Source organism: Paenibacillus sp. EC2-1, from assembly GCF_049311625.1.
Classification (GTDB): Bacteria; Bacillota; Bacilli; order Paenibacillales; family Paenibacillaceae; genus Paenibacillus_AQ.
Genome location: NZ_CP186006.1, coordinates 829,385 through 887,055 on the forward strand (window position 1 = coordinate 829,385; position 57,671 = coordinate 887,055).

The 57,671-nt window shown below is 44.7% G+C and carries 53 protein-coding genes (2 of these 53 running past the window's edge); 40 read left to right on the forward strand and 13 right to left on the reverse strand.

Annotated elements, in window-relative coordinates; translation table 11 throughout:
- On the reverse strand, positions 1–49 hold the 5' end (the start) of the coding sequence (locus ACK8P5_RS03990) for a GAF domain-containing protein (protein WP_422661366.1). Its footprint begins 431 nt before the window's first position; the window shows 49 of its 480 coding nt (coding positions 1–49); its start codon is at positions 47–49; the stop codon falls past the left edge of the window.
- 189 nt (positions 50–238) lie between these two features.
- Here ACK8P5_RS03990 and ACK8P5_RS03995 point away from each other — a divergent pair, with 189 nt between their 5' ends.
- Positions 239–544: a hypothetical protein gene (locus ACK8P5_RS03995; RefSeq protein ID WP_422661367.1), complete on the forward strand. Its 306-nt coding sequence runs from the start codon at positions 239–241 to the stop codon at positions 542–544.
- A 78-nt stretch (positions 545–622) separates the two neighbouring features.
- Here the strand turns inward: ACK8P5_RS03995 and ACK8P5_RS04000 are convergent, their stop codons facing one another.
- The gene (locus ACK8P5_RS04000) at positions 623–1,603 is read right to left on the reverse strand and encodes an alpha/beta hydrolase (protein WP_422659696.1); all 981 of its coding nucleotides are present in this window, start codon (positions 1,601–1,603) and stop codon (positions 623–625) included.
- A 267-nt stretch (positions 1,604–1,870) separates the two neighbouring features.
- Here ACK8P5_RS04000 and ACK8P5_RS04005 point away from each other — a divergent pair, with 267 nt between their 5' ends.
- Complete coding sequence (locus tag ACK8P5_RS04005) at positions 1,871–2,452, forward strand: GNAT family N-acetyltransferase (protein WP_422659697.1); 582 nt, start codon at positions 1,871–1,873, stop codon at positions 2,450–2,452.
- A 202-nt stretch (positions 2,453–2,654) separates the two neighbouring features.
- Positions 2,655–4,190 (forward strand): MDR family MFS transporter, encoded by a 1,536-nt coding sequence (locus ACK8P5_RS04010; protein ID WP_422659698.1) that lies wholly within the window; start codon positions 2,655–2,657, stop codon positions 4,188–4,190.
- 147 nt (positions 4,191–4,337) lie between these two features.
- On the opposite strand, the gene ACK8P5_RS04015 is transcribed toward ACK8P5_RS04010, so the two are convergent.
- On the reverse strand, positions 4,338–4,805 hold the full coding sequence (locus tag ACK8P5_RS04015; RefSeq protein ID WP_422659699.1) for a MarR family winged helix-turn-helix transcriptional regulator: 468 nt from the start codon (positions 4,803–4,805) through the stop codon (positions 4,338–4,340).
- Positions 4,806–5,053: 248 nt separating this feature from the next.
- Between ACK8P5_RS04015 and ACK8P5_RS04020 the strand changes: the two genes are divergently transcribed.
- The 3 genes from ACK8P5_RS04020 (at position 5,054) to ACK8P5_RS04030 (ending at position 8,458) form a co-directional block, all read left to right on the forward strand.
- The gene (locus ACK8P5_RS04020) at positions 5,054–6,382 is read left to right on the forward strand and encodes an MFS transporter (RefSeq protein ID WP_422659700.1); all 1,329 of its coding nucleotides are present in this window, start codon (positions 5,054–5,056) and stop codon (positions 6,380–6,382) included.
- Between the two features lie 100 nt (positions 6,383–6,482).
- Positions 6,483–7,208 carry an ABC transporter ATP-binding protein gene (locus tag ACK8P5_RS04025; RefSeq protein ID WP_422659701.1) on the forward strand — a complete coding sequence of 242 codons (726 nt, stop codon included), beginning with the start codon at positions 6,483–6,485 and terminating at the stop codon, positions 7,206–7,208.
- Complete coding sequence (locus ACK8P5_RS04030; RefSeq protein ID WP_422659702.1) at positions 7,205–8,458, forward strand: ABC transporter permease; 1,254 nt, start codon at positions 7,205–7,207, stop codon at positions 8,456–8,458. Before ACK8P5_RS04025 ends, ACK8P5_RS04030 begins: the two co-directional genes overlap by 4 nt.
- A gap of 72 nt (positions 8,459–8,530) precedes the next feature.
- On the opposite strand, the gene ACK8P5_RS04035 is transcribed toward ACK8P5_RS04030, so the two are convergent.
- The gene (locus ACK8P5_RS04035) at positions 8,531–9,808 is read right to left on the reverse strand and encodes an NAD(P)/FAD-dependent oxidoreductase (RefSeq protein WP_422659703.1); all 1,278 of its coding nucleotides are present in this window, start codon (positions 9,806–9,808) and stop codon (positions 8,531–8,533) included.
- 208 nt (positions 9,809–10,016) lie between these two features.
- On the opposite strand from ACK8P5_RS04035, the gene ACK8P5_RS04040 reads away from it, so the two are divergent.
- The 5 genes from ACK8P5_RS04040 to mutY all read left to right on the forward strand — a co-directional run bounded on the left by ACK8P5_RS04040 (position 10,017) and on the right by mutY (position 15,159).
- Positions 10,017–11,723 (forward strand): ATP-binding protein, encoded by a 1,707-nt coding sequence (locus ACK8P5_RS04040; RefSeq protein WP_422659704.1) that lies wholly within the window; start codon positions 10,017–10,019, stop codon positions 11,721–11,723.
- A 304-nt stretch (positions 11,724–12,027) separates the two neighbouring features.
- The gene (locus tag ACK8P5_RS04045) at positions 12,028–12,462 is read left to right on the forward strand and encodes a BrxA/BrxB family bacilliredoxin (RefSeq protein ID WP_422659705.1); all 435 of its coding nucleotides are present in this window, start codon (positions 12,028–12,030) and stop codon (positions 12,460–12,462) included.
- A 104-nt stretch (positions 12,463–12,566) separates the two neighbouring features.
- The gene (nadE, locus tag ACK8P5_RS04050) at positions 12,567–13,376 is read left to right on the forward strand and encodes an ammonia-dependent NAD(+) synthetase (RefSeq protein ID WP_422659706.1); all 810 of its coding nucleotides are present in this window, start codon (positions 12,567–12,569) and stop codon (positions 13,374–13,376) included.
- Between the two features lie 168 nt (positions 13,377–13,544).
- Positions 13,545–13,940 (forward strand): holo-ACP synthase, encoded by a 396-nt coding sequence (gene acpS / locus ACK8P5_RS04055; protein WP_422659707.1) that lies wholly within the window; start codon positions 13,545–13,547, stop codon positions 13,938–13,940.
- 28 nt (positions 13,941–13,968) lie between these two features.
- Positions 13,969–15,159, forward strand: a complete 1,191-nt coding sequence (gene mutY / locus ACK8P5_RS04060; RefSeq protein WP_422659708.1) for an A/G-specific adenine glycosylase — start codon at positions 13,969–13,971, stop codon at positions 15,157–15,159.
- Between the two features lie 83 nt (positions 15,160–15,242).
- On the opposite strand, the gene ACK8P5_RS04065 is transcribed toward mutY, so the two are convergent.
- A complete protein-coding gene (locus tag ACK8P5_RS04065) occupies positions 15,243–15,851 on the reverse strand; it encodes a superoxide dismutase (protein ID WP_422659709.1) in 609 nt (202 codons plus the stop codon).
- A gap of 301 nt (positions 15,852–16,152) precedes the next feature.
- Here ACK8P5_RS04065 and ACK8P5_RS04070 point away from each other — a divergent pair, with 301 nt between their 5' ends.
- The 9 genes from ACK8P5_RS04070 (at position 16,153) to folE (ending at position 26,443) form a co-directional block, all read left to right on the forward strand.
- Positions 16,153–18,711, forward strand: a complete 2,559-nt coding sequence (locus ACK8P5_RS04070; RefSeq protein ID WP_422659710.1) for a hypothetical protein — start codon at positions 16,153–16,155, stop codon at positions 18,709–18,711.
- 27 nt (positions 18,712–18,738) lie between these two features.
- On the forward strand, positions 18,739–19,506 hold the full coding sequence (locus tag ACK8P5_RS04075) for an ABC transporter ATP-binding protein (RefSeq protein WP_422659711.1): 768 nt from the start codon (positions 18,739–18,741) through the stop codon (positions 19,504–19,506).
- Between the two features lie 14 nt (positions 19,507–19,520).
- The gene (locus tag ACK8P5_RS04080; protein ID WP_422659712.1) at positions 19,521–20,861 is read left to right on the forward strand and encodes an ABC transporter permease; all 1,341 of its coding nucleotides are present in this window, start codon (positions 19,521–19,523) and stop codon (positions 20,859–20,861) included.
- 30 nt (positions 20,862–20,891) lie between these two features.
- Complete coding sequence (locus ACK8P5_RS04085; RefSeq protein WP_422659713.1) at positions 20,892–21,983, forward strand: efflux RND transporter periplasmic adaptor subunit; 1,092 nt, start codon at positions 20,892–20,894, stop codon at positions 21,981–21,983.
- A 326-nt stretch (positions 21,984–22,309) separates the two neighbouring features.
- On the forward strand, positions 22,310–22,735 hold the full coding sequence (locus ACK8P5_RS04090) for a GNAT family N-acetyltransferase (RefSeq protein WP_422659714.1): 426 nt from the start codon (positions 22,310–22,312) through the stop codon (positions 22,733–22,735).
- Between the two features lie 197 nt (positions 22,736–22,932).
- Entirely contained in the window at positions 22,933–23,535 is a 603-nt protein-coding gene (lepB, locus tag ACK8P5_RS04095) for a signal peptidase I (RefSeq protein ID WP_422659715.1), read from the forward strand.
- Positions 23,536–23,562: 27 nt separating this feature from the next.
- Complete coding sequence (gene queG, locus ACK8P5_RS04100) at positions 23,563–25,431, forward strand: tRNA epoxyqueuosine(34) reductase QueG (RefSeq protein WP_422659716.1); 1,869 nt, start codon at positions 23,563–23,565, stop codon at positions 25,429–25,431.
- A gap of 131 nt (positions 25,432–25,562) precedes the next feature.
- Positions 25,563–25,796, forward strand: a complete 234-nt coding sequence (locus ACK8P5_RS04105; protein ID WP_422659717.1) for a YneF family protein — start codon at positions 25,563–25,565, stop codon at positions 25,794–25,796.
- Between the two features lie 53 nt (positions 25,797–25,849).
- Entirely contained in the window at positions 25,850–26,443 is a 594-nt protein-coding gene (folE, locus tag ACK8P5_RS04110) for a GTP cyclohydrolase I FolE (protein WP_422659718.1), read from the forward strand.
- Between the two features lie 93 nt (positions 26,444–26,536).
- On the opposite strand, the gene ACK8P5_RS04115 is transcribed toward folE, so the two are convergent.
- Positions 26,537–27,718, reverse strand: a complete 1,182-nt coding sequence (locus ACK8P5_RS04115; RefSeq protein WP_422659719.1) for a Fe-Mn family superoxide dismutase — start codon at positions 27,716–27,718, stop codon at positions 26,537–26,539.
- 137 nt (positions 27,719–27,855) lie between these two features.
- Complete coding sequence (locus ACK8P5_RS04120) at positions 27,856–28,857, reverse strand: alpha/beta hydrolase (RefSeq protein ID WP_422659720.1); 1,002 nt, start codon at positions 28,855–28,857, stop codon at positions 27,856–27,858.
- 208 nt (positions 28,858–29,065) lie between these two features.
- Here ACK8P5_RS04120 and ACK8P5_RS04125 point away from each other — a divergent pair, with 208 nt between their 5' ends.
- Positions 29,066–29,809 (forward strand): IclR family transcriptional regulator, encoded by a 744-nt coding sequence (locus ACK8P5_RS04125; protein ID WP_422659721.1) that lies wholly within the window; start codon positions 29,066–29,068, stop codon positions 29,807–29,809.
- A 164-nt stretch (positions 29,810–29,973) separates the two neighbouring features.
- Here ACK8P5_RS04125 and ACK8P5_RS04130 read toward each other — a convergent pair whose 3' ends face one another.
- The 4 genes from ACK8P5_RS04130 to acnA form a co-directional block, all read right to left on the reverse strand.
- Positions 29,974–31,071 (reverse strand): DUF1648 domain-containing protein, encoded by a 1,098-nt coding sequence (locus ACK8P5_RS04130; RefSeq protein WP_422659722.1) that lies wholly within the window; start codon positions 31,069–31,071, stop codon positions 29,974–29,976.
- A 2-nt stretch (positions 31,072–31,073) separates the two neighbouring features.
- Entirely contained in the window at positions 31,074–31,469 is a 396-nt protein-coding gene (locus ACK8P5_RS04135) for a GntR family transcriptional regulator (RefSeq protein WP_422659723.1), read from the reverse strand.
- 154 nt (positions 31,470–31,623) lie between these two features.
- On the reverse strand, positions 31,624–31,788 hold the full coding sequence (locus ACK8P5_RS04140) for a hypothetical protein (protein WP_422659724.1): 165 nt from the start codon (positions 31,786–31,788) through the stop codon (positions 31,624–31,626).
- Positions 31,789–31,986: 198 nt separating this feature from the next.
- Positions 31,987–34,707 (reverse strand): aconitate hydratase AcnA, encoded by a 2,721-nt coding sequence (gene acnA / locus ACK8P5_RS04145; protein ID WP_422659725.1) that lies wholly within the window; start codon positions 34,705–34,707, stop codon positions 31,987–31,989.
- A 282-nt stretch (positions 34,708–34,989) separates the two neighbouring features.
- On the opposite strand from acnA, the gene ACK8P5_RS04150 reads away from it, so the two are divergent.
- From ACK8P5_RS04150 to ACK8P5_RS04180, 7 genes are all read left to right on the forward strand, one after another.
- Positions 34,990–36,015, forward strand: coding sequence for an amidase domain-containing protein (locus tag ACK8P5_RS04150; RefSeq protein WP_422659726.1), 1,026 nt, complete (start codon positions 34,990–34,992; stop codon positions 36,013–36,015).
- A gap of 45 nt (positions 36,016–36,060) precedes the next feature.
- The gene (locus ACK8P5_RS04155; RefSeq protein ID WP_422659727.1) at positions 36,061–37,155 is read left to right on the forward strand and encodes a D-alanine--D-alanine ligase; all 1,095 of its coding nucleotides are present in this window, start codon (positions 36,061–36,063) and stop codon (positions 37,153–37,155) included.
- A 103-nt stretch (positions 37,156–37,258) separates the two neighbouring features.
- Complete coding sequence (locus tag ACK8P5_RS04160; RefSeq protein WP_422659728.1) at positions 37,259–37,576, forward strand: hypothetical protein; 318 nt, start codon at positions 37,259–37,261, stop codon at positions 37,574–37,576.
- Positions 37,573–38,574 carry a UV DNA damage repair endonuclease UvsE gene (uvsE, locus tag ACK8P5_RS04165; RefSeq protein WP_422659729.1) on the forward strand — a complete coding sequence of 334 codons (1,002 nt, stop codon included), beginning with the start codon at positions 37,573–37,575 and terminating at the stop codon, positions 38,572–38,574. The genes ACK8P5_RS04160 and uvsE overlap by 4 nt, the downstream gene beginning before the upstream one ends.
- Before the next feature lie 121 nt (positions 38,575–38,695).
- Complete coding sequence (locus ACK8P5_RS04170; protein ID WP_422661368.1) at positions 38,696–39,565, forward strand: inositol monophosphatase family protein; 870 nt, start codon at positions 38,696–38,698, stop codon at positions 39,563–39,565.
- Between the two features lie 40 nt (positions 39,566–39,605).
- Positions 39,606–39,878, forward strand: coding sequence for a hypothetical protein (locus tag ACK8P5_RS04175; RefSeq protein WP_422659730.1), 273 nt, complete (start codon positions 39,606–39,608; stop codon positions 39,876–39,878).
- A gap of 194 nt (positions 39,879–40,072) precedes the next feature.
- Positions 40,073–41,335, forward strand: a complete 1,263-nt coding sequence (locus ACK8P5_RS04180; RefSeq protein ID WP_422659731.1) for a stalk domain-containing protein — start codon at positions 40,073–40,075, stop codon at positions 41,333–41,335.
- Between the two features lie 76 nt (positions 41,336–41,411).
- On the opposite strand, the gene ACK8P5_RS04185 is transcribed toward ACK8P5_RS04180, so the two are convergent.
- Positions 41,412–42,728, reverse strand: coding sequence for a glutamate-1-semialdehyde 2,1-aminomutase (locus tag ACK8P5_RS04185; RefSeq protein WP_422659732.1), 1,317 nt, complete (start codon positions 42,726–42,728; stop codon positions 41,412–41,414).
- Positions 42,729–42,800: 72 nt separating this feature from the next.
- The gene (locus ACK8P5_RS04190; protein WP_422659733.1) at positions 42,801–43,847 is read right to left on the reverse strand and encodes an LCP family protein; all 1,047 of its coding nucleotides are present in this window, start codon (positions 43,845–43,847) and stop codon (positions 42,801–42,803) included.
- 145 nt (positions 43,848–43,992) lie between these two features.
- On the opposite strand from ACK8P5_RS04190, the gene bcp reads away from it, so the two are divergent.
- The 12 genes from bcp to ACK8P5_RS04250 form a co-directional block, all read left to right on the forward strand.
- Complete coding sequence (gene bcp, locus ACK8P5_RS04195; RefSeq protein WP_422659734.1) at positions 43,993–44,466, forward strand: thioredoxin-dependent thiol peroxidase; 474 nt, start codon at positions 43,993–43,995, stop codon at positions 44,464–44,466.
- A 166-nt stretch (positions 44,467–44,632) separates the two neighbouring features.
- A complete protein-coding gene (locus tag ACK8P5_RS04200) occupies positions 44,633–45,928 on the forward strand; it encodes a polysaccharide deacetylase family protein (RefSeq protein ID WP_422659735.1) in 1,296 nt (431 codons plus the stop codon).
- A gap of 277 nt (positions 45,929–46,205) precedes the next feature.
- Entirely contained in the window at positions 46,206–46,670 is a 465-nt protein-coding gene (locus tag ACK8P5_RS04205; protein WP_422659736.1) for a DUF1641 domain-containing protein, read from the forward strand.
- A gap of 33 nt (positions 46,671–46,703) precedes the next feature.
- The gene (locus ACK8P5_RS04210) at positions 46,704–47,888 is read left to right on the forward strand and encodes an NAD(P)/FAD-dependent oxidoreductase (protein WP_422659737.1); all 1,185 of its coding nucleotides are present in this window, start codon (positions 46,704–46,706) and stop codon (positions 47,886–47,888) included.
- A 200-nt stretch (positions 47,889–48,088) separates the two neighbouring features.
- A complete protein-coding gene (locus ACK8P5_RS04215) occupies positions 48,089–49,090 on the forward strand; it encodes an AAA family ATPase (RefSeq protein ID WP_422659738.1) in 1,002 nt (333 codons plus the stop codon).
- Positions 49,087–50,352 (forward strand): DUF58 domain-containing protein, encoded by a 1,266-nt coding sequence (locus tag ACK8P5_RS04220; protein WP_422659739.1) that lies wholly within the window; start codon positions 49,087–49,089, stop codon positions 50,350–50,352. The genes ACK8P5_RS04215 and ACK8P5_RS04220 overlap by 4 nt, the downstream gene beginning before the upstream one ends.
- Positions 50,324–52,612: a transglutaminaseTgpA domain-containing protein gene (locus ACK8P5_RS04225; RefSeq protein WP_422659740.1), complete on the forward strand. Its 2,289-nt coding sequence runs from the start codon at positions 50,324–50,326 to the stop codon at positions 52,610–52,612. Before ACK8P5_RS04220 ends, ACK8P5_RS04225 begins: the two co-directional genes overlap by 29 nt.
- A gap of 77 nt (positions 52,613–52,689) precedes the next feature.
- The gene (gene guaA, locus ACK8P5_RS04230) at positions 52,690–54,228 is read left to right on the forward strand and encodes a glutamine-hydrolyzing GMP synthase (RefSeq protein ID WP_422659741.1); all 1,539 of its coding nucleotides are present in this window, start codon (positions 52,690–52,692) and stop codon (positions 54,226–54,228) included.
- Positions 54,229–54,445: 217 nt separating this feature from the next.
- Complete coding sequence (locus ACK8P5_RS04235) at positions 54,446–55,597, forward strand: MBL fold metallo-hydrolase (protein WP_422659742.1); 1,152 nt, start codon at positions 54,446–54,448, stop codon at positions 55,595–55,597.
- An 18-nt stretch (positions 55,598–55,615) separates the two neighbouring features.
- Positions 55,616–55,828 (forward strand): DUF3006 domain-containing protein, encoded by a 213-nt coding sequence (locus ACK8P5_RS04240; RefSeq protein WP_422659743.1) that lies wholly within the window; start codon positions 55,616–55,618, stop codon positions 55,826–55,828.
- Between the two features lie 294 nt (positions 55,829–56,122).
- Complete coding sequence (deoD, locus tag ACK8P5_RS04245; protein ID WP_422659744.1) at positions 56,123–56,836, forward strand: purine-nucleoside phosphorylase; 714 nt, start codon at positions 56,123–56,125, stop codon at positions 56,834–56,836.
- Between the two features lie 124 nt (positions 56,837–56,960).
- Positions 56,961–57,671, forward strand: the 5' portion of a protein-coding gene (locus ACK8P5_RS04250) for an MFS transporter (protein ID WP_422659745.1). 684 nt of this gene lie beyond the right edge of the window; the window shows 711 of its 1,395 coding nt (coding positions 1–711); the start codon lies at positions 56,961–56,963; its stop codon lies beyond the right edge, outside the window.

The window sequence follows — 57,671 nt, forward strand, 5'->3', positions numbered from 1 at the left end:
GGGAGAATTGTTCACTGCGTGTGCCCCCATAGGATATATTTTGGAACATATGCATCTTCCCTTCTTGGATGTAGTGACTAATCTTAATTAATTTAAGATAGTACACCGCTTGGATGGCGTCAAGCATCAAGGTCTACGCCAACAACGATTACTAGGATCGTCTGATTCCAGATTAATCTGGCGGGGTAATGATTGTTGATACCAGGCCGCAGCCTGAAGAGTGGAGGGAGAGAACGGAATGCGTGCAGATGTACAAAACTTGTTTATTGGCATTCATATGCTCTATCACGCCCATGAACGGGATCTTACAATAAGTGATATGCAACCCGAGTTAGAGCGTCACGGTTATAAGGTTGCTGATCGTGAAGTGAAGCAGGAGCTTGAGCGGTTGACGGAGGAGAATTTCTTGACATCTCACGGTGATGGTTACAGCATCACAGGTGCAGGAATAGAGGAATTTAAAGAAATTCAACGAAAACTGAAAGAGCTGAGTGATGAGGTGCTTAAACCGGTAAAACGGAAACAACCAGATACTATAGCTTAAACAATGTTTAGATTAGGCGGATTTCAGTCCGCAGCGAAACAGCCCCCGAAAGAGTGCTACCTCTCTGGGGGCTATTTTTTATACGGTTCCGAGGGAGTTATCTTGGAAATAATCCATTTCACTCTGCTCGGCGGCAGCTTTTGGTTCTCGTATGCCTATATACTCATTCAGGAAAGAGTGAATTTCATCGCGATATTGATTCGGTCCAATATGATACGCGTTGGCATGAATTGCACCCTCGATAAGTACAAGCTTTTTAGGGCCTGGTTTTGCATCATACATTTCTAGACTCATTCGAGTGGGTACATAGGTGTCCTTGGTGCCGTGAACGAACATCACCGGTATGTGACTATTACGTACAGAGCGGATCGGGCTGACTTGCTCAAAGCTAAAGCCAGCTTTTTTTCGGATTCGATTGTTGACCCATTGAAAAAAAGGGACAGAAGGAATTTTGTTGATTTTCGTTATTTGATGCTTCATCAGATCGGTCAGATCAGAATAAGGGCAGTCTGCAATAACAGCTTTAACCTGGGGTGCAGCGATGGATAAATACTCTAGGACTGTTCCGCCTCCAAGAGACTGACCATGAAGCCCAATCTTGGTATCCACACCATGTTGCTCTACAAGCCAATTTACCCAGGTCTGAATGTCGTATTTCTCATAATAACCATAGGTGGTAAACCGTCCTTCACTTTGGCCATGCCGACGTTGATCAATAAGAAGAACGTTATAGCCTTCATCGGTGAATATATCAATGAACTGAGTGGAGACGGCCCTGGATCCCGTGTATCCGTGTACGATAATCATCCAGTGCTTGGAATCAGGAAACGGCTTGATGGCCGCACCACTTAACTTCAACCCGTCAATGCTTGTAAGTACGATTTCTTGTTTATCCAATGCTTCATAGCGATCTCTGCTGTACAAGCCGAGGCCTTCAAGGATGGAGAACAGATTAAGATCATTCTTTACCCTCATCTGGGTGATTTGCACATATCCAAAATGAGTAATACCTGCCGCAAGTGCAGCTAACAATGACACAATGATGATCGCGATATACATTAAGAATGCTCCTCCTCTTCATCCGTTAGATTCAGCGGGGACGAGGGATCTAATATTGACGGGAACGTTCCGTATGACTCAATATAGAAGCGACTGCCCCGGTGACTTGACTAATGAATCATTGTAATACACAGACTAGTATCACCGAAAAGTTAAAGGACAAGTCAAGTTTTTTTAACATAAGATGATTAGATTGAACTGTACATAATTCAGTGGCGGCTTGGGATGTTTAGTTTTTCTGGATTGGACTAAAGGAGTGTCTATTGAATGTATCGATGCCATGGGAGCATCCCGGAGCTTCGGGGGAGCAGATTACGTCTGAGAAGGTTATCCGTGCGTGATGCGGAACATTTGTATCCTTGCTGGGCTGACGAAAGAACAGCGCGGTACTTGTATCTGCCGCCCATAGTTGATCAACAAGATGCAGAGGCTCTGATACTGCTGCTTAATGAGCTATCGGAGTCCGATGATTCCATTCGCTGGGGGATCGAACTGAAAGACAGCGGGATGATTATCGGGAGTTGCGGATTTAACGGATGGCAGCTCGAAGGCGCCTATCGAGGAGAATTTGGCTGTGAGCTGGCAAGTTCATATTGGGGCAGAGGGTATATGCAAGAAGCGGCTTCCTTGGCAATTGGATACGGATTTCAAGTCATGGGACTGAATCGAATTGAAGCCTTGTCGGATGTCCGTAATGAACAGGCAAGTCGATTCTTTAGAAGGTTCGGCTTTGCTCATGAAGGCATTCTTCGGCAATATAGGCATACAAGTTCAGGATATGTAGATGTTAATGTTTTCTCGCTGCTTCACATGGAGTGGGAGCGTGAATCATGGAGTCCTGACCTTTAGTCCATACTAATGTTTGAAAAATGATGTCTGTCCATCTCCCGTTCAAACCACTATAATAGTAATATTGCGCAAAATACAGGTAAAGGCGCTCCTGCACACAGGAAGCGTCTTTTACTTGATAAATATACACTTTGGCATCATTCGGATAGCCAATTCTTATATTTCCTAAGAGGGGCTGTCTTTAAGTAAAGGAGAATTATGGGTGAATACTTTAAATCAAACCAAACGCGGCTTCATTCTTGCAGGAATACTGCTATCGACTTTTCTTGCAGCTATTGAAGGTACGGTTGTTGGTCCAGCAGGGCCCGCAATCATCGGAAATTTCGGCAGCGTTAGCCTGATGAGCTGGATCTTCACTTCCTATCTGTTGACGATGGCGGTAACAACACCGATCTTCGGAAAAATTAGTGACCTATACGGACGTAAGCCCGTGTTCTTGTATGGATCTGTACTATTTCTTATTGGTTCGTTATTATGTGGCTTTTCACAAAGCATGACCCAGCTGATTATATTCCGTGCCATACAAGGTATTGGTGCAGGTGCAGTTATCCCTGTTACGTTTACGATCATCGGGGACATCTATAAATTAGAGGAACGCGGGAAGGTTCAAGGCATGCTTAGTTCCGTATGGGGAATTTCTTCGTTAGTGGGTCCGCTGCTTGGCGGCTATTTCGTTGATTACTTGTCTTGGCGCTGGATCTTTGGTTTTAACGTTCCATTCGGTCTAGTCTCGATTTGGCTGATCTATCGTTATCTTGATGAGAAAAGAGAAAAGCGCCACGTATCAATTGACTTCGCTGGAGCTGGGCTGTTTACGGTCGGCATGACGCTGCTATTGTTCGCTCTGGCGGCAGGTGGACAGGCCTATCCATGGTCATCACCAATGATGCTAGGCATTCTGATCACATCGGTTGTTCTGTTGGTTGCCTTTTTATTCGTTGAGGCTAAGGCAGTGGAGCCTATGGTTCCCCTCAAACTGTTCCGTATCCGGGATATTTCAGTGTCCACCATTGCCAATTTGTTAGTTAGCGCATTGTTAATTGGATTAACTACCTATCTTCCTCTTTGGATTCAAGGGGTAAGGGGGGGAAATGCAACATTATCTGGTCTTACACTCGCTCCGATGTCTATCGGCTGGTTGTTCGGATCTGTTGCAAGCGGAAGATTAATTATGAAGACGGGTTCACGAAAAACGGCGCTGATCGGTGTTGTTGGATTAGCTGCTGGAGCGGTAGGGCTTGCCTTTACACATGAAGGAACTCCACTTATCTTGCTGTTCCTATTTACATTTGTATACGGTTTGGGCTTTGGTTATATATCTACACTGTTCTCCATCATCGCGCAATCTTCTGTTAGCTATCAGCTGCGCGGTGCATCTACTGCGCTAAACACATTCATTCGGACTTTAGGACAGACCGTAGGGGTTGCTGTATTTGGTACGTGGCTTAATAGTGGTATAGCAAGAAGGATTGCCGCAGAGCCATCCGGATCTGAGATTAGCGGAGATGATATCAACAAGCTGCTTACACCGCATGGTGATGTAAATCTTCCGGCTGAATCCAGTGGGTTACTGAAACAGGTGCTTGAGAGCAGTCTGAACTCTTTGTTTATTTTCATGGCAGTTATTGCATTAGTCTGCTTTATCATTGTTGCTCGTTATAATAATCGGCCACCTATGCCAGAGGACGAAGCGGCAGATGGACCAGATGAGCTCCCTGCTTCTCCAGCTCAACATTAACATCCCAAAAAGGCTGATCCTAACGACTCCTAATCAGGAGTTCTGGGATCAGCCTTTTGATATATAATCCTGTAATCCAAGTACATTTCAGATAAAGCAGGACAAAGACCGGCGAGAATAAACCCGCCGGCAAGTTTGTGCTATATTTCACTTTCTCATCAATGGTGAGAGCTTCTCAGCTTGTTTTCCTAGTCTTTTTAGAAGATGGATCATCTGATCTTTCTCTTCTTCCGATAATCCGCTGAGGGCAAAATGAATCCGTTCCGCATACTGCGGGTATTGCTCGTTCATCAGCGCTTCTCCTTCAGGAGTTAGCTCAGCGTAAATCACTCTACGATCTTTCGGACAAGGTCTGCGAAGCAGGTATCCCTTGCTTTCTAGTTTGTCGATAACGTAAGTGACATTTCCGCTTTGGAGCAGCAGTTTGGCACCAATTTGTTGAATGGGTTGAGGCCCTTTGTAATAGAGAACTTCCATAACCGCAAAAGCTGTAGGGTTGAACCCTTCGATTTTGCTACCGGCTACAGCATGTTCGCTTACACTCTTGAATGATTTGGCAAAAACCCGATATAGGTGCAATGACAACTGTGTATCGCGTTCATGTGACAGAATCATGCTTCTTCCCGCCTTTTTGGTCATGCCATAGATTTTCAAATTGCTTGAGTATAGATTACTCTAATCTGTTTAATAGGAACATGTGATTTATCACAATTAGACTTATTTTTTATATTTAAAAATAAAAAGGCCTGCTCATTTCATTCCCATGGTCAGGGGGAAACCCCTCCTTGAGACCGATACGCCATCAGATTCCGAATTCTATACTAAACTTACCAATAATTTGTAATGGTTAAGGGGATGGAATGATGGATCAGAATGTACACAAGAATAGGAGTAACAGTCTTACCCGCAATCGAAATTTCATGATGCTGCTTGCTGCACAATTCGTGTCCAATCTTGGGGAGTGGTTATACTTAGTCGCTCTTCTGACTATGGTCGGACTAAAGTGGAATGCAACCCCTTGGGAAATCACGGCGGTAACGTTAAGCATGGCCCTTCCTGTTCTGGTCGGTGGTCCAATAGCCGGCGTGATTGGGGATCGTTTTGATCGGAAAATGCTCATGATTGTATCGGATTTGGTTAGAGCGCTAATACTGGTAGGCATCCTGTTGTCAGGAAGCCTATGGCAGGTGTATATATTACTCGTCTTAAAAGGACTGATGGATGTTCTGTTTTCCCCGGCGAAGAGCGGAAAAGTGAAAGAGGTTGTACAGCCGCAGCATCTTGATCAGGCTGTTACTTTTAGCTCATCTGTGGAGCAGATGATGAAGATCATTGGACCAGCATTAGGCGGGCTTGTAATGGCTTTATTTGGTATACGGATGTGCTTTGTGGTGACATCTATTACTTTTCTGATATCAGCACTTCTATTGATCGGTGTTCAAGGAAGACCTAAAAACGCTTCTGTGGGAGGAGTGGGGAACGGTATCCCTACCGAGGCTTCCAAGTCGGATACAAAATCATTTTGGCAAGACATCAGTACCGGATTATCTGTTATTTACAGTATGCCTCTTCTTCTGAGTGGTCTCGTGACTTTGTGCTCCGTGCTTTTAGTACTGCAGATGGCAGATACTCAGACCGTAACGCTGTTCCGGATGATTCCTGGAGTTGCAGACAACATGCTAGGATACTGTATTTCTGCCAGCGGTTTTGGTACGTTGTTAGCCGTTCTGATTGTTCGCAAAATAGGATGGAGCACGCTTAGTAAAATGGGTGTCGGTGCAGCTGCAACGGGGATTGTATTTGCCATTTCTGCAGTCGCTGTCGTATCTCCATTGCCTGAGGCTATGGTTTACGTGATTCTCTTTACTGCCTTCTTTTTAGCGGGAGCAGGGGGCGGATTTGTATTCATACCGTTCCAAATGCTGCTGATGAAACGAACTCCAGAGCATATGACAGGTCGTGTCTTTGGGACGGTGGGAAGTTTGACGAGCGCGGCTGTTATCGTTGGACCGATGCTTGGAGGATTCTTAGTCACTGCTTGGGGTCCTGTTATGACCTTCATCATTTCTGGTATGGGCACAGCTATGCTCGGATTCATTCTGATTGCACTTAAAGGCAAGATTGAGCGGAAGGACAATAACACCTTGGACGAAAGCTTACCAGTTCAAGCGGTGAGGGAGTCAGCGCTCTAAACAATCGGTTGTAACAATTCTACTTCCCCTGCGTAATGATTAGAGATGCTTTATTATGAAGTTATATATATAAACACATGAATGGCAAGGGGGAAGCGTTATGATGGAAATAGGTAAACAATACGGTCCACTTGTGCTGGAAGTCGATATTGAAGAAGCTGGTTATGAACCAGGACGTCCACGTATTCACAATATACATTTCAACGTTTCAGCGGGTGAACTGCTTGGCCTGATCGGACCGAACGGAGCTGGCAAGAGCACGACAATCAAGACGGTGATGGGGCTTCTTAAAGACGCTAAGGCCGAAGTAAAGATTGCGGGTAATCCACCGAGATATGCATATGTACCAGAGCAGCCTGTCTATTATGATGATCTCACACTATGGGAGCATCTCGATCTAGCAGCAGCTGCTTTTGGTCTAGACGATGACTATTTTGAGAAGCAGGCTACCCGTCTACTTCAGCAATTCGGTATGGAACATGTACGTGACGGACTGCCGGGCGGATTCTCCAAAGGGATGAAGCAGAAAATGATGCTTATGATCGGTTTTTTGTCTGAGCCAGACATTTACATTGTGGACGAACCCTTTATTGGACTAGATCCGCGTGCGACGAAGGATTTCCTGACGCTGCTGGACCAAGAGAGGCAGCGTGGAGCTGGAATATTGATGTCTACACATGTACTGGATACAGCGGAGAAGATTTGTGACTCCTTTGTACTTATCTCTGGAGGTCGTGTAACGACGAAGGGGAATCTAGAGGATATTCGCAGCGCCGCCGGGCTGTCAGGAGCTTCACTCTTTGATTGTTTTGATGCGCTTATATGAGAACTCCAATACATAACCCAGGGCGGCTATTTAGACGGCGGATGCTTAGCCACTGGAAATATCAAATCTCGGTGATGAAATCGATGGTCGATTGGACCGTCATGCTATACATCTTAATCCCTTTTCTATTTATTGGCGGGGGGTTATATATGGAGCTGTGGACCTCGCCTCTTCCGGCTTGGATTCCATGGATACCTCCTCAGATGGCAGCTGTTCTTCTATTATATATGTTCTCGGGCAACATTCTCTTGTTCGTTGAAGAAGGGGATGTGCTTTTTCTGAGACAGCATCCTGATTGGATGAAGGGCCTCATGGTAAGAGGCATATGCTACAGTCTAATCATTACAGGGTTAAAGGGTATGTTGTTCTTTCTAGTAGTACTACCCTTTCTATACCGAGGTTTTGAACTGGATGCTGGAACATTGACAGTGTGGGTCATGCTTGGCTCGGCAGTGGCATGGTGTACCAATCTAATCGTTCATCGAATACGAGTTTCTTGCTCCGGGTTGAAACAATGGATCTACTCGATGATACTGCGAGTCGCTTCTTTTTCCTTCTATTTGTTACTGGTTGAATGGCTGCCGAATATACAGGATGTAAGCTTTATTGCAGTATGGCTGCTCTTGATCGTTGTCATTCTATTTCTAATACAACGTAAGATTTCCATGAAGGGCAGCTTTATGGCTGATGTTAGAGAGGATGCCCGTACGCGGATGTGGTTTACGAGTAAATTACTTGTACAGGCTGTAGGTCAAGTGCCACGGGTCAAGAGTAAGACATGGATATTCCGAAAGTCAGGCCGTATTTACCGATCCAGCAGTCCAGATAAGCGCTTTGCTGAAGCAGGGGTCAAAACATTTCTTCGAAGTTCAGAGAACCTGCTGCTCTACGCACAGTTCTCTGTGGTGAGTATACCGGCTGTATTATTTCCACCGGCGATCGTAAAGATAGTTATATTCCCTGCTCTGATGTTCCTAATGGCTTACTTGCTATATCTGCGCTGGAACGCGTTTGCGGAAGATGAATTCTCATTAGTTCTTCCCTTCACGGGAGTACAGCAGAAAGCTGCTGGTACACTAGCGGTTCGCACATTAATGATCCCTCCTGCGTCTGTGATCTCGCTCGTGCTCGGGTTGTCTTTATGGCCAGGCCTTATAGGAGTGCTCGCGGCTGTACCGCTAACACTGTTATGTGCCATCGTCATTCCTGCATTTTTTTCATTCCCAGTCGTGAAGCGAAAATATGACTAGACCAAATAACAAAACGCGCCATTCTTCCTTAGCAGAGGAAGTAAGGCGCGTTTTGTTATTTAGACCATAATACTAGGCTCGCAGCAGAGGGGCTGATTCAGCTGCATGTTTCCCCGCCGTGTAGCCGGTAGAGAAAGCGGCTGTAATATTGTATCCACCTGTATATCCATGGATATCAAGTACTTCGCCACAGAAGAATAGGCCTGGCATTAATTTCGATTCCATTGTTTTGGGTTGAATTTCTTTTAGACTCACACCGCCTCCCGTTACGAAGGCTTCTTTCAGGGATCGTGTTCCACAGGCACGGAATAAGAATTTCTTTAGAATCGTTGCCAATGCTGTAATGGAGGCTTTAGAGACACCGCTGCAGACGGTGTCACCGTCTATTACCGCCTTAGAGAGCAGCAGAGGGATCATTCTTTCCGGTATCCATCCCTTTAAGACATTTTTGACAGCTTTTTTAGGTTCTTGCTCCAGTCGATCTTTAAAAGCTGATTCCACCTCGGCAAGAGAAAGATCTGGGAATAGATCGATAGCCATATCTACATTTACGGTATCGAATTTGCGCTGGACCTGCCTGATAAACTGGCTGCACCGCAGCGCAATTGGACCAGAAACACCGAAGTGTGTAAACAGCATGTCTCCTCGGTGGGCGATAACTCGCTTGCCTTTTGGGTTCCAGACAGATAGCTCAACATCTCTTAGTGATAGTCCTTGGAGTTCTTTCGAAGCAATCCAGGTTTCAGTTGATACAATGGGTACCTCGGTTGGATAAAGTTCGGTGATTGTGTGACCTGCGGAAGCGGCCCAAGGATAGCCGTCACCTGTAGAACCAGTCTGGGGAACCGATTGACCTCCAGTAGCAATAATAACGCAGGGGGATGTATACGTTTTTCCTGATTTCAATTCTAAACCGGCAACCTGTCCGTCTTTATAAAGAATCCGCTCAACAGGACTATTCGTTTTTATATCGGTACCTAGCTCTTTCACTTTACCAACCAAAGCATTAACCACACTTGAAGCTTTATCTGAGACAGGGAACATACGACCGTTGTCTTCTTCTTTTAAAGGAATTCCAAGTCCTTCGAAAAAGGACATAATGTCACGGTTATTCCAGTGCTGGAAAGCACTATATAAAAAACGTCCATTTCCAGGTATATGCTGAATGAGTTCATCGGTATCTTTGGCATTGGTTACATTACAGCGTCCACCACCTGAAATACCTAACTTACGACCAAGTTTATCTCCTTTATCGATCAGTAGGACAGATGCTCCCCGCTCGGCTGCAGCAACGCAAGCCATTAATCCAGAGGGGCCTCCTCCTACAACAATAACATCATATTGTGACATGTTTTCTCATAGCTCCTTTAGGGGTAATTCACGTATACATAACTTCTATTATAAACACAATCTGCACATATCCCAACCTATGAGGTAAGAAAGGAGGTTTGAGGATTATTTTCTTTTTCGCATAATTTTACAAGTATTGTAATCTTATGTCGCCTGTGATTTAATCAACATTATCAGAGGCTTTAAGCAATTGGGGTGATGAAGCGTTGTGTTAGTTGCATTTAAAGACATACTACTACAGATCATGCTGTCCGGTGTGTTCACCTTTCAGATTTTACTGCTCTTTAGTAAGCAATATAATGCTTCATCAAGAAATACGGTAGAGGATAGACAGAACTATGAAAGTCTCATTGTTATAACTTGTGCGGTAAGTATTCTGCTCTGCTTCGGATTATCGACTCCTTATAATGGGCTGTTTCCGATTAACTTAGGGATTCTACCACTGTTTGTCGGCATTTTATATGGTAATAGAATGTCCGGCGTGTTGTTGTCGCTGCTGTATGTTGGCTGTCATGAGCTTATATTCGGATTCTCTATAACAGGAATTTTGCTTCATACGGGACTGCCAATATATCTCCTTCTATTCTTTTTCTCACCTCAGTTTAAACAGAGGACCGTCATGGAGAAGATTGGATGTCTTTGGATTGGACTGATTCCAGCCTTAATTATTGTTGTAGCTTCACCTATTTTGGAAGGCAGAGTTATTGATTCGGGTCACACCTCAGAGATGATCTTGATGACATTTTTATATGTTCTTTTGAGCATTTTTAACGGAGCACTTCTTATTTATTATATTGAAAAAGTGTATAGTCGCATTTTCCCTGATGTTCCTTGTCGAGTCGAATCGGATAAGACACTACTTAAGCAACTTCTGGACATGATTCCTTTGGGTATGGCCGTAGTGGATCGAAAAGGCGATATAGTGATGCTAAACGAGCATTTGGTTTTGAATTACAAGCAGAACTATCCTCATTTACGCGGGGAGGATTTTATCGGCAGAGCCTTTTATGAAACGTTTGAGGGAGTAGGGCAACAAGATTTCTTGAAACAACGAATTAATAAGGCGATGCAAGGAACCCGTTCTAGCTGGGATTCGATCCGTACAGGCGGCTCTATTTACTCGGTAGGAGCTTTTCCACTATATGATTCAGATACTCAGTATATTGAGCATTCGGTGGTAGTGGTACAAGATATCTCCGAGATCGAAAAGCTTAAGAGTGAGCTTATCAATATTGAACGTCTAAGCATGGTCGGTCAAATGGCTGCCAGTATTACACATGAAATTCGAAATCCGATGGCAGTTGTACGTGGGTTTCTTCAACTGATGAAAGAGAAGAGTCCAGAAACCTTGGATCATTACTACCGGATCGTGATGGATGAGTTGGACAGGGCAAATGGAATAATTAATGACTTCCTGTCACTCGCACAGAATCGTATTGCTGAAAAAGAAGAGTGTCATATTCATGACATCATCCATGAGCTCAGTCCTCTGCTGTGGGCAGATGCCAATCTTCGCGGACAGAGCATTGATCTGAGACTGGGTAACTACGTCCCACGTCTTCATCTTAATGCCAAGGAAATGAAACAATTGATACTTAACTTATGCCGGAATGCAATGGAAGCCATGGATGACAAAGGAGACTTGACAATCGAGACTCGTATGGCGGGGGAACGTGTAGAGCTTCGGGTTAAAGATACAGGATTCGGTATTCCAAAAGATAAACTGGATCGTTTATTTGAACCGTTTTATACAACGAAGAGTAAAGGCACAGGGCTTGGACTTGCTCTATGTATGAGTATCGTTCAACGTCATCATGGGACCATCACGGTTCAATCCGAAGAGGGCGTAGGGACTACGTTTACAATTTCGTTTCCTCTAGTGGATAGGGATAAAGAAATGCTGCTGAAGCCATAATAAGTTCAGAATTAAGTTAAAGGAGGCTTTCAGCATGAGTAAAAGTAGTAACTCTAAACAGCAGGATCAACAAAAACAACAGAACAAACAGCGTCAAGGTGAAACGATTCAAGATAAAAAGCTAGACGGCGTCGACCGTCCTTCAACCTAGAACCTAAGTAGTCTAGATGTTTGGAATAGGGCGGAATTCCTCTTAGGAATCCGCCCTGCTTGTCTTGCTTTCACCCTTAGGCATTGTATAATATAGAATAGCGTAAGATGTTATTATACTTAACAAGATGTTTATATAAGGAGTGAGAGCAGCATGGGTATGTCTTTTGACCGATATATGCGTGATATGGTTCAACCGATGCGGGATGAGCTGACAAGTCTAGGTATTCAAGAACTGACAACACCTGAAGAGGTAGAGGAGCAGTTGCAGGCAGCGAAAGGAACAACCCTTGTTGTTATCAATTCGGTCTGCGGATGTGCAGCTGGTCAAGCACGTCCAGGTGTAGCGCATGCGCTGCAGCACGAAGTGACACCTGATCATTTGTTCACTGTTTTTGCAGGTCAGGATAAGGAAGCTACTGCGAAAGCTCGTGAGTATTTCGCACCCTATCCGCCATCTTCACCTTCCATCGCGTTGTTGAAGGATGGGGAACTGGTTCACTTTATCGAACGTCATCAAGTAGAGAATCGTTCTGCAGAAGAGATTGCAGCCGATCTCACAGATGCATTCGATCGTTACTGCCGATAAATCGCCAGTAAAGTATTAGGCCCCGGAGCATTCGGCGTTTTCCGAAGCCTCGGGGCTTTTTTGTTCCATCCCACCGTTGTTCAAATACGAAAGGAGTCCTCAGGATGAGTTTACAAGAACAAATCATTGCTGAATTAGGTGTGAAACCGACCATTAATGTGGAGCAGGAAGTAAGAAAACGGGTCGACTTTTTGAAATCTTACGTAAAAGATTCTGGTACATCCGGTTTGCTGATTGCGATCAGTGGTGGATTGGATAGTGCTGTCGCAGCCGGGCTCTGCAAACGGGCTACCGATGAGCTAACTGAAGAACTCGGTAAAGAATTTAAAACGCTGGGCGTATTTCAACCCTACGGAACACAATCCGATATCGAGCATAGCTATGAGACAGCAAAGGCATTTGATCTCAAGTATGTTGTAGAGACAAATATCGAAGATACGGTAAATGAGATTGCTCTTGAGGTAGAACATGCATTAAAGAATATCGGTGTTCATCAGCATATTAGCATTCCTGGCAAAGGCAATGTGAAGGCAAGAACTCGAATGGTTATGCAGTATGCACTTGCCTTTGAACAACAACTCCTCGTGGTGGGAACTGATCATGCTTCAGAAGCAATCACGGGCTTTTATACGAAGTGGGGAGATGGCGCAGTAGACATTACACCACTTAGCACATTGAACAAACGTCAAGTTCGTCAGCTAGGCGCTTATTTGGGAGTTCCACAGTCTATTCTAGACAAGGCACCAACAGCGGGACTTTGGGAAGGACAGACGGATGAGAAAGAATTAGGAATTACTTATGAAGACAACAGTGACTATCTTGAGGGTAAGGACATCTCTCCAGCATCCCGTGAGAGACTGGAAGGTCTTTACCGGAAAACAGCACATAAACGCAACGCAATTCCAGGAATTTAAGTATATTTCCTGAATGGTCCCCCGGAAGCAAGCTATCCGGGGGTTTTTGTGTATATATCCACCATTAAATATAAGCTGTCTCTCTCTTTCGCATGCAGCGAGTCACTGATACAATAGGGACATGTGTGCAATGAAGATCGGATTTCCAGAAGGAAGGAGCGGGAATACTTGATTTATGGAATCGGACATGATGTGCTTGAGATCAGGCGTGTTGAACTGTTAATGGGAGGACCCCACGGTCAGAAGTTTATGGAGAGGGTTCTAACTAAGGCAGAGCGGGCTCTAGCCGTTAACAAAGGTGGAAGTCTGACCGAGTTCGTCTCTGGGCGATTTGCTGCTAAGGAAGCAGTGAGCAAAGCTTTTGGTTGTGGTATTGGTAGGACGATCGGCTTTTGGGACATTGAAATACTACCAGATAAGCAAGGAAAACCGATAGTCACGTTATCATCTTCCGCTTGGTCCCGATTGGGGATTGGTGAACCGGATTCTTATGCACTGCATTTGACCATCTCGCATCAGACAGAGTTGGCATCAGCATTTTCAATCGTCGAGAAGCTAGGATGAAGTAAGGCTACAGAAGGGAAATACAGAAATGAATAACATAGAGCAACAACGATTTTTTAGCCGTGAGCTACTGGATTGGTATGGTAGAAACAAGAGGGATTTACCTTGGAGGAGACACCGAAATCCTTATTATATTTGGATCTCAGAGATTATGCTCCAGCAGACCCGTGTCGATACGGTCATTCCGTACTTCAATCGGTTTATTGAGAAGTTTCCGACGGTTGAGTCACTGGCAGATGCGCCAGAGGATGAAGTGCTTAAATGCTGGGAAGGGTTAGGTTATTACTCCCGTGCTCGTAATCTACAGCATGCAGCCCGTCAAGTGAAAGAGTTATATGGTGGCGTTATGCCAAGCGGCAAGGAAGAAGTATTCGGACTCAAAGGAGTAGGCCCCTATACGGCTGGTGCAATCCGAAGTATTGCATTTAATATTCCTGCTCCAGCTGTTGATGGCAACGTAATGAGAGTCTTGTCGCGTTACTTTCTAATTGAAGAAGATATTATGAAGGGCAGCACCCGTTCACATATGGAAGAACTGGTTATGCAATTGATCCCCGAAGGAAGGGCATCGGATTTTAACCAGGCATTGATGGAGCTCGGAGCACTCGTATGTACACCGAAATCACCGAAGTGTCTCACTTGTCCAGTGATGGAACACTGTGCAGCAAGATTGGAAGGCAAGGAAGAATCACTTCCTATTAAGACGAAAGCGAAGCCTCCTCGTCCAGAATACCGAGTCACCGCACTCGTAGAAGGGACGGGTGAATATACAGGGAAAGTGCTGATTCGTAAACGTCCAAGCACAGGTCTGCTGGCTAGTATGTGGGAACTTCCACATATATCGGTAGCTCAGGATGGTGGAGCGGCGGTTGTGTCTCTTCCGGATGAAGCGGCGATGGACAAGCTTGCAGGAGACTTGAAGGAAGAAGGAATCCCGATTCAACCTGTAGGTCATTTCATGAATGCGGAGCATACGTTCAGCCATATTCACTGGAATATGCGTGTGTTTAAGTGTGAGTGGCGTGATGCTGCTAGTAATAACTTATATGCTGCAGAGAGTGCTGCTGCTTACGATGTGAGTTCAAGAGTAGTTGGAGCTGGTGAAGTAAAGTCCGCTTCTGATGTTCAATTCCGCTGGATTTCTCCCGAGGATATGGAATTATACGCATTTCCGAATGTATTCCTGCGTATTCTAAATCAATATTTTTCTTCCAAGTGAATTAATATTTTAGATTTTAGTGATAAACAAAAGAAAGAGCCTCCGGTTACCCGGTGGCTCTTTCTTGTTATACATAGGCGAAATTACTTCGCGTTGTCGTAACGTTTGCCAACTTCTTCCCAGTTTACAACATTCCAGAAAGCGGAGATGTAATCAGGGCGTTTGTTTTGATATTTCAGGTAGTAAGCATGCTCCCAAACGTCCAGACCGAGGAGAGGTGTTTGACCTTCCATGATCGGGCTGTCTTGGTTAGGTGTGCTAGTTACAGCCAATTTGCCATCTTTCAGCACGAGCCATGCCCAGCCGCTACCGAAACGAGTTGTAGCTGCTTTAGCGAAATCTTCTTTGAATTTATCGAAGCCGCCAAGCTCGCTGTCGATTGCTTCAGCCAAAGCGCCGGTAGGATTGCCGCCACCGTTTGGTCCGATGATTTCCCAGAAGAGGGAGTGGTTCGCATGGCCGCCGCCGTTGTTACGAACCGCTGTACGGATGCTTTCTGGAACAGCGTCAAGGTTGCCGATGATCTCTTCCAGGGATTTGTTCTGCAGTTCAGGAGCGTTCTCAAGAGCTGCGTTCAAGTTTGTTACATAAGTGTTATGGTGGCGATCATGGTGAATCTCCATTGTTTGTGCGTCGATGTGTGGCTCGAGCGCGTTGTTTGCGTAAGGAAGTGCTGGTAATTGAAATGCCATAATGAAAATACCTCCTGTAAATTGGTTTTTTTGAATATATGAATAAAGGCCGCCAACTTATGGGTAAGCCGTTATCATCCATAAGAGAAATATGTAATTCGCTTACTCTTCATATATTAAACCTTTCCGGGGGATTAAATCAACTTTTATGTTTGAAAAGTCAGAATCGTGCATATTATCTTCAAAATCTTTCACTGTTACAAGTGTACCCTGCAAACTTTATGGTGAATTCCTCCGTTACATGTATATCTGCAACAAATCCATGATTGAATATAGTGAATCTGAAAGGAGCATTTAATACATGGTTAATAAAATGGTCAAAGTGACAACAGCCATTTTTCTGGTCACAATACTGGCTTCTACAGCACAAGTCAAAGCTGCGTCAAACAAAGAGTTATCGACATCAAAGATACCATCTACACCTAAAGTGATAAAACAATTCAGTGATGTAAAACTGGGTGATAGTGTCTCTGCAGCACTGGAACATGTGGATGTGTGGCAGCAGGAGAGCGGTCCTGTGGCGGTATTTACACTGAAGTATACAAACGGAGGAAAAAACACAGCACGTCTTGTCTCTTATTTTCCAAAAGTGGTGGTCTCAGGCTCTGTAACTGCGGCAAATCCGGTTACCCGCGATATGACGAAGAAGATGATAGCCCCGGGTCAAACTATAATTGTGACCTATTATGCCAAGATCAGCACAAGTTCCTTATCAGGCATGAAGATCGCGATGGATGTATGGAATCCGAAAGTTAAAGGGTATTTGGAGCGAGCAGGAGCGTATAGAGTGACGTCGAACTATTCACCTGCTGTGGAGACTGGAGAAAGCATGAAGCTGACGCTCGGCGGAGCACCGATTACCGTTCAGACGGAATCTCTGCAAATCATTAAATATAATGGTAAGGTCATGGCTAAAGTGGGATTGTATGTTACAAATCGCGGGGGGAAAGCGTGGTCAGACCATAGCTACACACCATATTTAGTAACAAATAACGGAACTTCGTTCTTGCTTCATCCAGAAGCTGGAAAATCAGATTCCACGATTCAACCCAAAGAGAAGAAGCTTGTTTATTACATAACTGAAATTCCTTCCTATCTTAAAACGACCGACCTGCGTTTCTTATGGACGGAGAACGATGAGACGCTTAAGCTGACTTTGCCTGTTGCTTCCTTCAAACTCCCTACAGCTACAGTTCCCAATTGGGATATTGCACCTGGAACTGTTAAGACCTTGACACTCCGAGGTAATCGAGTGGATGCAAAGGTCGGTCAGACAACTGTACGAGCATCCGGTGATCAAGCGATGTGGAATATTGAAATGGCCTTTAAGAACAAAGGGAATAAAACCGTTGAAATCCCGGACTATGAGTTCGCGATCAAAGCATCGGAGGGCTCATTCTATCCTTACATATCAGATAACAATAAGAAGTTAACACTTCGACCTTCCGAGGAAAAAACGATCTCGATTGATATTTCTCTTCCGCTTCATCTCAGGCAGGACCTTCTAAAGCTGCAAATGATAGAACCATCTGGTTTCGGTCAAATACCATCTAATCCGGATGAAACTGGTAACACGCCAGAAGCCACTGATACTACAGGCACAATGAACTTGCCAATTGCTTACTTCGGCCTTCTTTACCAAGCAGAACATAAAGCATCCATCGGTGTTGAATACAGCGCCCAGACTGCGAATGGGTTCGCGTATACGCTGGAATCGATCCAGCGCCTCCCTTGGCAGGAAGTCGATCTAGTTGTTGCAAAATTACGTCTTCGCAATACGCATGAATCGAAATCCCTTCTATTGCCTGATTTGAAAGTGAACGTAAATGCGGATGAAAAGACGACTCTGGCAAATTCCGAGGTTATTGCGGACGAGCAGGGCTCCTTGATAGGCCCAGGAGCATCGACAGAGATCTATGTAGTGACAAGAATTCCTTACATTAAAGACATTCGTTCACTTCGGTTTGAACTGTTTACGCAAAAAGACACGGCAAAGACCTCATTTCTTAACCTGACAACTTCAGGCACGATGCAATCAATCTATGTATTGGATAGAGGGCAGTCCTATTTAATCGAAACACCAGGCAGACGAGCTGAGGCGCAGGAACGGCGGACCATTATTTATGAAGGAGCCGATTCTGACATCATATACTCTGAGCTTACCATGACTAGCGGTGAGCAGCGCCGGGTGCAGGCTGCACAGCTAAAAGGGTACTTTCAAAGCGCAGACGGTAAAATTTATGAAGCAGACACGGTGCAACCGGAAATCGCTCTTCAGCCGGGTGCTAAACAATTGGTTGTCTTTTGGGCAAGGGTGCCAAAGGGTACTGCAAATGAAATGAGTCTTGCGCTTGGCACTGCAATATCCGGTGGTAAGCTGGCGGAACCGGGCAAAGATGCAACGGGTGTTTTTGGCGTGAAGAAGCTGCTGTTAAGTCCAGCGAAACCGGGGGCGAGTTCTTCACTGTCCCAATTAAATTGGTTTCCTTATACGATTTCCGTTTCGAAAGCGGTGGGCCATCTGCAGGAGGGGAGCTCATCAGTTTCGCTCAATATCACTTTTGATATAAAACGCTCCGAGGGGTTAACCGTTGCTGATGCGGGTCATAAGCTGATTCTAGTTATTAAAGATAGTCTTGGGCAGACACAGGAGCACACACTTACGCCAGGCACAGACATTCAGGTTCCAGGCACCCGGACCGTCCAATATGTACTGACAGATGAATTATATAAGAAGCTCAAAGGTGGCTGGTTTCACTTAACACTGATCGATGAATTCCAGAATGAACGGATAACGCTTGGCAGCCAAAGTTATAACGTGACGGTTGAGCTGAATCAAGACCCATATGAAGACAAGTAGAATAAATAACCAGAAAGGAACGCGACTATGCTGCGTTTGGAAAATGTATCACACAGCTTCAAAAACGGGAATGAAGAGCTGAAGGTACTTCATCACATACAGTTTGAAGTTCGAAAGGGCGAGATGATCGCTCTGCTTGGCAGTTCGGGGTCAGGCAAGTCCACTTTACTCAATCTGATGGCGGGTCTGATGAAACCGACAGAAGGTCATATATATATTGCTGACCAAGATATCGTCAAGTTTGGAGAGAATAAGCTTGCTGAATTTCGGCGCAAACATATCGGATTTATTTTTCAGGCATATGAACTCATTCCTACGCTAACCATTCGGGAAAATGTAGAGCTCCCACTCGTTTTTCAATCTATTTCACCATCTAAACGTCGTAAAAAAGCTATGGAGCTCCTAGAAATGACAGGAATCGGCGATAAGGCGGGACTGTATCCGTCTCAACTGTCCGGAGGACAGCAGCAGCGTGTCAGTATTTCACGTTCACTGATCACCGAGCCCTCTGTTATTTTTGCGGACGAGCCAACCGGTAATTTGGATACCAAAACAGAAGAGGAAATTATCAGTATTATGATGAGCCTGAATAAATCGATGAACACAACGTTTGTTATCGTAACCCATGAGATGGAAGTCGCTGCTCAGATGAAGAAAACGATCATGCTTCGAGACGGCTTTTTGGTGCAGCCAGAGAAACAATCACTTAATACATCAGAGTATAGGTCGCTTGATGCTGTCCCGGTCTTATCCGGTATGCCGACCCATATGGATGAGGGGGGAGATGACAACTGAGACTTTCAGACAGCTTGCGGCTGGCTTGGGGGCAGATTAAACGCCGTAAAGTAGTTACTGCATTATGCATGACGGGCATTTCAATCGGTTGCGCGGCAATAATCGTCGCCCTTAGCATCGGTAATTCCGCGCAGAGTTATTTGGAGAAAGAGATCATAGGGAGCTTGAAGCTTGATGAAGTGAATGTTAGTCCTCAAAGTTCAATTGGGCCAGGCGGTAGTGGTGAATCAAGTGAATCAGAGGGATGGGACCGAGGCTTGCTTACAGACGACAAGCTTCAAATCATAAGAAGGTTTGATCATGTGCAATCCGCAATTGCTACTAAACAAATCGGTTATTTCCGATCTATATCAGCGGATAATCTGATCAACGAGAATCTGTCTCTTGTCGCAATGGACCTTACCCAGCTCAAAGAGCAAGGGAAAACGTTTAAGCAGGGTGGTCCTTTAGAGCAGATCGGAGCTGTTGTTTTCAACTACGGTTCTACAACCGGATGGATTGATGGTCAGACCCGTGAAAAGTTGAATCAGATGCTTAATGCGGATCCCGCAAATCCGAAGTTGTGGGAGGAACGGCAAAGATATGAGAATGTACCTTCGGATATGCTCGGCAAAACCATCCAAATGGAGCGGATGGATAACGAAGGACAGATGATACTCAGTCCGCAGCTTTATGTAGGGGGTGTACTTGATGTTCCCACAGGAATGAATCCCGAATATGCAAGTTATGACCGTCAGGCGTATGTTTCCTTCGAAACCGCTGAGTGGCTTAGTGCCAGTCTGATGCCAGAGGTTAGCACAGCCTTAAAGCAGCGAGTCTACGACTCCTTGACAATAAAAGTTAATGATCCTCAGTACATTCGACCACTGGAGGAACTGATTCAGAAGCTGGCCCTGAATGCGAGTGATAATCTGGCAATGCGCGATCAGATAGCCTCACAGATTAACACCTTCAAAGCGATAGCGCTGGGTATTGGTGTGTTTATTCTGTTATTGGCCTCCATATCCATCATAGTGGCTATGACGATGTCAACGCACCAGCGTCGACGTCAAATTGGCATTATGAAAGTTCTAGGTGCCAATATGCCGCAAATTCGCAACATGTTCATTGTTGAAGCTAGTTTTCTTGGTTTTTTGGGTGGTTTATTGGGGATTGTGTTTGCTTACTTGATTATTAATGGGCTCAATTCATTCATTATTGCTTCTGCAGGAATCTCCGGGCTACAGATCATTATTACAATGGGCACGCTTCCCATAGGCATTGCATTTGCGGTGATGACTGGGATTATCTCAGGTATTTATCCCGCGATCAGCGCGGCGAGAACGAATGCGCTACTTGCGATTAAGCGGGATTAGGAATTGTTTCTTAAAAGGGAGCTAAAGAGTATGAAGAAGATCATTAAATGGACGATATTTATCGCTGCGATAGCTTTTGTGGGCTATTGGGGATACGGGCAGGTGGTGAAGCCAACAGCGCCTTCTGATCCTGTGATGGAAGTGCCTCAAGTGATTTCATTTCCTGTGACAGAGGAGAATATTATGAATTCCGTGCAGGTTAAGGGACGATCTGAGTACGGACGAGAAACGAATGTATACGCACCTTTTGAGGCGAAGGTTGGGTCTTGGAACGTGCAGAATGGTCAGCAGATTAAAAAAGGTGAAACTCTATTTAATCTGGAGCAAAAAGGAATTCGTCAGCAGCTAGAGCAGAAGGAGGCGGAAATGCAGAAGCGGAAGCTAGAGAAGGAACTAAAGGAGTTCATGTTAAATCAGGATTTGGACAATGCACCGATGGGAGCTACGGAAGCCGAACGACTTAAAGCGTTAGCCGAACAGGAAAATGTACGGCTGAGCAGCCAGTTGGATGAGGTGAACGAAAGTATTGAACGTCAGGCTATGGCTGACTTGCAAGACAAATTAAAGAAGTCGGCTTACATATCACCGGATTCAGGGATCTTTCTGTTTGATAGCTCGCAGCAGCAACAACCTCAATCGGTGAGCGCAAATCAATATATTGGCAAGATTGTAGATTTAAACTCCTTACGCTTCGTTGCATATGTTGATGAGAATGACATATTTAGTATTAAGCCAGGAATGGCTGTAGAGATAAAGTTACCTTCGATTAAGGATACCCGTTTAAAGGGAAAGGTGCTGGAAGTAGCAAAATTCGCCGAGACCGTCGCTCAGGAGAAACAATCATCCCAGACACCGCAGTTTAAAGTCATCATCTCTTTACCTAAGAACGACCTCTTAATCGGTGGTCTTACGCTTAATGGTGAGATTGTGACTGTACAGAAGGATAAAGCGATTGTCGTTCCAAAGCTTGCTGTTCAGACGGAAGGTGGGGTTTCTTACGTAATGATAGACAAAGGAGAGGGACTAGTTGAACGGCAGGAGATCAAGATTGGTTTGATTACATTGGATAAAGTAGAAGTGTTATCTGGGCTTAAGACAGGAGATTCCGTGGTCCTTCAGTGATGAAAATATGAAATATAAGAACAGTGCTTTTTCCAGAGATTAGCTGGGGAAAGTGCTGTTTAATCATTATAGACACCCATAGATCCGTATTTTAGTTTTGGTGGACAATGATGGGTGTTTTTCCATGGCTAAAAATGTAACCGCTTAATATAAAGCGTTTTCATAAGAAAACTCGTGAATTCTAGAGTAATATGTGGTTTAATGGACAAGAAAGCAGGATTTTCGCATTTTTTGTAGTAATTATAAATGTTAGGTTTGCATTAACGGAATACTAATGTTGTAAGCCGCGTAAACCGCATCATGCTAACGAAAAGGGAGATTTTGAGATGCATGTTCGTTCCTTTCAGTTGAGTGACTGTAACCAAGTAACTGAGCTATTACAGATTGCTTTGTCGGAAGAATGCTACGAAAATACGATGGAACCTTTCTCCAGACAACTTGCCTGGGATTCTGACTTGATTATGATAGCAGAAGAGAATGGCGAAATTGTCGGTGCCTTGATTGGGACCATTGAACGTAATCACGGTTGCTATTTCCGGATTGCGATCCATCCAGATTACCGCAGACAGGGTATTGGAAAAGCTCTTATTGAAGCGATGGAGCAGCGGTTCCAATCTCGTAAAGTCAGCCGGATTCTTGTTGCCGGAGACGAGCATAATGCAGCAGCGATGCCACTTTATGAAGCTATGGGCTACGGTGCTAATAAAATCCTGACATCATTCCAGAAGCTGAGTATCGTAAGTCAGCCGTAATGATCAGATCGGATTAAACGGGTTCTTTCGGCCTTTATCGAAATTATACGCTTGAGCCGGGAAACGACATTTATTTCTATATGAAGCATATCTATCGACCGTTGCAAATGGGAGAAAGATATGCTTTTCTATTAATGTACCATTTATGTATTTGGTGCCTCTAACAGAGGTAAACTTGATAGTAAAGAAGGTGTAGCATGGGACAGATCATTCCTCCGGGTTCCGGTGATCATGAAGATGTACCGAATCCCCAAGAGACAGGTGCCGAGAAGAACAGCTGGGTGACAGAACTATGGGATTGGGTCAAGACGATTGCCATCGCATTTTGTATTATGGTTCTTCTGAACATGTTTGTCTTTAATCTGTCTATGGTTAAAGGGGAATCAATGCAGCCGACACTGGAGGCGTCCGAACGTCTATTTATTAATAAATTGGTTTATCGGTTTGCTGATCCGGGCCGTGGTGATGTGATCGTGCTGAAGGATCCAAGCAATGGTCCTGACAAGAAAGAATTTCTTGTAAAGCGAATAGTTGGCCTGCCGGGAGACACGATTGAAGTCAAGGGACATATCCTTTATGTGAATGGAGAAGCGCAGGAAGAATCATATACGGATGTTCCTATCGAGGATCCTGATTTTGCTCCTGTTACCATTGAGGAAGGTCACTATTTCGTTATGGGAGACAATCGTCATCATCGTAAGAGTAAAGACAGCAGGGAGTTTGGTAGTGTAAAGGAATCAGACATAGTAGGACGAGCCGAATTCATTCTATGGCCACTATCCAAAATAAAAGGACTATAAGTTTTAATAGGAAAGGAGGCGCTGGAGATGACTTCACGACTTGGAGCCTATGCTCCTTCGGCCTCTGTGTGGGAGGATCTGAAAGAAGAACTGAAGCAGGCCGCACCTAGTCTAGGTATTGATGACATTGGGTTTACTTCAGCAGATCCGTTTGTTTCACTGAAATCGATTTTGCAGAATCATAGGGATAAGGGATATGAGTCCGGGTTCGAAGAGTCTGATCTAGATAAAAGAGTTACGCCGTCTCTTCCGGGAACCAAACCAGCGTCTATTATCGCCATTGCGGTTGCTTATCCGTCCAAGATGAGTAACCCACCTAAATCCGAACCGGGGAAATATCGCGGCATTATGGCCCGTTCAGCTTGGGGAAAGGATTATCACCAAGTACTGCGGGATGCGATGTCGAGGCTTGAGGCGTTCATTCGTGAACGAGTTCCAGACGCGGTTCTTGAGAGCATGGTGGACACAGGAGCCCTGGTAGATCGAGCTGTTTCTGAACGTGCTGGCATCGGTTTTAGCGCCAAAAACTGTGCGATTATTTCTCCGAAGTTTGGCTCGTGGATTTATCTTGGTGAGATGGTTACGAATATTCCTTTTCCTTCGGATTCACCTGTAACGGAGGACTGTGGAGAATGCACGAAGTGTATTGATGCATGTCCTACGGGGGCGCTAGTGGGACCAGGACAGCTAAATGCGCAGCGATGCGTTTCTTTTTTAACCCAGACAAAAGGATTTCTAGACGAAGAGGTTATGCGTAAGATTGGTAACCGGCTTTATGGCTGTGATACCTGCCAAATCGTCTGCCCTAAGAACAAAGGCCTGAACTGGACACATCATGAAGTACTGCAGCCGGATCCGGAAAAGGCGAAGCCTCTTCTTCTTCCGATTCTTGATATGAGCAACCGTGAATTTAAGGAAACATTCGGCGATACATCGGCAGCGTGGCGGGGAAGAAAACCGATCCAACGTAATGCTGTTATCGCGCTGGGTAACTTTAAAGACGTTTCGGCCGTACCAAAGCTTAGCGAGGTACTGTTGAAAGATCCGCGCCCAGAGCTGCGCGGAACCGCCGCATGGGCTCTGGGCCGTATTGGAGGCGAAGAAGCTTTGAACAACTTAGAAAAAGGCATGAAATCAGAACAGGAAGAAACCGTACGCGAGATGCTTAAACAAGCATTGAATAAATTACAGCCAGAGAGCAACGCTGGGGAACAGGAAAGCGTCCCACATGTTGCAGACGCTAAAGCTGTGGTTGAAGGTGGAGTAGCTGAACAGGACGTGTCTGGAATGGAAATGAACACTCCGGTTAGTGATGCTCCCAAGGGGGCCGAACCAATGGTCACCCCAGCGGCCACCCCAGCGGTAGAAACGGAAGTATTATACTATGATGAGATACACACGCCTATCGGGACATTGACCGTCGTAGCAACTGATCTTGGTGTTTGCTTAATTGAATTCGGTGCTTTTACCGTTAAGGAGGCTGTCCTGCAGCAATGGTCGCGTACCTGGGCTGGAGGAGTTGGATATGAACATAGCAAGGAGCGGCTTGCTGATGTATCGTCCCAGATGAAGCAATATTTTGATGGGATACTTAAGGAGTTTACGATACCGCTTGATATGCGTGGTACACCATTTCAACTTCAAGTATGGGAAGCTCTTAAGGAAATTCCCTATGGAACAATTCGTTCATATAAAGATATAGCTGAAGCTATTGGTAGACCCAAAGCAGTGCGAGCTGTTGGAGGAGCTAACAATAAGAATCCTGTTCCTATTATCGTTCCTTGTCATCGTGTTCTTGGGTTGGATGGTACGCTTGTAGGTTATGGTGGGGGATTGGAAATTAAGCGTTCTTTACTGATGCTAGAGGGATCTATTCCAGATCGCAAAGGTCTATAGAAATAAGCTTAATGGGTGACTATGAGGCCTGCGTTTTTTCCATTTGCTGTCCCGAAAAGGACATGCTATGATAGGTTCGTATACGCGCCAGTAAATGGTAAATATTAGTATGAGCTAAAGGTGGTCAAGTGATGGAAATTGTTATTCCGATTATTACATTGATCGTGGGTCTGGTAGGGGGATTCTTTATCGGTGTATTCTATCTCCGTAAGCAGTTGGAGAAAATGCAGAACGATCCACAAATGCTGCAGAAGATGGCTAAACAGATGGGTTACAATCTGAATGGTAAACAAATGCAGCGTGCACAACACATGATGAAAAATCAGCCGGCACCAGGCAAAGGCCAGGCACGCAAGCGTAAATAAAGTTTAATGAGTATAGCCGTTTGTTTTTTGGGGAACGGGAAGGGGGAAATACCGTGGCGGGCGTGAAAGATTATGTTAACAATAAAGTTTTAGAGCAGCGTGAGCAGATAGAGTACCATGTTGAGCAGATTCTCAAACTGATCGGTGAAGATACCGAACGGGAAGGATTGCTTGAGACACCTGCCCGCGTGACACGGATGTATGAAGAGATTTTTGCCGGTTACGAAGTCGATCCTCGTGATGTGCTAGGCGTTACATTTGACGAGCAACATGAGGAATTGGTTATTGTAAAGGACATTGTGTATTATAGCCAGTGCGAGCATCATATGGCACCGTTCTTTGGTAAAGTACACATTGGTTATGTACCTAGTGGCAAAATCGCAGGTTTGAGTAAACTGGCACGCCTCGTTGAGGCCATTACTCGCCGTTTGCAAGTACAAGAGCGTATTACTTCCCAGATCGCAGACATTATGGTTGAAGTACTTCAGCCGCATGGCGTGATGGTCGTTGTGGAAGGTGAGCACTTGTGCATGTGTGCACGCGGAGTGAAGAAACCTGGCAGCAAGACGATTTCATCTGCCGTACGTGGAACATTCCAGAGTGATTCAGCTCAGCGCGCTGAGTTCTTGTCTTTAATTAAAGACTAAGAAGAGACTTAGCTATCGATTGAGTGTTATAGAAAAGGCTCCGCCGAGTTTTCGGTGGAGCCTTTTTTGAATACATAAATGCGCAATAAAAGCTTAAAATGGCTGCCACATCAGTTTCTTTGCCTTTTCGAAGCGTTTCTCGGCCTCAGGCCAGAATACAACGTTCCACCAATCATTAATGTATTCTTTACGGTTATTCTGGTGCTTGAGATAATAAGCATGCTCCCAGACATCGAGTGCTAGAATGGGTACGACATCCCACTGGGATAAGTTTTGATGTTTCTCAGCTTGTAATATTTCTAGCCGGTGACTGCGAGGACTCCACACCAGAATCGCCCAGCCTCCCCCTTCGACCTTGTCTGCTGCTTCGGTAAATTGTTTTTTGAATTGATCATAGCTGCCGAAATCTTTTTTGATCTGTTGCGCAAGGTCTCCGTTAGGAGTACCGCCTCCCTTAGGATTCATAATGGTCCAGAACAAGGTGTGAAGATAGTGACCTGCACCATTAAATGCAAGTTCACGCTCCCAATGCTTCACTAGATCGAAGTTTCCACTTTTACGGGCTTCCTCAAGTTTTTTCTCTGCTTTATTAAGTCCATCTACATAGCTTTGATGGTGCTTGTCATGATGGATTCGCATCGTTTTCTCGTCAATGTAGGGCTCAAGTGCATTGTATGGATACGGAAGTGGGGGGAGTCGATGCCCGCCGATTGGAACAGCCAATTGATTGGGAGGGGAGGATGAAACGCTTTGTATAACAGCTTCAATCTCTTCTTGCTGAAATGGTGTGGCTACAGGTCCCTGCGGTTCGGCAGGCATGTGTCCATGCTTTTCAATAAGTCGCTGTATAGCCCCAGGCTGGTTAAGCTCATTAAGAACCTCAATGAAATATTCTGATTCTCGGATGATATGGAGTAATACGGTGTCGGCAAGGGGGGGCTTTTGTACAGCAGGACTGTTATCTTTCATCATATATAGCTGGCGTATAAATTCTCTTGATTGTTCAAGTGAGACATGAAGAATTCGTTCAATTTGGGCAATGAGCTGTGGGGATAGTGGTCCAGAAGTAGCCAGAACCTGACGAAGTAGTTGTTCGGCAGCCCTTTCGGTTTCCCCAAATACGACTGCCCACTCATTCAGCAGCTTAACGTAGGGAGGCTCAAGATCAGGCACGATAGCTTTAATGACTTCCGTATGCTCCATTTCTTGCTGCTTCCAGAATCGTATCTCTTCCAAAATTCTTGCTGGGAGCATAGCTCCATAAATATACAGCATGCGATTCGTTCCTCCTGTCATAATCTTCACTATGAAACTATATTCGACTTACAGCATGTATTATGAAGTTAGTTTGCATAAACAAGCCCGTAACATCTCACCGCGATGCTACGGGCTTTAATAAACAGCTCTTATTACTATTCTGTCACTGTGCTTCCGGGTGGATCTAGTTTCCCTAGGAAAGTAGATACCCTGCGTAAATATTCGCGTGGATACTCACGGAATATAAGTTCGTGACGAGAGCCTTCCACAATCCACGAATCTGAATCGGGATGTGTTTGATTGGAGGCAATCTTCTCAGCAATTGGATAAGGGGCTTTATCGTCATTTGTTCCATGTATGAACAAGGTTGGGAACGGATAATCATATGATTTCACTTCGTTATAAGGAATCTGATCTAGACTAGTACCGTTCAACACAGGGAATAGTAGTTCCAGAATTTCGAGCGAAGGATGACGAGGCAGATCGATTTGGTTTTTGATGTTGTGATATAGGGTGTCTGGCTCCAGCAAAAAAGTACTGTCCAAGATCATCGCATCCACATCTTTCGTTTCGAGTCCAGCTTGTAAAGCCGTTCCGGCTCCCATAGAGAAACCCCATACTACGATTTGCTTCGCACCGCGTTGCTTGGCCAACTGGATGGCACCAAGAAGCTGGCGTTTCTCTTCTTTGCCCCCGGTGGCAACTTCTTTGCTGGTCTGTGAAGCAAAGCCGTAATCGAACATCAGGACATTAAAATCCAAGTTGTGAGCATAGTGGGCTAGGTCGTACATAGGAATCCACGTCTCCTCACGATTGGCTCCATATCCATGACTCAATACAATCGTTCGTGATGAATCCGTGGCTGGAATATACCAACCACTAAGTGTTTGCTTTCCATCAATGGAATGGAAGAGAACGTTCTCGTACTCCACCCCTTTGGCGAGCTTAGGGTTTGAATACAGTGGTGCAACACTAGGATTCGACAGTACCCAAGCGATATAGGCATGTAGAGCTATAAAACAAAAGATTAGAAAAAAAACAACCGATAGTATGAGAGCGAGCAAAATATGTCTGAACCGGATCATGCGGGCTGAAAGCCCGGTCGGCGTATCATTCAACTGGGAGAGTGGGGCGTTGTTACCAGTGATCATACTCATGAGTGGCCCCTCCTTACCATGATATCTTACATTAAAATGAAAACGTTAAATTATTATAATCGTAATGCTGGGAATGGGTTAAGTCAATGTAAAATAAGAGATTGTTAGACAAATGTAAAATAGGATTTTCAGTTTACTTCCCGACTATTTTTTCTTATAATTCTTGTAACCAGGTTTCATGTGATGAAACAAGAGAGGGGCAAGTGGGATGGAAGACCGTAAATTAACGGTGCGTGCTGTTGAGCGTGCACTTGATATATTAATGTGTTTTACGAAGAGTCATGAACTGGCTTTAACGGAAATTTCCTCTCTGATCGGACTGCATAAAAGTACGGTTCATCGGTTGATGACCACACTGGAGGATAGAGGTTTTGTCGTTCGGGATAGCAGAACGGATAAATATCGATTGGGTATGAAAGTTTGGGAACTTTCCACACACTTATCTCATAGTGATGATCCAGCCGTGTTATTGTTGCCTGCTATGGAGTCTTTACGTGACAGGCTTGGGGAAACGGTAAGTCTCTATCTTAGAGACGGGGGAGAGCGTATTCGAATACAGGCCGTACAGAGTAATCAAGCGATACGCAGGGTTGCTCAAGTGGGGGCACGTTTGCCTTTATCGGTCGGTGCCTCAAGCAAGGTGCTGGTTGCCTATGCGTCACCCTCAGATCAAGAAGAACTGTTGAATGCTCCGGACTGGCCTCAATCTATTGATCGTAACCTCTATCGGCTTCAGTTACGTGAAATCGTTGAGAAAGGTTATGCGATCAGTATTGAGGAACGTGAACCAGGTGCTGCTGCTGTATCTGTACCGATTATGGATCGAAGTGGGAAAATCGCCGCGGCATTATCCATGTCTGGCCCGGTTAATCGACTTTCGGCAGATACATTAAGAGAATATGCACCGGTGCTGAAGGAAGCGGCACGGGAAATGGGGCTAATGCTTTCATAAAGTATATTAAAAGAGAATAGAGTGAATGACGAGATTGCCCCGAATGTAAGAGCTCTGATGAGTATAGGGGCTATGTTTCGATTAATAAAAGCTGAAAAAGCAGGCTGCTTAAGGGATTATCCTTGAGTCGCCTGCTTTTTTTAGATGAATGACGGTTTCCTGATTTAACCTGATAAGAGTGATGCGGTAACGATAAGGGCAATAAGTCCAATCATAACAGCCCAAGCCCTTTTGTTCGCAAAGTTGATCGTCCAACCAATGCCAAATCTCTTCTCTACAAAAAGGGAAGGATCGTACGGATTATAATACAGACCTCCGAGCTTCCAATAAGCGTCGTCATCGTAAGGCTGTACAGGTGAAGGGGTTCGCTTGGGTCCAATGCGGCTTCCACCTTGCCCAGTTATGACAGTCATAACTAGAGCTCCAATAACGATGAGAGAAGGGACAAGCAAACTGACAAGGGCGAGCATCTCGGTGTCGAAGCTCAGCATCATATTTAGCTGAATAAAGGAAAAGAGCAAGATGATAATAAGACTGGTCATGATGTTGAAGAAGGACCATCTCCGGCGGAAAATCGCGTTACGCGCAGCCGAACCTTCCGGATCGCCGGGATTAATCTGCTGTTTGCTCTTTAGAATGGACCAATTGATGAATACAAACGTTATGATCATGACAGCTTGCATGATGTTTGGGAATAGGACGGTAAGGACCGATTTGTCAGCATATCGGATGACATTACCATCGAAATCAAACTTCATAGGCAATAGGTTAGGGATGTAATCATAGTAGGAGAGGATCCAAACTGCACTGATGACCGTAATGATCCCGTGGATGATAAACCAACGGTTGGAGAATACAAGCTTTTGTTGTCGAAAGTTTGTTTGAAGCGCAAGTTTTTGACGTTGCTGTGGAGTAGCTGGGAAATTAGCTTTTAAGTTTTTCATTTTGAAATGGAAGGTCACATTCATAAGTAATGAGCAGATGACCATGCCGGTGATACCAATGGCAAACACAATTTCTTTTGAAACCGCAGGCCATGACATGATGATAAGAAGGCAGCCGGCAATGAGGACGATGTATATCAAGCTACTTATTCCCGCGTACTGTCTGCGTAGTTTTCGCAGAGGCTCGCTATGAAAAGTCTCCTCGCTTATCGTGACGCCAAAGCTCAACGTTTCTCTCGTGAAATACGGCATGAACACAAGTGATGCGAGCAAGGGGAGAGTCATTAACACAATAATTAGTGTTGAAATAACATACATAGTTATTCTCCTTCCTTCGTATGGGTGATCTCTTCGTGCATTTCTGAAACAACCTGCAAAATCTGATCTTTACTCATGCCACGACAGATGGCTTCTGCAATGATTGGTTTAAGATGACTACTACGCTTCTCTTCATATTCTGGGGTGATCTCTGGAAGACCGTCTGGATTAACCACGACGCCTCTTTGGCGGTGTACCTGGATGAATCCGTCCTGCTTGAGTAATGTGTAAGCTTTGTTAACTGTGTGAAGATTGATTCCAATATCGGATGCAAGGCTTCTGACAGAGGGGAGAGGTTCACCTGGACTTAAATCACCGCTAGCGATTCCTTCAATAATCTGATTGATAAGCTGGGTATAGATCGGTACTTCTGATTGCATATCAAGCTGAATAATCATTTAAACCCCTCAATTCGTTATATCTGTTATAGTTGAAGTATAACACGTATACTTTGAAAAAGGAAGTAGATGAATGGAGTCATTTTCGACTTATAGTACAGAGACAACACAAAACGCCTGCATCAGCAGGCGTTTTGTAATGAAACGTTATGTATTAGCGTGTCGAACGTTGTGCTATGTTTTTCTCATTCATTTTCTGAGTTAGAATTTCATGAAAAGTCACTGGTTTATCTGGCGACTGATCTTTTTTCGTGGTGTTCACTGTTTGTGGCCGCGGATATTGATGATGAAACGGTGCCATCGTGGATATCGTTAACATGTTCATGATCCTCCTTACGCTTGAGCGACTGAAACGAACGCAATGTTTCTTAATTGTTAACCTTCGCAGTACGCTTCGAAACGTTATATTCCAAATTCAGGAGAATAGTCTTGGTAAAAAGTTTAAAACAGAAAAATCCCCATTTCCTAATCAAGGAAATGGGGATTTGTTCCTGAGGCTATAGAACCTCAGTGTCTATTAGTTTTGGTTATTTGCGATCATCTGACGAAGTACCGTTTGTAGGATACCACCGTTATAGTAGTAGTCCACATCGACCATACTATCGAGTCTAGCGATCACAGGGATCTCGAACGTCGTACCATCTTCGCGAGTAGCGATGACGGTCAGATCTTGACCAGGCTTCACATCATTGCTTAGGCCGACGATATCGAACGTTTCGCGTCCATTAAGACCAAGGCTGGACCATCCATGGCCTTCTTGGAACTGAAGTGGCAGAACGCCCATACCTACAAGGTTGGAACGGTGAATCCGCTCGAAGCTTTCAGCGATTACAGCTTTGACGCCAAGTAGGTAAGTACCTTTAGCTGCCCAGTCACGGGAGCTTCCTGTACCATATTCTTTACCTGCGATAACGATCAGGTTCTGACCACCAGCTTGGTAGTTCATCGATGCGTCATAGATAGACATAACTTCATCTGTCGGTAAGTAAGTAGTTACGCCGCCTTCAGTACCTGGAGCAACCTGGTTCCGAATACGGATGTTCGCGAACGTACCGCGCATCATAACTTCGTGATTACCACGACGAGAACCGTAGGAGTTGAAGTCTTTGCGAGCTACACCATGATCATTCAAGTAAACGCCCGCAGGGCTGTTCACAGCAATGTTACCCGCTGGTGAGATGTGGTCCGTTGTTACGGAGTCTCCCAGCAATGCAAGAACACGAGCATTGCGGATATCTTGGATATCGCTTAGGCCGTTTCCAAGGTTCTCGAAGAATGGAGGGTTCTGGATGTAAGTCGATTTATCATCCCACTCATACAATTCGCCTTCAGGCACAGGAATAGCATTCCAGCGTTCGTTGGCTGTAAATACGTTAGCGTATTTGCTACGGAAGGAATCAGCGCTAACCGCTTGAGCAATCGCATCACGAATTTCTGCACTTGTTGGCCAGATGTCTTTCAAGTATACAGGCTCGTTGTTCGGATCGTAGCCAATAGGCTCGTTCTGCAGGTCGATGTTCACTGTACCAGCCAGTGCATAAGCTACGACGAGTGGTGGTGAACCCAGGTAGTTTGCTTTGACTTGTGCGTGAACACGGCCTTCAAAGTTACGGTTACCTGACAATACGGCAGCAACAGTCATGTCATTGTCTGTAATAGCCTGGCTAACTTCGTCTGGAAGCGGACCGGAGTTACCAATACACGTTGCACAGCCGTAACCTGCAACGTGGAAGCCAAGTGCTTCAAGGTAATTCATCAGTCCAGCTTTCTGCAGATAGTCTGTTACAACAAGGGAACCTGGAGTCAAGCTGCTCTTCACGTAGCCTGGTTTTTTCAAACCACGCTCAACTGCTTTTTTCGCGAGTAGGCCTGCTCCTAGCATAACGCTTGGGTTGGATGTGTTAGTACAGCTAGTAATCGCTGCAATTACAACCGCTCCTGCGCTCATTTCGCTTGTTGTACCGTCTTTATGGTTAACGGTAACTGTCTCTGCGATCTTCTCATCGCTCAGACCGTAACCGCCTTTATCGATCGGTGTACGAATAATGTCATTAAAGTTGTTCTTCATATTCGTAAGTTCAATACGGTCCTGAGGACGCTTAGGTCCAGCCAAGCTCGGTACAACGGAAGCGAGATCAAGCTCGATTACGTCTGTAAATTCAGGATCAGCCGTTTCAGCCGTACGGAACATATTTTGCGCTTTATAGTATGCTTCCACGAGTGCAACCTGTTCATCAGGGCGACCTGTGTTACGGAGATAAGCGATTGTTTCGTCATCAACTGGGAAGAAACCAACGGTAGCTCCGTATTCTGGTGCCATGTTCGCAACTGTTGCGCGGTCAGCAAGACTGATATTAGCAAGGCCTGGGCCATAGAATTCAACGAATTTGCCAACAACGCCTTTTTTACGAAGCAATTGAGTGACTGTTAGTGCAAGGTCAGTTGCCGTAGCGCCTTCTGCCAGACTACCAGTCAATTTAAATCCAATAACATCAGGCGTTACAAAATAAAGCGGTTGGCCAAGCATTCCTGCTTCAGCTTCGATACCGCCAACACCCCAGCCGACAACGCCAAGACCATTGATCATGGTTGTGTGGGAGTCCGTACCAACGAGGGAGTCAGGGAAGACGAATGTTTCACCGTCAACCGTTTTGGTTGCTGCTACAGAAGCGAGGTATTCAAGGTTGACTTGGTGAACAATACCCGTTCCTGGAGGAACAGCGCGGAAGTTATTAAACGCAGTTTGAGCCCAGCGAAGGAAACGATAACGCTCTTCGTTACGCTCGAATTCAACTTGCATATTGTATTCAAGAGCTTGGTCAGTACCAAAGGCATCAACCATTACGGAGTGGTCGATAACGAGATCGACAGGTACCAATGGGTTGATCTGCTTCGGATCTCCACCGGCTTTCTTAACAGTGTCACGCATCGCTGCAAGGTCTACAACCACCGGTACACCGGTGAAATCTTGAAGTACGATACGAGCCGGAATGAATGGGATTTCCTTGTTGCTGCCAAGGCCTTCATTCCATTTAGAGAGCTGCTTCACATGCTCTTCTGTAATCGCGCGTCCGTCAAATTGACGAACAGCTGCTTCTAGTAGCACCCGGATCGAGAATGGAAGCTTTGATACATCGCCGTGTCCTTGCTCTTCAAGAGCTTGTAAGCTGAAATAACGGTAATTCTTGCCGTCCACCTCTAGCGTGCGGGAGATGGAGAATTGGTCCTTAACTGACATAAGTGAACCTCCTTGAGTCGTATCAATAATTCCAAAATCGTTTCACTAGGTGAAACACAATTTCATAATTAACCTACAATAATTATAACGTTTACAAGCCTTGGCGTAAAGCATTTTTTGCAGAAAATGACGCATTTCGTCAAGCTTATTCGTACCTATTTTTACTTGGAATCCTGATGAAAAGCGTGGTTCATAGCGACGACCTTTTCTTCATATATTGGTTATAGATATCTTCCCGGATTATGGCGGGCGATTGAAAGTCCGGAAAGGGGCGAGAATAGGATGGTTAAAATCGTTAAAGCTCAGCGGCCTTGGAAGAACGCTTTGTATACGTATGTGGATCAGCATAATCAGAGTAAGGTGGAATACGGTTCAGGTCTGAGAGAACAGATCGTAACAGACCTTAATTATTTAATGGAACGTGGGGAGAGACAAACACGCATTCAAGCATGGTATTCAGAACGGGAGGTAACGCCACTAAAGAGTGAGACTAGAGCGAAGCTCCTGCGGATCGTTCGTGAAACTGAGGATGACGTCGTAGCAGATGTTCGTTTGCACAGTGTGTTCTTTTATGAGAAAAGAGGTGTAACCCACCGTGAGGATGTCATTAGCCGAGAACGATTGACGGTTGTGCGTGACGGCGATGCTTGGTTGATTGTGAATATAGAGCGGCTTGAAGATGAACGACATCCACTCAATGAGCCGTATAAGGATGCTGATAGCCATCATGAAGCTCCTGTCCCAGTCCCTTCAACTCCGTTAATTAATTATGGTGTGTACTCAGCAGGAACCCATTCGCGTGCAGGTCGTTATGAACGGGAAGCGGCTGCTGCCTATGCGGATCGATGGTGGGATTCAGGCAATCCAGAGTTTACAACATTTGCTGTGGATTGTACCAACTATATCTCACAATGCCTCTTTGCAGGCAAAGCCCCAATCCACTATACTGGTAAAAGAGAAACGGGTTGGTGGTACAAAGGTTATGTGAGTAACCGGGAATGGTGGAGTTATAGCTGGGCTGTCTCGAACAGCTTCGCCCGGTTTTTGAACACAAGCACTTCAGGTTTAAGAGCAGATATGGTGGAACGCCCGGAGCAGCTGATGCTTGGAGATGTTATCGTTTATGATTGGGACGGCGATGGTGCATTTCAGCACAGTACGATTGTTACGGCGTTTGATGCAGGCGGTATGCCGCTGGTGAACGCACATACAGTCAGCAGCAAACACCGGTACTGGGATTACCGTGATTCTTATGCTTGGACCGATAATACGGTGTACCGTTTTTACCATATTCCTGATTATTTTTAATCGAACAGCATGAAATGCTGCAATTCGTAAAAAGAGAGGTTTGGCATGGGACAGGACAAATTAAGAGTAGGATTAGTTTATGGCGGTAAATCGGGAGAGCATGAAGTATCACTTTCAACAGCCTTTGCTGTCATGAATGCTTTCGATTTTGATAAATACGAAATTATCCCTTTCTATATTACGAAGCAGGGTACTTGGAGAATTGGCAGTAAGCTGTCGGCACCTTTCGCAGATGCGGCTGAATTGAAGCTTGAGAATGGCGAAGGCACGCAGAGCGCACTCAATGCTGTATTCAGTAGATTGTATGGTAGTGAGGAAAGTATCGTTGATATTATGTTCCCGCTTCTTCATGGTACTTTTGGCGAAGATGGCACGATTCAAGGACTTTTTGAAATGGCTGATATTCCTTACGTGGGTACAGGTGTGCTGGCATCCGCTGCTGGTATGGATAAAGGCATCATGAAAAAGTTATTTGCTCAAGCGGAGATTCCACAATGCGAATATAGCTATTTTAACAGATCCCAGTGGGAACGCAGCAGTCATGATCTACTACAGGGCATTGAGGACAAATTGGGTTATCCGTGCTTCGTAAAGCCTGCTAACCTTGGCTCAAGTGTTGGTATCTCGAAGGCTAGAAATGCGGAAGAACTGAGAAATGCGGTTGAGACAGCGCTTCGTTTTGACAATAAGATTATTGTTGAAGAATTCGTAGATGCACGTGAGGTTGAAGTCAGCGTACTCGGAAATGATGAGCCGATGGCATCCATACCGGGTGAAATTGTCTCCTCTAGTGAATACTACGATTATGCTGCCAAATACATCAATGGACAGTCTGAGATGATGATCCCAGCCCCTGTTGAACCAGATACGGCAGATCAGCTGCGCGAGCTTGCGATTTCGGCCTTCAAAGCGATTGAGGGGAATGGTATTACGCGGGCGGATTTCTTTATCCGTCGCTCAGATAATGCTATTCTTATTAATGAGGTGAATACGATGCCTGGCTTTACTCCGTTTAGCATGTATCCACTGCTGTGGAGAGAAACGGGTGTCTCATATCGTGAACTGCTTGATCGTATGATTGAGCTTGGACTTGAGCGATATAGCCGCAAGCAAGCATTAATTTATGAGAATGAAGCTTAATAACTAAAATGAAGTATAATAGGTATTGAAAACCAAGGGGAGTCCGCGCATATCACGGCTCCCCTTGACTCTAATCTTTTACACCGGAAAGGGAGGCTGGCGCATGGGATTTCAAACCGAGTTCAATTCCGTTTGCAAGTTTAAGAATGATCAGGAGCTTTATGAGCTTCTGGAATATGGTCGTGGGAAAATGCTGAAGGAAGGACTTCGTGTGTTTCCTACAGGTCAAAAGGTAATTGCTTATACGCCTGATAATAAAGCGGTTGCTATCGTCCTGATTACTGCTAGTGTAGCGGAGATTAATTTTCAGGGACGTGAGGTAACCTCCGTCGAATTACAGCTTGTCCGCAAGCTGACAGATGAAGAGTCTAGAGTGCAGACCGATCTTGCTTATGAGATGTTCTTTGGGAACCAAGCATGATCGTCCGCTTTGGTTATGTGGCTATGTCAACGGTTATTCAGAACGCATCACCATCTAGAACGATGACGATGAAAAGCTTCATGAATCTGAATGACCGTGAGGCCGCGATCCGTAAACTGGAGCGTCTGGCCGCTGAGAACTTGCACAATACACTGCGTCTTTTAAAACATAGCATCGCTCACGATATTCGAGTATATCGAATGACATCTAAACTCATTCCTCTAGGTACACACGGAGATTTAAGTGATTGGGACCCTTATCCCGCGCTGAAGGAAGGGTTTGCGGAAGTTGGTCAGTTTGTGAAGAAGCATGAGATGAGAGTATCCTTTCATCCGGATCATTTTACCGTGTTAAGTACACCAAGGGCAGAAGTTCTGACCAGTTCGATTCGTGATTTGAGACATCATACGAACATGCTGCAGGCGATGGGATTAAGTGCCGCAATGAAGAACAATATCCATATTGGTGGTGCTTATGGGGACAAGCCTTCTGCTGCTGCCCGGTTTGAGGAACATTTTCATCAGCTGGATGAGGACATCAAGGAACGGATTACGCTGGAGAATGACGATAAGACATTTAACGCGCTCGAAACTCTTGCAGTGAGTCAGAATTTGGGGCTTCCGATGGTGCTCGATATTCACCACCAGTGGGTGAATAATGAGGGAGAAGATCCGTGGGATCTTTGGCCAGACATTCTAAAGACATGGGAGACGCCCTTGGCACAAGCTGGTTCAGAGCCAGATAAGCCTTTAGCTCCTAAAATTCACGTTTCGAGTCCGAAGAGTCCTACCGATATTCGAAGCCATGCTGATGGTGTCGATGTCGTACCGCTTCTCTCTTTTTTACGCAAAATTGCAGGAAGTACATCGCAGGTCGATGTTATGATTGAGGCGAAGAAGAAAGATGGAGCTTTGTTCGCTTTAATGGAGGAGCTTTCAGGTTACGGGAACGAAGGAGTGAAGATCGTGGATGGGGCGACGATTGAAGTAACTCCTTAAGAATATCGCTTGTAAAGTAGATGTGATTTTAAGGGAAACGCGCCCTAGCTTCTCTCGTAATACATGAATAGGATGATTAAGTCTCTTAATATAGATTTTTTTGGAAAGTAGAGTGAGCATATTGAATGACAAAGAAAATGTACCCTACGTAGTCTCAAGTAAAAGCTACACTGCGGTTGCGATCAATTGTGCAGCTAAAGCAGGGGAATGGATTCAGAGCAGACTTGGAACGGTTAAACAGCTAAGTACGAAGACATCTGCACAGGATCTCGTGACCGAGGTAGATAAAGGGGCAGAGCAGATGATTCGCAAGCTGATTCTGACTCATTTTCCGGATCATGCGATTCTTGGTGAAGAAGGTGTTGAACCAGGTGCTGAAGCTTCTACCAAAGCTCTGGAGGCCGTGAAGGATGAACCTTACTTGTGGATTATTGATCCGATCGATGGTACAACCAATTACGTCCATGGCTTCCCATTTTATTCGGTATCCATTGCTCTAGCCTACAAAGGCGAAGTTATCGTTGGTGTGGTGTATGATCCATCCCGCGATGAACTGTTTATTGCAGAGAAAGGTAAAGGAGCCTATGTTCATGGTAACCCTACCTTGGTTTCTAAGGAGACAACGTTATCTGAAAGTCTAGTAGCAACAGGTTTTCCAATGGATACCACGGTCAATTTCCCTAAGAACATGGCTGGAATCCATGCGGTTATTCCGAAAGTTCGTAATTTACGTACAGGGGGCTCTGCTGCACTGCATATGGCGTATGTTGCGGCAGGTCGTTTGAGCGGATATTGGGAACAAGGATTGAGTGCATGGGATGTTGCTGCAGGAGCGCTTCTGGTTCAAGAATCAGGTGGAAAGGTAACGGATACCCTTGGGCGGCCTTATGATCTGTCGGTACGTAATTTGATGGCAACCAATGGTGCGATTCATGACAGTTTGCTGGATACGTTATCCGAGGCTGAGGCAACGGGGTTTACGAAAGACTAGAAGTAGGTCCTCTTCACAACAGATAAAGGAGTGTCACAAGATGAATGATAAGAAGGATCATGATTTGGAGCAGCAGCTCAGTGAACTGCTCATGGATGGTGAGATGGAATCTAAGAACGAGGAAGAAGAGGGACGCCGTCTCATCCCACCGAAGTATGAAATTCGTATTCAGACGACACAGGACCCTATCGTAGAGGAAACGCGTAAATATCGCAGTATCGCCAAAGAACTTGATGATCGCTATGACAAGTACATGAAGCGGGTGAATCTTGTTGATGATGATACTGCTGGGTCCGGCAGCAACAACTCATAAATATATCTGGGGCGTTGAAGTCTCCTACCTGCCGAAGGCAGTTCCAACTCTGGGACTGCTTTTTTAGTTCGTTTCTTGAATGATTTACCGTTCTAATGCGCCATTTTCAATGGTATCTAAGTTAGCTAGGGAGTGATAGAATAATAATCAGATTGACTTTGGATAAATTAACCAAGAGAGGGGTGGTTGTTTTAATGCTGAAATTTTGGAAAAAAGCTCTGGCTCCAGCCACTAGTATAATGCTGATGGCTGTGCTGCTGCTTGGGCCATGGGCAGGAAGTTCTGTATCAGCACAGGAGCAGCTAACAACAAGAGATACATACCGAATTGTATCACTCGGGGATTCACTTACAGTGGGTTACGAACCAGGAATGGATATAAACTCCAAACCATACGGCTTCATAGATCGACTGCTTGTGCAAGGCTTGTATCATGGGCGTACGGAAGTCACTAATCTGGGTATTTTGGGTTTGAAGACAAAAGGGCTTGATCGTTATGTGCAGGCTATCGTAGATGAACGTGCAGTATCTGCGGATGAAATCCAGAGTGGTCTTAAGGATCCACGGGTTGCTGCGATGGGGGCGGAAGCTGCTAAAGCTAAATCGCTTGTTGCCGGAGCAGACTTGATTACCGTAACCATTGGTGGTAACGACATGTTTGAACTTGTTAAGACAGCGGGAACGTTAAAGACTGACGAGCTTGCCAGTCGTGTTCAGGAGTTATTTACTGTCTATAAGGACAACGTTACATCCATCGTGAATAATCTACATAGCATAAATCCGGATGCTGTTATTGTATTGGCAGACCAGTATCAACCCGTACCGGAAATTGCTGATAAGGCCACTTATCCGAAACTGCAGGAAGCTGCGGCGCAGTTTACGAAGCTTATCGACGGCATGGCGGTTACATTTAATGAGAATGGCATCACCCTCAAGGTCGCTCATGTTGCTAAAGAATTTATCGGCTCTGAAATAACGATGACTCATATATTGAAGGAAGATATTCATCCGAATCAGTACGGTTATGAGGTAATGGCGCGTATCTTCTCTGAGACAATCTGGGGAAGTTATACGAAGCCAGTAGTGTATGAGGCAGACCAGCCAATGGGGATTATCGTCAGCGGCAAGGAGTTAAAGACACCTTACAAGCCAGTGATTGTGAAAAATCAGAATTTCGTGGCAATTCAAGATATCGTAACGGCCGTTTCTGCAACATCGGTGTGGAGTAACAAAACATCCAGCGCTACAATCACGTATGGAGATAAGAAGGTGACCATCAAGATCGGTTCGAAATCCGTTAACGTGAACGGAACTACGGTTACAATGGATACACCTGCTTTCTTGAACAAAATAGGCAAAGAGCAGAAGACATATGTACCGCTCGCAGTGCTAGCGTCCGGACTTGGTTTTGATGTGCAGTATAATGCTAAGCTTAGAACCGTATTTATTAATCCTTAATAATAAACAAGATCAGAAAGAAAGGGCAGTCCCGGGTTCAGGTCATTCGACCTTATGGGACTGCCCTTTCATGGTATTAACCTTTCATAGCCTTAAATGATTCTTCAGCAGCTTCGAGTGTAGTATCGATGTCAGCATCGGTATGTGCGGTGGTCAGGAACCACGCCTCGTATTTCGATGGTGCTAGATTGATGCCGCGGTCAAGCATGTGACGGAAGAATTCAGCGAAGGCTTCACCATCTGTATCCTGAGCTTCGTCGTAGTTCGTTACAGGGTGGTCGCAGAAATGGGCCGAGAACGATCCGCGAATGCGGTTAATAGTCAGCGGTATGCCGTATTTATCAGCGGACGCCTGTAGTCCCTCAGTAAGCTTAATCGTTAAGCGTTCCATTTCTTCATACACCCCATCGCCTTGAAGAACTTCCAAGCAAGCGATACCTGCGGAGATAGAAGCCGGATTACCTGCCATCGTTCCGGCCTGATAAGCTGGGCCGAGAGGAGCGACTTGTTCCATGATATGCTTGCGGCCGCCGTAAGCACCGATTGGGAGTCCGCCGCCGATGACTTTACCAAGAGCCGTTAAATCGGGCTGTATAGCCTCGTGGTTATCAAGTCCAGCGTACGTTTGAGCAGAACCATAATGGAAACGGAAGGCTGTGATGACTTCATCATAGATGACAAGAGATCCGTTATCATGCGTCAACTGACAAAGACCTTCAAGGAATCCGGGTTCCGGCATAACCATACCGAAATTACCGACGATGGGTTCAACCATGACAGCCGCTACATCGTCGCCCCACTTATCCAGTGCTTCTCGCAGTCCTTCTAAGTTGTTAAAGGGAACGGTTATGACTTCATGAGCGATGCTGGTCGGAATACCAGCACTATCCGGGATGCCTAGCGTAGAAGGGCCTGAGCCTGCCGCAACAAGAACAAGGTCGGAGTGGCCATGGTAACATCCAGCGAATTTAATGATTTTGTTTCGTTTTGTGTATGCACGTGCAACACGAATCGTTGTCATTACAGCTTCTGTACCGGAATTGACGAAACGAACCTTATCGAGTGAAGGGATTGCCTCTTTAAGCATTTTGGCGAGCGTGATTTCAAGCTCGGTTGGTGTGCCGTAGAGTGTACCATTCTCGACAGCTTTCGTGATTGCTTGTGTTATATGAGGATGAGCATGGCCCGTGATGATGGGACCGTATGCTGCTAGATAATCGATGTACTGGTTCCCATCTTCATCCCAGAAGTGGGCACCTTTAGCACGTTTCATAAATACAGGTGCCCCACCTCCAACGGCTTTGAAAGAGCGGGAGGGGCTGTTTACTCCACCAACGATATGTTGAAGAGCTTCTTGATACAAAACTTCAGAACGTTTTCTGGATTTGGACATGGTAAAACTTCCTTTCTTCATGAATCAGGACAGGCTGCGATTTGCTGCCTGTCCTGATCTCGATATAAGATACTAATTACGCTGGGAAGATGAACTTGAATCGGAGGATTTATCCGTGGGTTCACCAGTTGAATCTTTACTACCATCTGCGTCGGTTTCTGTTACCGGAGGGTTTAGTATATCTTGGATATACTGTTTAAGAGTATCCGGATTTCTTACCGTCAGAACGGCAGCGCCACCGATATTAGCTTCAACCAAGAGTTTCATTGGCGGAACTTGTTCGCTGCCTTTCATTTTACTCTGATATCCCACATTCGCAAGTTTCCACATGTCATTGACGTCCATATTCGTGTCAATATAAGGACTTACCGAATTCAGAATATCCGGTAACTTCATAATGGAGGTAGTGGACTGCATTTTTTTAGCAACAGCCTTAATCAGCTCACGCTGGCGTTCGGTTCGGGTGAAATCACCCATTTTATCGTAACGAAAACGTGCATACTGTAGTGCCTTATTGCCATCGAGATGCTGCATACCTTGCTTTAGATCAATATCATATTCATTCTTATCCGCTTTACTTGAATACTTCATATCTTTCTCAACGTAGAACTCAACACCACCAACGGCATCTACAAGTTTCATGAAGCCCTGAAAATCGGTGTACACATAATACTGGATAGGAATGCCAAGCAGGTCGCCTACCGCCTTCATGGCCGTATTTGGGCCGTGGGTAATTGCAGTATTGATCCGATTTTTGCTATGGCCTGGGATATCCGTATATGTATCTCTAAGGATGGAGAATAAATTCATTTTCTTTTGGACAGGATCGATGGAGGCTACAAGAATACTGTCTGAGCGAGGAATCTCACCTTCTTCAAACCCTCGAGCATCCACACCCATGAGCAAAATGTTGACTGGTTCCGTTCCTTCCCATTTTGGAGGCTCAGGTGCCTTAGCATCAACTTGTGCAAGCTCTTTGAAAGGGGAAGATTCTCCTTTCTTCTGTAGTCCTTCAAGACCGCTGTAGATGGATGACACATAATAAGTCCCATAGCCTAAAATACCTGCAATGATAATGCTGACGGTCCAAAGTATTGTTTTCTTGGTTCTTTTGTTCATTGAGTTCTTCCTTTCGGAGTACACTTGTTGAATACTTCACTTGGTAAAGATTTGAATAATCGACATTCATTCTATTATAATTTCTTTCGAAAAGACAATCAATTTTACGGGGATTCCCCCGCTCATCAAGGAGATGATACAACTTATGACGACTCAAACTCAATTGCAGATTGGCAGCGAAGTACCTAACTTTACTCTACCAGCCTCGAATGGAGAGCATGTATCTTTAAGTGATTACCGGGGAAACAAGGTCGTGATTTATTTCTATCCGAAAAACATGACACCGACATGTACCAACGAAGCATGTGGTTTCCGCGATAACTTTGGAAGCCTTCAGCAGGAGGGGGCGGTGGTTCTTGGTATCAGTACAGATCCACTGAAGTCACATGATAAGTTTATTCAAAAGTATGACCTTCCTTTTCTCTTGTTATCCGATGAAGAACATAAAGTTTGCAATTTGTTCGGTGTATGGCAGCTTAAGAAGTTGTATGGACGAGAATATGAAGGGATTGTCCGTTCTACGTTCCTAATCGATGAGGCTGGTATACTCGTAAAGGAATGGAGAAAAGTAAAGGTAGCGGGTCATGTTGAAGAGGTGCTTGAAGCAGTACGTTCATAATTAATGATATAAGAAACGTTTCCTAACATGCCTTAAGAGGCAGTTAGGAATCGTTTTTTTATTATTGAAGATCAGAGAATCTAGTCTTTTTTTGAAATACGCTCCATATAATCTATCAGAACGCCAAACGAAAACTCATAGAAAAGAAATGGTGGAGGTAGATTATATGTATAAAAATTTGGTAGTAATCACTCGAATTGTACTTTTATTCGTTCTGGCAGCAGTCCTGATTCTGAGCGCTATGACAACCTCCTTGCAGTCCCAACATGCTCAGGAGGACATTGCAGAAGCAATCCCTTCACAGGTAAAGGAGAAAGATCGTATGGTGCATACCGTTTACAGCGGTGCGGAGAGCGTAACGACACAGCCCGTATTATCATCTGCTTCTACAGTTAAGGAGAAGAAACAATCGAAACGAACGGTGTACCTTACCTTTGACGATGGTCCATCAGGGCTTACCGGAGAGGTGCTTGATATATTGAAAAAGGAAGAGATCAAGGCTACATTTTTTGTGCTTGGGGAGCAAGCAAGTCGTAGACCGGAATTGATTCGAAGAATTCATGAAGAAGGGCATATCATTGGGAATCATACCTTTAATCATGATTACAATAAACTCTATGAAAAGTTCCAGACATTTTGGAATCAGATTAAACAAACCGAAGAGATCGTAAGACTGATTACAGGAGAGAGACCACAGCTCGTTAGAGCTCCAGGAGGGACAGCGGGTAAATTCGATGAGACGTATTTTCGCTTGCTCCAGGAAGGGGGATACCGTGTGTTTGACTGGAATGTGGACAGCGGTGACTCTAAGCGTAGAGGAGTTCCAGCAGAGGAAATTCTAGAAGGGGCCACGACCCGCGTAAATAGTGATGAATCGATTGTGCTACTTCATGATGGGGCGGGGCATGAGGAATCGGTAAAGGCACTTCCGGATATCATCGCTTATTATAAAAAAAACGGATACCAATTTGATGTTCTGACTCCGGAAATGGAACCTGTTCAGTTTAAACTTCAGAGTAAAGTGAAACCGAAGCTTGACCAACCAGGAGCAAAGTGGATTGCTGAACACGTTAGTGTAAATGCAGCTCTTTTCAAACCAGGAAGGATACTTAAGGTGGATATGTCAGGTTTTGCTACCGAATTCGCTCCGGGAGAATACAGCATTGTAAATAGGAAAATAATGGTTCCTTTAAGAAGTGCTGTAGAAAGACTAGGAGGAGAAGTTTCATGGAATGTTAACAATAAAAAAGTAAAAGTGTCATTGACGAACACGAAATGGGAAGCTGACCCAGAAACGAATACGATGGAGGTAAGTGATGGTAGCGGGAAAACTATTATATCTGAAGTTACATATGTCGGACATACAATTTGGGTACCGATTCGAGATGCTTTAGAAATATCTGGACATCCCGTTAAAGATGTTCTTTCTGACTCTGATAAATACAGAATTGTAACTTTGTAGGGAAATAGTTGTATTTTGTGTTTGTAATTATGTCACACAAGTTATAGACTAGGATATGTTAGAGATATTTATCACAATCCCACGCGAACGTGTTTTATAAAGGAGGGGGCGGATACTTTTCCCCCCTGCTTTATTTTGGCGCGAACGAGAATATTGGAAGTTCTCACTTTGAAAGTGATGCATAATAACCACCGGTTATCCGTGAATTTCTACTAATCGGTTCTATCGCAGCCAAGTTCTTCATGGGAACTCATTTAAAGTAAAGGAGGCAATTCTTATGACAGAAACATCCCGTCCGCAACAATCCGAAGTTTCGGAGACCGTTGCTGAAAATCAAGGAGCTCCGGTGACGGATCGCCTCGATGTGTTCGACCAATTGATGAAGCCAGAAGTTCAGGAATCGCTGACTACCCTCGTGGACAACCTTCCAAAGCTTACTGAAATGCTTGAGTTCTTTACAAAAGCTTATGATTTCGGTAAATCAGTAGCAACTGATCCAGTGCTGGCTGAGGACACTATGGCCTCTCTTACAGGCTTTACGAAGCCTGTGACAGATACCCTGAAGAACGTATCTTCTGCAGCGATTGAAGCTGGAGACCGTGTACACAATCAGAAAGATCAAGGAGCTATCAGCGTATTTGGTTTGATGAAGATGCTGAAAGATCCACAAGTTCAAAAAGGCTTGCGCTATGCACAAGCGTTTATGGACGTTATGAACGAACGCGAACAAAATAAGCGATAAGTCATTTTATTATTCAAAGAACGGAGGATGGTCATGTCTAAACACATTTTAATCTTGGGCGGAGGCTACGGCGGTTTGCTGAGCGCTCTTTCAGCCCGAGAACATTTTGGCGTAAATGACGCTAAAATTACACTCGTTAACCGTTTCCCTACGCACCAGATCATTACGGAACTGCATCGCCTGGCTGCAGGCAACATCTCGGAGAAGGCCGTTGCCCTCCCGCTGGATAAACTGCTCCGTGATGCTAATGTAGATCTGCGTATCGGTACTGTAAAAGAAATCAAGCCGGATGAGCGTGCTGTATCTTTGGAAGATGGAAGTAAGTTGTCTTACGATATGCTGGTTGTTGCCTTGGGCAGCGAGACTGCATTTTTTGGCATTCCAGGACTTCAAGAACACAGCTTCATCCTCAAATCTGTTAATGATGCTAACCGCCTGCGTGCGCACGTGGAAAGCCGCATTGCAGAATACAGCAAAACAAAGAACAAAGCAGACGCTACCATCGTTGTTGGCGGCGGCGGCTTGACTGGTGTTGAGCTTGTTGGTGAGTATGCTGACATGAAGGGCGAACTTGCACATAAATACGGAATCTCCCCTGATGAGATCACCCTGTATTGTGTTGAAGCAGCTCCTTCAATCTTGCCAGGTTTCCCGCCTGAGCTGGTAGACCGTGCAACAACTAGTCTTCAAAAACGTGGTGTAACGTTCTTGACGGGTCTTCCGATCACGAAAATGGACGGCACTACTGTTGAACTGAAAGACGGAAGCACGTTTGAAACTAGCACACTCGTATGGACTGGTGGCGTACAAGGTAATTCTGTAGTTGCGAACTGTGGAATTGAAGTGAACCGTGGCCGTGCAGTAGTTAACGAGTTCTTGCAATCCACATCCCATCCAGAAGTATTCTTGGCTGGTGACAGTGCGGTAGTTATGCCTCCAGAAGAAGGCGCACGTCCGTATCCTCCAACTGCTCAACTAGCTTGGCAGATGGGTGAACTTGTTGGATACAACATGTTCGCTTATTCTAAAGGCGGAGCAATGGCTTCGTTCGTTCCTGTGTTCTCCGGTACACTAGGAAGCTTGGGTCGTAAAGATGCGATCGGTACGATCGGTGCTAACAAGACTCAGCTTAAAGGACTGCCTGCAACCATGATGAAAGAGGCAAGTAACCTGCGTTACCTGTCCCACATCAAAGGTCTGTTCACACTGGCTTATTAAGCCTTGCCTAAACATAACAAGCAATGAAACTAACCGAGTCCTTGAAAGGGCTCGGTTTTTTGATGTTAATATCATGAATCCTGCAGCAGCCATATGGCTGTTTTTTTGATTGATAACGTTTTTAACTTTTGGAGTCTATCTTTTTGCATTCTTGGAAAACCTATTCATAGAGTACGAACAAGAAGCGGAGGTTTGAGCCATTGTATAGTTCATCTATGTTTCAAGAAGAGACGCCTTACCCAGAGTGGGCTCCAGAATTATTGAATAGAGTGATGAACCGGGTTGGCAGTGTAATTGTTGGGCATGACGAACAGATTCGGTTGACGTTTATAGCTATGCTTGCTGGAGGACATGTCCTGTTAGAGGATGTTCCGGGTGTAGGGAAGACGATGCTAGTGCGTACGGTGGCGGCTTGCCTTGGTTGTGATTTTGGCCGTATTCAATTCACATACGATTTAATGCCAGGGGATATTACAGGAACTTCGGTCTATTATCCGCATATGGGTGAGTTTGAGTTCAGACCGGGGCCAGTTCTCTCTAATATAGTCTTAGCCGATGAGATCAACCGTGCTTCACCAAGGGCTCAGTCCGCCCTATTGGAGGCTATGGAAGAGGGCAAGGTGACAGTGGACGGACAGAGTTATCCTTTGCCAGCCCCATTCTTTCTGTTGGCTACTCAGAACCCTTATGAATTTGAGGGGACGAATCGTCTTCCGGAAGCTCAAATGGATCGTTTTCTCATGCGGCTATCTTTAGGTTATCCGGGAATAGATAATGAAATGTTGATGCTTGAGCGCGGACAGAGTAAGGATGTGCTTGAAAGTGTAAAACCACTTATGCTTGGCTCAGAACTCGTATCAATGCAGCGAACGGCCACTCGGGTTTATGTAGATGAAAGTATCAAAAAATATTTAGTCGCAGTGGCCGATGCCTCACGTAGGCAGCAGGGGGTTCGCTTAGGAATTAGCCCAAGAGGAACATTAGCTTGGATGCGTGCTTCCCAGGCCGCTGCCTTCTTGGAAGGCCGAATGTACGTAATACCGGATGATTGCTTACGAGTAGCAGAGCACGTTCTCTCCCATCGTATTCAATTAGCCTATGATGCGCGCTCGGCAGGGGTGGGACAGAAAGAGATCATACAGACTCTGCTTAAGCTATTCGAGCTTCCTAGGCAGCGTAGCCGCAAAGGAGGCCGGACATGAAACGTCAAAGTCTGGAATGGGTCAGAGCCTTATGCATATGGTTGGCTAGTTGGGGGCTTTATGCCTGGCTTGGAGGACAAGCGTTACAATTTCTATGGTGGATCTGTTCCGCTATACTCCTAAATGGAGTGTTTCTCAAAGTGCTTGGCCCCTCTTGTATTGATATAAAGCGAACCATCAATCCCAAATGTCTGTACGCAGGGGAAGATACGGAGGTAACAGTAACGATTCAGTTCAAGTCTTGGATGCCACTGCCTTGGATCATGCTGACAGATCACATCAGTGATCAGACGATCCAGAAGCTTTGGTTCCCAGGATTTCGCCGTTTAGTTAGTTATTCGTATACCCTTCATCCACTGAAGCGAGGCAATTGGACAGAGGTAGAATCAATTGTGGAGTGGGGAGACATGTTTAGCTGGTTTCGCGCTAGTAGAAGGGTAGTAACTCATACAGAATTCATTGTTTTGCCGCGTCCACTAAGTTTGCGAGGGTTGGTGGATTTACCATATGGCCCTGATGGGGATGCAGAGGGGATGCGAAAGCCTACCTATTCAGCTCTACCAGGACAAGGACTCCGAGATTATATTCCAGGTGACCCTTTAAACCGGATTCATTGGAGAAATTCCGCTAGACTTGGGCGACTACAGACGATTCTACCTGAGCCAGGCCGGATACTGCATCGCTGTATTATTCTAGATACGTCAAAAGCAGGTTACCCCTTGAAAAAAAGTTCGAAAGTGGAGTCCGAAGTCTCCTTCGATTGTTTTGAGAATGCAATTGCAGCGACAGCAGGACTGCTATATTCCTCAGCAGTTACGCTTGGCAAACCGTCCCTGTGGACTGGGGGGAGGGGAAGGGATTCGGTTCTGTCTGAACGAACGGAGTGTAAGGACGAACAGGAAATGTTGATACCTCTGGCGACCCTTCCATTTCATCCAGATAATAGTACAGCAGCTGAAATTCTTGAACATGCTGCACAATATGAGGATAAAGAAACAGAGCTGCTTCTTGTGACGGGAAGGATGGATAAGGGATTGATAGAGTCCTCCATCCAGATCGTCGCATCGGGTAGAAAATTAAGTATTTTCTGCATAAGCCCGCCACCGGAACCGAGTGTATCGCCTTTAACTGGAGAGATGGCAGAAGATCAATTCCTTCGAGCAGGAGGACGGCTCATGTACATACACAAGGGGGATGTATACGAGATCACCATGTCGAGGGGAGGTGGCGAGGATGGAGAAATTCAGCAGCATATTAGATAGATCAGGCACTTTTGCTGGTGGAGCAGTCCCTAATTCGCTACTTCGCATCATAAAGCGCACATCCCCCGGCCCCTTTTCCTTGAGACTATTCATAACACTGCCTATTTTGGGTTTGTTTATGGAATGGCTTCTTCCGCTTCAAGGGATGGGGGGAGACAACGGCCCGGTAATGTTGCAGACGCTAGCGATCTTAGCGGCTCTATTGCTCATTCAGGGTCTCTTTGTTATTCGAGGATGGGTATGGTTTCCGCTCAATGCTTGTGCTGTCCTGCTGCTCTGGGGACGGCTCTTTGGTTCGGAACATGCTTTGTTCTGGTTACTTAGGTATATCGTTGATGTTCTTCCTCAGGATGTGAATGTACTTGGAGAGCGATGGCTCTTCAATGATCTCAGTGATGAGACGAAGGCCCTTATCTTACTTCTAGGTTGGGGAGTTATGGTTTCTGCTGTACATATGTTGTCATTATACCGGGGGACAGTGTGGTTGTTCGGTGGAACAACGATTGTGTATTTAGCGGTGATGGAAGCTGCACTGGAACATCCGGTGATTGATAATATGTTCAGGTCGGTCTGTTACATACTAATAGCACAGGGATTAATGCTTCTTCTAAATCTTAGAACGGAAGAGAGTGCGGATTCTGGTATTCGTGGCACTGCATTCAAACTGGATATAAAAGCTTTAGTTCGTTGGAGTGTGTATGTTCTATTTCTAACAGCGTCATTGACCGGTTTAGTAGGAGCCCTAGGTTATCTTGTTCCCGCGAGTAAGGGATCTGGAGTTACAGTGTCTGCCTTGGCTGACAAAATTCAAGAGTGGTCGTCCGGTCTATCGAATCGAAATGCGATTCCTACGGCGAGTATGACGGGATACGATTCACTTGGATCTGAAATGGGAGGGCCACTAACGCTCAGTAACGAGCCTTATTTCACGGCAGAGACAACTGTACCGACCTATTGGCGTGGTGAAGCTCTTAGTTATTACGATGGGAGGCGCTGGGTAACAGAGCGACATGATGGAAGTCATGTAGATATTGGGGAGAAATTGCAGGATATGCTGTTAGATACGCGCGATCAGACAGATCAGGTGACACAAAGAATTATACTCGAATCGCCGCCATCAGCAGGTCTCCCACTTTTCTCTGGTGGGACTATTGCTAGAATTTCCGAAGTGAATGGGCTGGATGGTACAAAACTAGAACCCATGATCAGTGCTGATCCTAAATCGGGGACCCTTCGATTTCAAGAGGAAGATCTTCGAGTTAGAGGATATACAGTGGAGTCAATCCTTCAAGCATCTAAGGGAAAATTACAGGAAGCTTCCTTTGGGAGAGATCCGGAATCAATCAAGAGTACGTATTTACAACTGCCGGCCTCATTGCCAAGGCGAGTGCGTGATATGGCCCATGATATAACGACCCAAGCTACAGGCAGGTATGAAAAAGCAGTTGCTGTTAAAAACTATCTGGAGCAGGAGTATTCTTATACACTTAAAACGAAGATTCCTCCGGCGAATAAAGACTTCACCGATCACTTCTTGTTTGATTCGAAGGAAGGTTACTGCACACATTTTGCTACGGCAATGGTGGTATTATTACGCTCACAAGGGATTCCGGCGCGCTATGTGATTGGCTTCGCTCCGGGTGAAAAAGTTCAAGGAACAGAAAATATTTTTCGAGTGACACAGCAAGAAGCTCACGCCTGGGTAGAAGTGTACTTTCCTGGTGAAGGGTGGGCAGCTTTCGACCCAACGCCTGGTTATTATGCTGGAGAAGATGAGGTTTCTAATGCAGGAATATCAACGGGTCAGTCCTCTAGTAACTCGCTTCGATTTACGGAAATGATGCAAACCCTAATGACTTCTGCACAGCGCTGGTTTACAGGGGGATCGCTATCGAGGGTTGCCTTGCTTTCACTCATACTGCTGCTTGGTGTGATGGCAGTACTAATGATGAAACCTTTACGTGGGCTGAATTTAAGAAGTTCAGGTGCTTCTCTGATAATGAATGAACGGGATAAACTCACTTTTATCTCTGACAGAGTATGGAAGCATATAGAGAAAAGATACGGTACTATGGAACCGGGAGTTACGGTGAAAAAGTACATACAATCCGTAAACATTAGTGATGACATTTTTCGTGCTGAACTGGAAGTGTTTGCAAGCCGTTGGGAGAAGGTAGCTTATATGAAAGAACCTTTGTCACGTACAGAGAAAAATCTCTATATACGGCAGTGTAAAGAAATTGTAAAAAAACGGGTGTGAAAACTAATCTCGCTTTTCTTGACGGTACGAATTAGGGTTGCGTATAATTGATCTCAGTAATTAAGGGAGGCCCGTTAATGAATAAACCTAATGAAATCATCGTCGTTTTAGACTTCGGTGGACAGTATAATCAACTAATTGCACGTCGTATTCGTGATCTTGGTGTATACAGTGAGTTATTGCCTTACAATACACCGGTCGACAAAATCAAAGCTCTTTCTCCAAGAGGTATCGTGTTCTCTGGTGGTCCATCCAGTGTGTATGCTGAAAATGCACCACATGTAGACCCAGCGATTTACGATCTCGGACTTCCGATTTTCGGAATTTGTTACGGTATGCAGCTGATGGCTCAACAGCTAGATGGTAAAGTTGAGCGTGCATCTAAGCGTGAGTACGGTAAAGCTGATCTAGAGTTTAATGAAGGCTCTATGTTGGTACAAGGATTAGAGCAGAAGCAAACGGTATGGATGAGTCATGGTGACCATGTCGTGACCTTGCCAACTGGCTTCAAACTGGATGCTGGTACGGAGTCTGCTCCGATTGCAGCAATGAGTAATGAAGACAAGAAACTTTACGCGGTACAGTTCCACCCAGAGGTACGTCACTCAGTGAACGGTAACGAAATGATTCGCAACTTCCTTTATGAAGTTTGTAAATGTGAAGGTTCCTGGTCTATGGAAACCTTTATCGAAGATCAAATTCGTGAGATCCGTGAAGAAGTAGGGGACAAAAAAGTACTATGTGCACTCAGCGGTGGAGTAGATTCCTCAGTTGTAGCTAAGCTCATTCACAAGGCAATCGGCGATCAATTAACTTGTATGTTCATTGACCACGGTCTACTGCGTAAAGGCGAGGCTGAAAGCGTAATGGAGACGTTTGTCGGTAAATTTGACATGAAAGTAGTCAAGATCGATGCGCGTGATCGTTTTATGTCCAAGCTTAAAGGTGTAGATGATCCAGAGCAAAAACGTAAAATCATCGGTAACGAGTTTATCTATGTTTTTGACGAAGAATCAAGTAAATTTGATGATTTTGCATTCTTGGCTCAAGGTACGCTTTACACAGATATTGTTGAGAGTGGAACAGAAACAGCTCATACGATTAAATCCCATCACAATGTTGGTGGATTGCCTGAAGATATGAAATTCAGCCTTATTGAGCCACTCAAAGCTTTGTTTAAAGACGAAGTTCGTAAAGTCGGCGAAGAGTTGGGGCTGCCAGAAGCAATCGTATGGCGTCAGCCATTCCCAGGTCCGGGTCTTGCGATCCGTGTACTTGGTGAGGTTACAGAAGAGAAGCTTACGATTGTTCGCGATTCTGATTATATCTTGCGTGAAGAAATCGCTAAAGCTGGCCTTGATCGCGAGATCTGGCAGTACTTCACTGCGCTGCCTAACATGAAGAGTGTTGGTGTCATGGGTGATGCTCGTACGTATTCCTACACCGTAGGTATTCGTGCAGTAACTTCGATCGATGGAATGACTGCTGACTGGGCTCGTATCCCTTGGGATATCTTAGAGAAAATCTCTGTTCGTATCGTAAACGAAGTGGATAATGTAAACCGTATCGTTTATGACGTAACGTCCAAACCACCAGCAACAATTGAGTGGGAATAGGATAGAGGAAATCAGACAAAGATACACTGAGATTCCCTGAACACTTGCAACAAATCAGTACCAAAAAACTCTCTTTTATCTGCGTTTTTTCAGCAAATAAAAGGGAGTATTTTTTATGACCAAATTTTTTCCCATTATCTTATTCTACGCTCTGCTATGTTCTTCATCAGAGTTGAGTGTGCATCGAGAAAAACGAACATGAATGGAGAACTACATCATGGAAAACGCAGCAGTTGTCTTGGTTTTATTATTAATATTTGCAACGATCAGATTTATTCTAGGAATAGTTAAAGGGAACATTAAGTTCTTAGGAATAGACGGTAGAAAGAGTAGTTTATACTTATTAATTACGTGTTTTGTAGTATTTTTTATTAGTGGATGTGGATTGGTAGTACCTGAAGATGAGAGTACAGTCACTCCACATATTAAAGAAGCCACAAGTGAAAGTGGTAATCTTAAAGTACATTACATAGATGTTGGACAAGGTGCAAGCCAATTGATCTTAACACCGAGCGGAAAAACAATGCTTATAGATGGCGGTAACAATGACGATGAGGGTCGTGTTGTGAATTACCTCAAAAAAGAAGGGGTTAAGAAAGTCGATGTCTTGATTGGAACACATCCAGATGCAGATCATATTGGCGGATTAGATGCTGTTGTAGATGCATTTGATATTGGTTATATATACATGCCCAAAGTAAGCTCAAACACAAAAACGTTTGAATCTTTACTAACATCTATTGCAAATAAAAATTTGAAAGTCACAACGGCTAAAGCAGGAATTGATATTAAGCTGGATGAACAATTGACAGTAAAAATGTTAGCTCCAGTTAACACTTATCAAGACAAGAACAATATGAGTGCAGTGATCAAACTTACGTTTGGAAGTAATTCATTTTTATTCACTGGAGATGCAGAGGCAGAGAGTGAGCAAGACATGGTTTCTAGTGGTACTGATCTAAAAGCTGATGTATTGTTGGTTGGCCATCATGGCTCTAATTCTTCTACCAGTCAGTCTTTTTTGAATGCGGTTAATCCTAAATATGCAGTGATTCAAGTTGGAGACAACAATTATGGCCATCCTACAGATCGTATTCTAAAACAGCTTGCTGACAAAAAGATTAAAATATACAGGAACGATAAACAGGGCAACATCATTTTTACGTCCAATGGGGAGAAAATTACCCAGTCATCAAAATCTACAACAGAGGTTGAAACTTCGATCAAGCAAGACGATAGACAGAATACATCTGTGTACTACAAGAATTGCACTGCCGTGAGGGAAGCGGGCAAAGCTCCACTTTACAAAGGTGACCCTGGCTATAGTACAAAACTTGATCGAGATGGAGATGGAATCGCTTGTGAGTAAAATAAGGAGTGCGATAAGATGAAGGGGATTGTTGACAGGCTTGAGGAAGAGTATATGGTCATTGAAATCGAAGGAAAAACAATCGATGTAAACACGAAGGAAATAGCTAAAGATGTCAAAGTTGGAGATGTTGTTGTATTCGTTGATGGCGTATGGACAACCGATAAGCATGAAACGAAGCAACGTAAGTCACAGATCACAAAGCTGATGAATCAAGTTTGGGAAGACTAATAATAAATAATACATAGCTTGGAGAGCCTATTTTAATGAATAGGTATCTGCCAAGCTTTTTTTATGTGTAACGATGTTTCGCGTAATGGCTCGTTGTCGTTATGGACCAGTATACACAGTATCGGTGAGGAGTATTTTGAATTTGCTGATCATATTTCAGACTACAAATTGTCTTTATGAAAGTGCTTGCACAAAACAAAAAGATATGCTAAATTTGACTTGTCTAAAAAATAGACAGGATAGACAAGTTAGACAAGTCGTTATTATTATCTACTAAAGGAGCAAATGCAGACAATGATTACTACCAAAGAGACACCTCATATTAAACCGAATGGCGTAGAAATTGCTGAAACTATTCTGTTACCTGGAGACCCTTTAAGAGCTAAGTTTATTGCTGAAACCTTCTTGGAAGATTACCAGTGCTTTAACGAAGTGAGAGGAATGCTCGGATACACGGGTACTTTTAAAGGGAAGAAGATTTCTGTCATGGGTACCGGCATGGGACCAGCGAGCATGGGGATTTATTCTTGGGAATTAATCAATGTATTTGGTGTTAAGAATCTTATCCGGATTGGTACGTGTGGTGCAATGCAAGAAGACATAGAGCTTTATGATGTTATTTTTGGTATGGGAACTGCAACGGATTCCAATTACGGTCATCAATTTAAATTACCTGGACAATTTCCACTAACCGCTTCTTTTGACCTCTTGCAGAAAGCTAAGAAAATCGCGGATGAGAAAGGCCAAAAGGTTCATATCGGTAATATTTTATCTAGTGAAATTTTCTACAGTGCTGATCCAAATGCTATGGATAATTGGCGTAAGATGGGAATACTCTCTGTTGAGATGGAATCCGTAGCACTTTATTGGAATGCGATCCAAGCCCGTGTCAATGCATTGTGCATTCTCACCGTGAGTGACCATTTGATTACTGGAGAAAAAACGACAACCGAAGAACGTCAAAAAGCATTCACGAAAATGATGGAGATTGCTTTGGAATTAGCATAAGATATTCATTTTCTTCTAGACAAGCCTTCCTTTACTTCAATCATATGAGGTAAAGGGAGTTTTATACACCCAATGTAAGCGCTATTATCACCTTTGACTTCTCATCACATATTGGAGGTATACCATGAATAGCTCAGCCCCAAATAAGCCCGTAGTAAACTTAGGGAGAATTGTCCCGGTTATATTGCTGTTGATGATTTTTTCCCTTGTTATCGATAACTCGTTTAAGATTATCTCTCCAGATCTAGTTGATTACTTTGGCGTTTCAGCAAGTACAGTAAGCTGGCAAGTCACGCTTGCCGGACTTGTGATTGGAATTGGTGCCGTTGTATATTCATCTTTATCAGATTCGATCAGTATACGGAATCTATTGACGGTAGGTATTTTGCTTATATGTATAGGATCTTTACTCGGTTATGTTACACATACGAATTATTGGTTGATCGTTTTTTCAAGAATTGTTCAAGCTGCGGGTTTAGGTGCAACAGAAACACTTTATCTCGTATTCATTACTAAGTATGCATCAGAAGCAGACCAGAAGAAGTATATGGGTTACAGCACAAGTAGCTTTCAACTTGCAACGGTTATTGGTACGTTAACAGGTGGATTTGTAGCTACATATCTAGCTTGGCAAAACCTATTCTTGATTCCTTTGCTTAGCTTATTACTCTTACCGTTCATTCTTAAACATTTACCTAAAGAAGAGAACAAGAAGAACAATCTAGACTTTATAGGGCTGTTCATTGTAGCTATTATTGCAACTTCTATTATGCTGTATATGTCTTCATTCGATTGGTTATTGTTCGCGCTGTTTGTTGTCTCGGTGATCACGTTC

Excerpts from the sequence above, each read along its gene's own strand:
- ACK8P5_RS03995 (WP_422661367.1), top strand. The coding sequence starts at position 239 with ATGCGTGCAGATGTACAAAACTTGTTTATTGGCATTCATATGCTCTAT.
- ACK8P5_RS04000 (WP_422659696.1), bottom strand. The coding sequence starts at position 1,603 with ATGTATATCGCGATCATCATTGTGTCATTGTTAGCTGCACTTGCGGCA.
- ACK8P5_RS04005 (WP_422659697.1), top strand. The coding sequence starts at position 1,871 with ATGTATCGATGCCATGGGAGCATCCCGGAGCTTCGGGGGAGCAGATTA.
- ACK8P5_RS04015 (WP_422659699.1), bottom strand. The coding sequence starts at position 4,805 with ATGATTCTGTCACATGAACGCGATACACAGTTGTCATTGCACCTATAT.
- ACK8P5_RS04020 (WP_422659700.1), top strand. The coding sequence starts at position 5,054 with ATGGATCAGAATGTACACAAGAATAGGAGTAACAGTCTTACCCGCAAT.
- ACK8P5_RS04025 (WP_422659701.1), top strand. The coding sequence starts at position 6,483 with ATGATGGAAATAGGTAAACAATACGGTCCACTTGTGCTGGAAGTCGAT.
- ACK8P5_RS04030 (WP_422659702.1), top strand. The coding sequence starts at position 7,205 with ATGAGAACTCCAATACATAACCCAGGGCGGCTATTTAGACGGCGGATG.
- ACK8P5_RS04035 (WP_422659703.1), bottom strand. The coding sequence starts at position 9,808 with ATGTCACAATATGATGTTATTGTTGTAGGAGGAGGCCCCTCTGGATTA.
- ACK8P5_RS04045 (WP_422659705.1), top strand. The coding sequence starts at position 12,028 with ATGGGTATGTCTTTTGACCGATATATGCGTGATATGGTTCAACCGATG.
- nadE (WP_422659706.1), top strand. The coding sequence starts at position 12,567 with ATGAGTTTACAAGAACAAATCATTGCTGAATTAGGTGTGAAACCGACC.
- mutY (WP_422659708.1), top strand. The coding sequence starts at position 13,969 with ATGAATAACATAGAGCAACAACGATTTTTTAGCCGTGAGCTACTGGAT.
- ACK8P5_RS04065 (WP_422659709.1), bottom strand. The coding sequence starts at position 15,851 with ATGGCATTTCAATTACCAGCACTTCCTTACGCAAACAACGCGCTCGAG.
- ACK8P5_RS04070 (WP_422659710.1), top strand. The coding sequence starts at position 16,153 with ATGGTTAATAAAATGGTCAAAGTGACAACAGCCATTTTTCTGGTCACA.
- ACK8P5_RS04075 (WP_422659711.1), top strand. The coding sequence starts at position 18,739 with ATGCTGCGTTTGGAAAATGTATCACACAGCTTCAAAAACGGGAATGAA.
- ACK8P5_RS04085 (WP_422659713.1), top strand. The coding sequence starts at position 20,892 with ATGAAGAAGATCATTAAATGGACGATATTTATCGCTGCGATAGCTTTT.
- ACK8P5_RS04090 (WP_422659714.1), top strand. The coding sequence starts at position 22,310 with ATGCATGTTCGTTCCTTTCAGTTGAGTGACTGTAACCAAGTAACTGAG.
- lepB (WP_422659715.1), top strand. The coding sequence starts at position 22,933 with ATGGGACAGATCATTCCTCCGGGTTCCGGTGATCATGAAGATGTACCG.
- queG (WP_422659716.1), top strand. The coding sequence starts at position 23,563 with ATGACTTCACGACTTGGAGCCTATGCTCCTTCGGCCTCTGTGTGGGAG.
- ACK8P5_RS04105 (WP_422659717.1), top strand. The coding sequence starts at position 25,563 with ATGGAAATTGTTATTCCGATTATTACATTGATCGTGGGTCTGGTAGGG.
- ACK8P5_RS04115 (WP_422659719.1), bottom strand. The coding sequence starts at position 27,718 with ATGCTGTATATTTATGGAGCTATGCTCCCAGCAAGAATTTTGGAAGAG.
- ACK8P5_RS04120 (WP_422659720.1), bottom strand. The coding sequence starts at position 28,857 with ATGAGTATGATCACTGGTAACAACGCCCCACTCTCCCAGTTGAATGAT.
- ACK8P5_RS04125 (WP_422659721.1), top strand. The coding sequence starts at position 29,066 with ATGGAAGACCGTAAATTAACGGTGCGTGCTGTTGAGCGTGCACTTGAT.
- ACK8P5_RS04130 (WP_422659722.1), bottom strand. The coding sequence starts at position 31,071 with ATGTATGTTATTTCAACACTAATTATTGTGTTAATGACTCTCCCCTTG.
- ACK8P5_RS04135 (WP_422659723.1), bottom strand. The coding sequence starts at position 31,469 with ATGATTATTCAGCTTGATATGCAATCAGAAGTACCGATCTATACCCAG.
- ACK8P5_RS04140 (WP_422659724.1), bottom strand. The coding sequence starts at position 31,788 with ATGTTAACGATATCCACGATGGCACCGTTTCATCATCAATATCCGCGG.
- acnA (WP_422659725.1), bottom strand. The coding sequence starts at position 34,707 with ATGTCAGTTAAGGACCAATTCTCCATCTCCCGCACGCTAGAGGTGGAC.
- ACK8P5_RS04150 (WP_422659726.1), top strand. The coding sequence starts at position 34,990 with ATGGTTAAAATCGTTAAAGCTCAGCGGCCTTGGAAGAACGCTTTGTAT.
- ACK8P5_RS04155 (WP_422659727.1), top strand. The coding sequence starts at position 36,061 with ATGGGACAGGACAAATTAAGAGTAGGATTAGTTTATGGCGGTAAATCG.
- ACK8P5_RS04160 (WP_422659728.1), top strand. The coding sequence starts at position 37,259 with ATGGGATTTCAAACCGAGTTCAATTCCGTTTGCAAGTTTAAGAATGAT.
- uvsE (WP_422659729.1), top strand. The coding sequence starts at position 37,573 with ATGATCGTCCGCTTTGGTTATGTGGCTATGTCAACGGTTATTCAGAAC.
- ACK8P5_RS04175 (WP_422659730.1), top strand. The coding sequence starts at position 39,606 with ATGAATGATAAGAAGGATCATGATTTGGAGCAGCAGCTCAGTGAACTG.
- ACK8P5_RS04180 (WP_422659731.1), top strand. The coding sequence starts at position 40,073 with ATGCTGAAATTTTGGAAAAAAGCTCTGGCTCCAGCCACTAGTATAATG.
- ACK8P5_RS04185 (WP_422659732.1), bottom strand. The coding sequence starts at position 42,728 with ATGTCCAAATCCAGAAAACGTTCTGAAGTTTTGTATCAAGAAGCTCTT.
- ACK8P5_RS04190 (WP_422659733.1), bottom strand. The coding sequence starts at position 43,847 with ATGAACAAAAGAACCAAGAAAACAATACTTTGGACCGTCAGCATTATC.
- bcp (WP_422659734.1), top strand. The coding sequence starts at position 43,993 with ATGACGACTCAAACTCAATTGCAGATTGGCAGCGAAGTACCTAACTTT.
- ACK8P5_RS04200 (WP_422659735.1), top strand. The coding sequence starts at position 44,633 with ATGTATAAAAATTTGGTAGTAATCACTCGAATTGTACTTTTATTCGTT.
- ACK8P5_RS04205 (WP_422659736.1), top strand. The coding sequence starts at position 46,206 with ATGACAGAAACATCCCGTCCGCAACAATCCGAAGTTTCGGAGACCGTT.
- ACK8P5_RS04210 (WP_422659737.1), top strand. The coding sequence starts at position 46,704 with ATGTCTAAACACATTTTAATCTTGGGCGGAGGCTACGGCGGTTTGCTG.
- ACK8P5_RS04220 (WP_422659739.1), top strand. The coding sequence starts at position 49,087 with ATGAAACGTCAAAGTCTGGAATGGGTCAGAGCCTTATGCATATGGTTG.
- ACK8P5_RS04225 (WP_422659740.1), top strand. The coding sequence starts at position 50,324 with ATGGAGAAATTCAGCAGCATATTAGATAGATCAGGCACTTTTGCTGGT.
- guaA (WP_422659741.1), top strand. The coding sequence starts at position 52,690 with ATGAATAAACCTAATGAAATCATCGTCGTTTTAGACTTCGGTGGACAG.
- ACK8P5_RS04235 (WP_422659742.1), top strand. The coding sequence starts at position 54,446 with ATGGAAAACGCAGCAGTTGTCTTGGTTTTATTATTAATATTTGCAACG.
- ACK8P5_RS04240 (WP_422659743.1), top strand. The coding sequence starts at position 55,616 with ATGAAGGGGATTGTTGACAGGCTTGAGGAAGAGTATATGGTCATTGAA.
- deoD (WP_422659744.1), top strand. The coding sequence starts at position 56,123 with ATGATTACTACCAAAGAGACACCTCATATTAAACCGAATGGCGTAGAA.